Below are 57,506 nucleotides of genomic sequence, written 5' to 3'. Positions count from 1 at the left end.
AAACCTCCCAGAGTACCTGTAATCACTACATTATTGGTTGATTTCGTTAATCGTTTGTTCATTTACCTTCACCTTCCTTCTGACAATCTATCTATAGATCTGATGGAATCAGATTATTGTTCTGTGTCTTTGATAAAGACATTCCCAGTCGTTGTTGAAAGATCGACTTGTGCTACTTTATCAGCTACGCGGCGGAATTGCAATAATTGGTTCATACGTTCTTTTTTCTCACGCACGATTTCAAAATTGCTCAGCCGTTGATTGATACTTCCTAAGCTGGTTTTTGCCAAGCCTTCAAATCCAACTGATTGTGGTAATGCTACTTTGACATTTCCGTTGACTGAGCTAGCATTTAATTTTTGTAGTCGGTCTTCTTTGTAAGTGATTCGGATATTCCCGTTCACTAGAGAAATTCCAGTATTTTGTGGTGTCGCGGTAAGAGTAACATCCCCATTGACAGTTTCAATGATAGCATCAAGGATATCTCCATCTTGAACCAAGATATTTCCATTGACACCTTCAATCTCCAACATTGTAGCATCTACTTTGCGGAAATCGATCGTACCGTTGGTTGATTTCGTATAAACATCTCTTGCCACCAATTCGTCAAATGTTACATTCCCGTTCAACAATTTCACTGCAACATGATCATAGGTACGTGTCGGCAGATAGAAAACCAGATCAGCGCGGATACGCTTGTTTGGAATTTGGAATGAAATGCGTTCATCGTCAACATCAATTTGGCTTCGTGCATCAAAAGCATCGAAAGGTGTTGCAGCATCCATTTTACCATAGAGTTTGATTTTAGCATCCACTTTCACACCCGGTTGATCCCACAAGCGGAATTCAACATTTCCGTTTGCTAATTTCACATCGATCAATGTTGCTTCTGTTTCAGCATATTCAAAGGTATGTTCAAATTTCGTTGCTGCTACTCCTGGAACTTTCAGATTGATATCTTTCCATTCCATGTTGTCATTCACTGATTCTGAAACAGCACGAACTGTTTTTTTCAAGAATTGACCAAATTGAGTACCTGCATCAACCATTTTTTCACTGACTTGAGTAAATGTATCAGAGGCTTGTTCTTTCCAGTCATCTGGAATATCAAGTTTTTGGCTGATTTTTTCTTTTGTTTGTGACCATTGGTCTTTGCGAATATTTTTCAACTTCGCATCCAATGTCGCTTTTTCTTCGCTCAAACTATCTAATGAATCTTCTAGAGAAGCGATTGTCGCTTCCGTCTCTTGCCGTGTTGCAAGTTCTTCTTCAGATAATTGATCCAATTCCTCTTTTGTGTTCAATTGCATGAGAACTTCTTGTGCTTCTTTCAGTTCCTCTTTTACACCTTGAATTTCTACATTGATCTCATCTAATTCAGCAGAAGCTTGGTTTGCCTCAGTTGCCAATCCGTCCAAGATTTTTTCAAGATTTTCTTTATCTTGTGCTTCATTTTGACGAAGTTTTTCTTCACCATCAAAAGAAGCTTCTTCTTTCTCGTGGGCTTCTTCAACTTCTTCAAAAAAGTCATTATTTGTCTTATCAGCGGATACTTCAGCTGCAGCTTTGTTGATTTGATTCTCGTCTTTGGCTTTTGCCATTCCTTCCAGCAAATCCAATGCTTCTTCTGTAGAAAGCACACCTTTTTTCACTAAATCCAATACACGTTCTCTTTCGTTCATGGAAATTGCCTCCTTCAGCAAATTTTTGTTTGCAAGTTTAGCTTACGAACCTATTATGCCTGTTTTTCCGCAAACTGTCATAGGTCTTAAGTACCAAGTTTTTATCAATCCGAAGTTCTTTCAATAAAAGAGTAATTGTTCTGCTTGAAATCAGAGAAGATGATTCTTTGTGAAAGGAAAACTTGTGCTTATCAGCTTTATCTAAAAAAACTACAAAAAAACTGTACTACAGAAGAACAGAATAGCGCAAGAATAACCTCACACGTTTTCCAATAGTTTATCCATGATCCCAGATCAATGATACGCTATTTTTCATCTCTCTTCTTACAGTACAGTCCGTACAATAACAATATACATTCATGTGAAAGCTGATGAGCTAAATCTATATTTTGAACAAAGATATGCTCACTACATCAGCTCAGAACGATTACTATTTAACTCACTGATCTTACCAGTAGCCAAATAAACGATCCATTCGCAAATATTTGTGACATAATCACCAATCCGCTCGAGATATTGGGCCACAGAAAGATAATCCGTACCACTGACAACTGTCTCAGGATTGGCTTTCATGCTATCGATCGTTTTATAATAGATATCTCGATAGTAATCATTTACCCGCTCATCCATTTGTGCAATCATCCGGGCGTCTTCTTGGTCCGTTTTTACATAAGCGACCAAAACATTGTCCACCATTTTTTTGACATAGTCAGACATATCGGAAATTTCTTTCTCAATCTCTGCAATTCGGGTCTCGCCTTTAACACGAATCGTTGACTTTGCGATAGATACCGCGTGATCTCCCATTCGTTCCAAATCGGAACTAGCTTTCATCACAGTGATGATCATTCGCAAATCAGTCGTTACAGGTTGTTGCAAGGCAATCATTTCGAAACTTTTCTTCTCAAGTCGAACTTCCATATTGTTGATTGCTTCATCGTTTTCTATTACTTCTTGAGCAATCTCTTTATCATGCTTCACATAAGCACGAACAGATTTATGGATCGCACTACTTACAAGCATCCCCATTTCATAAAATTGATTGTGAAGATTCAGTAATTCTTCTTCAAATTGTGTACGCAACATTGCTTTTTCCTCCTAACCAAATCTTCCTGAAATATAGTCTTCTGTTTCTTTCTCCCTCGGACTTAAGAATACTTTCTTGGTATCATTGAATTCGATCAAGTTGCCATCTAAGAAGAAGGCTGTTTTGTCAGAGATTCTTGAAGCTTGAGACATGTTATGAGTCACAATGATCATTGTGTATCGTTCTTTTAGTGTCAAAAGGGTATTTTCGATTTTACCTGATGAAATAGGATCCAACGCACTGGTTGGTTCATCTAATAAAATGATTTCCGGATCGACAGCCAATACTCGGGCAATACAAACCCGCTGTTGCTGGCCGCCAGACAAAGAAAGCGCACTTTGATGAAGCTTATCTTTGACATCATCCCATACTGAGGCAGCTTTCAAGCTTTCTTCCACGGTTTTATCGAGAATCTCTTTGTCTTTGACACCCTTTAATTTTAACCCATAAATAACGTTTTCGTAAATCGAAAAGGGAAATGGATTCGGTTGTTGGAAAACCATACCGATTTCTTTCCGTAAATCTACTGTATCTTGTTGCGGACTGTAGATGTCTTTTCCTTTATATACGACACTCCCTGTGATCGTGACACCAGGAATCAAATCATTCATCCGATTCAACGAACGAAGATAAGTCGACTTGCCGCAGCCGGAAGGACCGATCATTGCAGTAATTTCTCCTTTATTGATGGAAAGATCGATTCCTTTTAGTGCTTCTTTTTTTCCATAATATAAATGCAGATCTTTTGATGTGATAATTTCTTCTGCCATTTCTTAGCCTCCGTTTACTGATCGGATCAGATTAGCCAAAGTGACCTGATACATAATCTTCTGTTGCTTGGATTTTAGGACGCGTGAATATTTTTCGTGTGTGATCATATTCAATTGCATTTCCCAAGTAAAAGAACGCGGTATAGTCACTGATCCGTGCAGCTTGCTGCATGTTGTGCGTCACGATAATAATCGAATAATCTTGCTTTAAGTTGACCAATGTTTCTTCAACCGTTCCGGTAGAGATTGGATCTAGCGCACTCGCTGGTTCATCCAAAAGTAAAATATCCGGCTTCATAGCGATGGCACGAGCAATACACAGACGTTGTTGTTGCCCCCCGGACAATGCTAAAGCACTTTTATCCAGGCTGTCTTTGACTTGATCCCACAGAGCGGCTTGTTTCAAACTTGTTTCAACGATCTCGTCTAATTTCTTCTTGTTCTTTTCACCATGACGACGCAAAGCAAATGCGATATTGTCATAAATTGATTTACTGAAAGGATTTGGACGTTGAAAAACCATACCAATCCGTTTGCGCATTTCATAGACATCGACTTCTTTCGTATTGACATCGACACCCTTGTACATAATTTGACCCGTTACTTTCGTATTCGCAATACCATCGTTCATGCGATTCAATGAACGAAGATAGGTCGATTTCCCACAACCAGAAGGTCCAATCAATGCGGTAATTTTGTTTTTTTCAAATTGCAGATCGATTCCTTTGATCGCTTCATTCGTTCCATACCATACGTGCAGATCATTTGTATAAAGAGCGACGTCTTCTGGTCGATCAAAGGTAATGATATTGCGTTCTTCCCAATTATAATCATTCATACAGTGATTCTCCTTATGCTGACGTCATTTTCTTATACAATCGTTTACCGATTGCACGAGCGCCAAAGTTAAACAATAGAACAGCGATGATCAGGACAGCTGAAGCGCCAGCTGAAACTTGGATTCCATCAGGCATCGTTCCTTCTGTATTGATTTTCCAAATATGGACAGCCAATGTTTCCGCTTGTCGGAAAATGCTGATCGGGCTGGAAACACTCAGCGGGTTCCAATTTGAAAAGTCTAACGCTGGCGCACTCTGACCTGCGGTGTAAATCAATGCTGCGGCTTCCCCGAAAATACGTCCTGAACTTAGGATCACACCAGTCAATATCCCTGGTGTTGCTTCAGGAACGATGATTCGCATGACTGTTTCCCAGCGTGACAATCCAAGCGACAACCCAGCTTCACGCTGTGTATAGTGGATGGCTTGCAATGATTCTTCTACATTTCTTGTTAGTAATGGTAAGTTGAAAAACGTTAGTGCTAGGGCTCCTGAAATAATCGAGAATCCGTAACCGAATTGGATAACGAAGACTAAAAAACCAAAAAGACCGACTACAACTGAAGGCAACGAACTAAGAATCTCAATCGATGTTCTCACTACATCTGTAAACCAATTCTTTTTCGCATATTCGGATAAATAGATCCCGGCACCTAATGAAATCGGGAAACTAATGATCATTGTAACCAATAAAAGATACAATGAGTTGAATAGCTGAATCCCAATCCCACCACCTTCTTGATAAGCTTTGGAAGGTGAGGTCAAAAATTCCCAACTAATATGAGGAATCCCTCGTACTAAGATATAAAGCAATAAAGAAGCCAAAATCAAAACAATGATTCCTGCTACAGCATAAAGCACACCAGTCGCAATTTTATCTGAGCGTTTTGCATTCATTATTTCAACGCTCCTTTCTTACCAATCAATCGAATCACAATATTGAACAATAAAGACATTAATAATAAGATCAGCGCTAATGACCATAGCACGTTATTTTCAACAGTCCCCATGATCGTATTTCCGATTCCCATCGTTAGAATCGATGTCAATGTTGAAGCAGGTGTCACCAAGCTAGACGGCATCAATGCCGCATTCCCGATCACCATTTGGATGGCCAATGCTTCACCAAATGCCCGAGCCATTCCAAAGACGACAGCTGTTAAAATCCCTGGAACTGCTGCCCGCAAAACAACTTTGTAAATCGTTTGCCATCTTGTTGCTCCAAGAGCAAGTGAGGCTTCGCGATAGTGTCTTGGGACTGCTCGCAACGCATCGACAGTCATTGTCGTCACAGTTGGCAAGATCATGATAAACAGAACAAATGTCCCTGCCAGAATCCCAAAACCAGTACCGCCAAAAACAGAACGGACCGCTGGAACAATCACGGATAGTCCGATAAATCCGTAAACAACGGATGGGATCCCCACTAGTAACTCGATAACTGGCTGCAAAATCTTTTCACCGTTGCGAGGGGAAACTTCTACCATAAAGACAGCTGCACCAATCGCAAATGGTGTTGCGATAATCGCTGATAAGAAAGTTACCACAAATGAGCCGACGATCATCGGCAATGCGCCGACAAGCGGCTGTCCATCTGGACCAACAGCACTAGGGTTCCATTGTGTACCAAACAAGAAATCAAACACATTTACTTTATCAACGAAAAACGTGGCAAGCCCACGACTTGCTACAAAATAAAAAATTGAAATCACAACCAAAACGATCAATGCGATACAAAGAAAACTAATGAGCTTTCCCCGCTGCTCCATTTTTGCTCGCTTAGATTTTTTCGTTAACACTTCTTTTACATTTTCCACGAGGGATTCCTCCTCAAAAATCAAACTAAATTCACAAATATTAGTTTATCGTTCGAACATCAATTTCTGTTAAACCTTTTGTAAATTTTTCGGCAACATTGTAAATTTTGTGTAAAGGTTACTTGATGACGTTTCCTTCCCAATCGCGTTCAACTTGCATTCTTGAAATAGGAATATAACCAAGATCCCCAACAATGTGCTCTTGAACTTCATCCGAAAGGATATACTCTAAGAATTCTGCTGTCAGTGCTGTAGGTTCTCCCTTCGTATACATGTGTTCATACGCCCAGACTTTCCAGTCATTTGTCGTCACATTTTCGTCTGTCGGTGCTACGCCATCAATAGAAAGAACATTGACATCATCCGTCACATAAGAGAATGCAACGTAACTGATAGCTCCCGGCGTATCCGAAACAATCGAACGGACCATTCCACTTGAATCTTGTTCTTGCGATGGGATTGCTGTTTCTCCATCCATGATCCATTTTTCAAAAGTTCCTCTTGTTCCGCTTCCTGCCGCACGGTTCAATAGAACGATTTTTTGATCATTCCCCCCTACTTCTTTCCAGTTGGTAATTTCGCCTAGAAAAATCTTTCGTAAATTTTCTGTAGAGATATCAGATACACCGACATTTTTATTTACAATAGGAGTGATTCCTACTACAGCTACTTTATGATCCACAAGTGCTTTAGCATCGATACCAGACTTTTCTTCTGCAAACAGATCTGAGTTGCCGATATCTACAGCACCTGCTTGAACTTGACTCAATCCTGTACCACTACCGCCACCTTGAACATTAATAAATCTGCCTGGGTTTTCATTTTGGAATTCTTCTGCCACAGTCTCTACTAACGGCTGTAATGCGGATGAGCCGACAGCGGTGATCGATTCCCCTTGATCGATCCATTTTGCACATCCTGATAATAGAATGACCAAGCCTAAAACTGGTCCCAAAAATTTCAATTTTTTCATGATAACGCTCCTTGTTCTCTCCAAAGTTAAATACAATTATTTCCATTTTACCATTTTATGAAATTGTTGAAAATTATTATTTGCTAATATTTCTCACTCCTGACAAAAATTTACTCCATTTCCTACAATCACTTACAGAAAATAACTAAAAGTAAAAAAGTAAAAATTTTTTTCAATTAGTAAAAAGAAGTATATTGTCAATTCTTACTGTGCTATACTGGATAAGAAAACAATTATTAAAAGAACATAATAACCTTTCTTGCTTCCCCAATCAAGAATAGCCCCAAATTATGTTCGACGTTTTCGTGATTTCATCAACATTTCCCCAAATGTATGTTGAATCAAAACAGCGGCAGAAGTGGTCATTTATGTACCAGCTTCTGCCGTCTTTTTTTGTCCAAAATAACGGATTATTGTGTTTTATCCAGGTTATCTAACCATTGTGTGAGTTTCTCAGCGATCTGTTGTTGTTGTTCCTCATTTGAAATCGCGGCAGCTCCGTCACCACGCTGTGAGCCGTAACTACCAAAACCAGCGTGATTGCCTCCTGAGATTGTTTCGAAAATAGCTGAATCCGGCAAATAGGTTTTTGCTGCTTGATAATTCCCTTGATTCAATACCTCGTCATTGCTAGCAGTGAGAGAAAGCACAGGCAAATTAGTCTCTGCTAAACTGCCTTTTTCATCTGGATAACTCGCTAAGAAAAAGACTCCCTTTAAGCCATTCTTTTGACTAGCGGCATAACGGCTTGCCATCACGCCACCCAATGAATGCCCGCCAATCACATAGCCATTATGTGGAAATTCGTTTAAAATATTCTCTGCTCGATTTCCCCCAAGGACCGCCATATCAAAGGGCATCTTGACGATTGCAACCGAGTATCCTTTTTCAGACACCTCTTTTGCCCAAATACTGTAACTTTCTGCATCTACTAGTGCTCCCGGATAAAAAACAACGAGTGGTTTTTCAGGGTCTCCAGAGAAATAAAGCGCATCTCGTTTCTCTTGCCCTTTTGAAAGAGCTGCTTGAGCGGCTTCACTTGCCGGATAGTGTAATTTTTGCCAGCCCAACCATCCACCTGCACCGATCAGCAGTAAACCGATCACTAGACCAAGTAGTATTTTTTGATATTTTTTCATTTTCCATCCTCCAAAATCAACAAAATGGAACCGCCTGAACCAAGCAGTCACTTCTTAACTAGTTTGAAGGGAGCGGCACTTGCGTTCGCGTTTCCATTTTGTGGGTAACTTCTTTCAAGCATTTACTGATGAGCCAAGGCTAACAATTCACGCGCATGCTCTACTGTCAGTTCTGTGATTTCTGCTCCTGATAACATACGAGCAATCTCAGTCACTCGTTCTTCATAGGATAACTGACGAACTCGAGTCTCCGTCCGTCCTTCTTGGATCGCTTTTTCAATAAAATATTGATAATCAGCTACTGCGGCTACTTGCGGCAAATGAGTGATACACAAGACTTGGGAATTCAACGCAATTTTTGAGATCTTTTCAGCAATTGCTTGCGCCACGCGGCCACTGACTCCGGTATCTACTTCGTCAAAAACAATACTCGTGATCCCTTGTTTCCGTGAAAAAATCGATTTCAATGCTAATAAGATACGAGACAGCTCACCACCAGATGCTACCCGAACCAACGGCTTCATGCCTTCCCCAGGATTGGTCGTGAGATAAAAAGCCACACTATCAAATCCAGTAGCTGTCAACTGCTTGCCATTTGCAAAGCGAACTTCAAACTGTGCATGTTCCATATAGAGGTCGTTCAATTCTTGCACAATTTCTTTTTCTAATCGATGTGCGATTTCTCGCCGCTTGACATGGAGTTGTTCAGCAAGAGCCCAAACAGCATCGGCCTTAGCTGTCAATTGCTCTTCTAACTGTTCCAGCTGGCCTTCAGTATAGGCAGATTCAGAGATCTCCTTACTAATTTCTTCATAATAAGCTAGGATGACGGAGATGGACTCGCCGTATTTGCGCTTCAATTGACGAATCGTTTCCAGTCGGTTGATAACTTCTTCTAGACGTCCTTCATCAAGTTCAAGGTTATCTAATTGTCGTGAAATATCAGAAGCAGCATCCTGCAACAAATAATAAGCGCTCTGGATCGTTTCAGTGATTTTTTCATAGGCTTGATCTAAGTGGGCGATAGATTGGATCTCGGACAGTGCCACACTTACACCGTCGACACTGCTCATTTCTTCTGAAGAGAGCGCACCATAACTTTGCCCCAGTGCATCGACGATTTTCTGATAGTTGGTTAACTTCTCACGTTCTTCGATCAGATTTTCTTCTTCGCCCTCGATTAATTCAGCCTGTGCGATTTCTTCTTGTTGGAATCGCAGCATATCCATCCGTTGAACATATAATTGTTCATTTTCCTGAATATTGCGAACCTGTTTTTCTAAATTGCGGTATTCCTGATAGGCATCCTGATAGTGCAACAGTTCTGCTTTGAAACCATCATCGCCAAACCCATCTACCAAGCTAAGATGCCTTTCCGGCTGTAATAACTCTTGATGTTCGTTTTGTCCTTGAATATCAACTAAAAAAAGACCAATCTTTCGCAGACTTGCCAAGGTGACCGTACGTCCATTGACACGACAGATTGTTTTTCCTGCTTGTGTGATATCCCGTTGGACGATCAGCACATCTTCTTGATCAATGCCTAATTCTTCTGTCAGTTCTTGAAACTCTGACTGCTGCGGCCATTCAAAAAGGCCTTCCAGTCGGCATTTCTCTGCTCCTTGACGCAAGTAGTCAGTAGATCCGCGTCCGCCGGCTAACAAGCCCATCGCATCAATAATGATTGATTTCCCGGCACCTGTTTCACCTGTCAAAGCTGTCATTCCTTCATGAAAAGAAAGGTGTAAGTGGGAAATAATTGCGAAATTTTGAATGGTCAACTCTAAAAGCATGGATTGCCTCCTCTACATAAATCGTTGAAAATCTTTAAACAAAGTTTCTGCATCTGCTTCTGTTTTAGTGATCATCAATACATTGTCATCATCATTTAAGGTACCAAACAGTTCCTTTGCATATTGTTTATCGATCAAATTTGCCAAAGCGGAAGCATTTCCCGGCAATGTGCGTAAAATAACGAATTTATCCATTCGATCAACAGAAACAAAGGCAGCTTTCAAAATCTTTTCTAATTTGGCAATGACATCTTCTGACGTTTCTTGAGGAATGCTGTAGCGGTAGCCACCTTTTTGTGAAGGGACTTTGACTAGCTTCATTTCTTTGATATCGCGGGAAATTGTCGCTTGTGTGACCGACACCCCTTTTTCCTGAAGCAATTCGACAAATTCTTCCTGTTTTTGAATATCTTGCTCACTAAGCAATCGTGTTATCAAACGATGACGCTCTTTTTTTCTCATCTCTCGTTCCTCCTGATTGAATTCCTACTAATTTTATCCTATTTTTAGACAGAAAGAAAGAGAGCCGGCATGTAAAATACCAGCTCTGCAAAATCAGTAAGTTTTTGGATGATGAAAGGTTTCATGTGCTTCAGCAACGATCTGAGGGACAGAGATTTCAGCTTTCCTTGTGCCATCACCATTCTGCACTTTCTGTAGATGAACCAAAAATTCAATGTTGCCTTCACCGCCCGTGATCGGTGAAAAACTAAGATCAAGAATATTAAAGCCATTCGATTGGGCAAAGTCCAAGATTTCTTCGAGAACCCTTTGATGGACTGCAGGATCACGAACAATGCCGTTTTTTCCGACAGATGCTTTCCCTGCTTCGAATTGGGGCTTGATCAGCGCTATGACTTCTCCTTGGTCTACGAGAATTTCATGTAACGGCGGCAAGATCAACTTCAAAGAGATAAATGACACATCGATGGTTGCTCTTTCTGGTAATCCTTCTAAAAAATCAGTAGGTTTGGCATAACGAAAATTCACACGTTCCATCACGACTACTCGCGGATCTTGACGTAGTTTCCACGCCAATTGATTGTAGCCAACGTCTAAGGCATAACTCATTTTTGCCCCATTCTGCAGAGCTGCATCAGTAAAGCCGCCGGTAGACGCACCAATATCCAGCAGAATTTGGTCTTTCACCACAAAGTCAAAAATTTTCAAAGCTTTTTCAAGTTTTAAGCCACCACGGGAGACATAAGGCAGCTTTTTGCCTTTGATTTGCAACTGTGTCTCCCCGCTGATTTTTTCACCTGGTTTGTCTAAACGTTCATTTTTCTCTGTGTAAACTAATCCAGCCATGACACCGCGTTTCGCTTGTTCTCTGGTTTCAAAAAGTCCTTGTTGGACCGCTAAAACATCTACTCGTTCTTTTTTCATTACTTTCCTCTAATCTCGAATTGTTTGACAACGGATGCGAGCAATCGTTGATCGAAATGACCATAACTGCTCAGTTCATCTAACACAGCATACGCTTGATTCAATTCATCCTTCAACGCTTCACTAGCGCCATCAAGTCCTAGCAAAGCCGGATAAGTACTTTTAGCTAGTGCATCATCTCGATGGACAATCTTGCCCAATACTTCTGTTGTACTGGTGACATCTAAAAGATCATCGCGGATTTGGAAGGCTAAGCCCATATGACGAGCAAATTGATCGAGCAGCTGGATAACTTCTTCTGTCTGATCCGCTAAAATACCACCTGCAATCACTGCAAAACGAATCAGTTCACCTGTTTTGCGTTCGTGAATGCTGATCAGCTCATCAAGTGTGAGTTGCTGATTTTCCCCTTGGATATCTGCTGCCTGTCCAGCCACCATCCCCGCTGTGCCTGCCGTATGACTAAGCTGCTGCAAAAGCAAAATTTTCTTATCTGGTTCAAGATCAGCTAACGATAACAACTGAAACGCAGCAGTCAATAGACCGTCCCCAGCAAGGATCGCTAGTGCTTCTCCATAGACTTTATGGTTTGTTGGTTTGCCTCGTCGCAAGGCGTCATCGTCCATCGCCGGCAAATCATCATGAATCAGTGAATAGGTATGAATCATCTCTAGGGCTGCTGCAGTCTGGTATACTCCCAACGTCATTGACTTATGGAAAGAAGCAACGGTCGCTGTCAACAGCAATGGACGAATTCGTTTACCGCCAGCATGAATGGAGTAGAGCATACTATCTTTCAACGTTTGATCACTTGTATGCTCTTCTAGAAATCGAACAATCACAGCTTCGATCTCCGAAAGATATTTTTCTTGAAATTGTTGCATGTTATCCATTAGTCTTCCTCATCAAAAAGAACTTCTTCATTGTTTTCAGTCATCATTTTTGTTAATGATTTTTCTGCTTTAGCCAATGTATCTTTGCACTGTTTGCTTAACACCATTCCCTTTTGAAAAGCGTCAAGAGCTTCTTCTAATGGTACATCCCCTTGTTCCAGCCGAGTAACGATTTGTTCTAATTCTTGTAATGATTCTTCAAATGTTGGATTTGCCATGATCTTCTCCTTCTGTTGCAATAACTTTAACAAGCGCTTGACCATCTTGATAATGGACGTTCAACTCATCACCAGCTTCAATATCTGCGATGGTTTTAACGACTTGCTCGTCTTTCGTCGTAAAACTGTAGCCTCGTCCCATGATTTTTAGAGGGCTCAAAAGATCTAACGATTGGAGAGCACTTAAAAATCGCTGTTCTTTTTTTTCAACGCTAAGTTGAATGGCTTTTTCTAGTCGTTGCGTTAAATAAGTAACTTCTTGTCCTGCAGCTGATAGCCGTGCCTTAGGTAGCTGTTGTTCCAAACGATGAATCAACTGACTGGCCACCTTCTCTTTATCATAGAGCTGTGTTTGCAACGATTGATTCATTCGTTGCTGCAACTGATCCAGCTTAATCGCTTGGGCCTCATATAAGCGCTCTGGTTGACGAAAAATATAAGAACCTATTGCCCGTTGGAAACGTTCTTGTTTCCGCTGGATTTGATACATAAATGCTTGTTCAAGCCTTGTTTGCTTCTCTTCGATCCGTAAAATTTCTTCTGAAAGAACTGGCACTGCTAATTCAGCAGCAGCAGTTGGTGTGGCTGCTCGTACATCAGCCACTAAATCAGCGATGGTGGTATCTGTCTCATGTCCCACAGAAGAAATGACTGGTGTCTCGGCAGCGAATATGGCACGTGCAACGCGTTCTTCATTAAATGGCCAGAGATCTTCGATAGAACCTCCGCCGCGGCCAATAATCATTGTATCGAAGGTGCCATCTGCTTCTACTCGCTGGATATTTTTTACTACATCATCTGCTGCCTTGTCTCCTTGGACTACGGTTGGAAACAAGACGATTTCGGCAATCGGATAGCGCCGCTGCGCAGTGGTGATAATATCCCGAATCACTGCGCCACTCGGGCTTGTAAGTACCGCGATTCGTTTTGGAAATCGTGGAAGGATTTTTTTTGGAGCTGAAAATAGCCCTTCTTCTGCTAATTTTTTCTTAAGTTGTTCGTAGGCTTGATACAACGCCCCCACTCCGTCAGGTTCCATGTGTTCAATGTACATCTGATAATTTCCGCTGGCCTCATAGAGTGAAATGCGGCCAACAGCCAACACTTTCATTCCTTCTTCCGGCTGAAATCGCAGCTTGTCAAAAGCTCCCTTGAACATGACTGTCGAAATTTTTGCGCCATCGTCTTTCAAGCTAAAATATTGATGGTTTGGCCGTCTGCGAAAATTGGAGATTTCTCCAGTCAAATAGACCCGTTCCAAGTAAGGATCAGCATCAAACTTGCGTTTCAAGTATTTGGTCAATGCGGTCACAGTTAAATATTGTTGTGCCATGTTATCTCTTTACAGTCTCCTTTGCCGCTGCTAAGGTTTGTGCCATCAGCATCGTGATCGTCATTGGTCCGACGCCTCGTGGAACTGGCGTGATATAGCTTGCGATAGGTTCAACTTCAGCAAATTTCACATCCCCAATCAATTTTCCTGCCTCATCACGATTCATTCCTACATCAATAACGACTGCTCCTTCTTTCACAAATTCTTTAGTTACAAAATGACCGCGTCCAATCGCAACCACTAAGATATCGGCTTGTCTAGCCAATGCTGGTAAATTCTGTGTTTTTGAATGTGCGATAGTGACGGTAGCATTTTTACCGAGAAGCAAATGTGCCATCGGTTTGCCTACGATATTGCTTCGGCCGATCACTAATGCATTTTTACCTTCAAGTGGAATATCATACGCTTCAAACATTTTCATAATACCGTAAGGGGTGCAAGGGATTCGATCGGGAACACCAGCAAACAATTTACCAAGGTTGATAGGATGGAAACCATCGACATCTTTTTCAGGTCGGATAGCTAGCAACACTTTCTCTTCATCGATTTGTTTTGGCAGTGGCAGCTGGACTAAGATACCATGAAAGTCTGGGTCCTGATTGTACTTGTCGATTTCACTAAGTAGTTCTTCTTCAGTTATCGACTCGGGATAATGTTCAACTTTAGATCGTATGCCGATTCTTGCCGCAGCCAGTTCTTTGTTTCGCACATACGTTTGACTTGCTTTATCTTCCCCTACCAGTAAAACAACTAAGCCGGGAACAATTCCTTGTTCTTTTAAAAGGGCGGTTTCTGCAGTAAGATCTGCTTGCATTTTTTCTGCTAATTCTTTTCCATTAATCAAAATACCCATCTTGACAACTCCTCTGACTTTTTTCTATTCTAGCATAGTTCGCTTTGAAGAAAAATGATTTCTGGTAGGAAAATCATAGTTTCCCATCTCTAGTATCATAGCATTTTCTCATTGCAACTGCTTAACCAAAGACTCACACAGAACAATAAAGGCAGCCTCTTTTGCAAAAGGACTGCCTAGTTTTCACTATTTATTTGTAGAAACCTAATCAATTCAAAACCCGTAGTTTTGATATAATGAGTCTGATTGATCAGCTATTCTTCACTCATTTTTCACAAGGTTTCTGAGAGTCATCGGTGCCGCAAAAGTGTGATAGTTTAATCCTGAGATTGAAGGATTTTGTAACACTGAGTTTTGATTTTGGCTGATAACGATCATACCGGCAGTTGTTTCCATCAGTTCTCTTTCGGCTGCAATCATCGTTTCCCATCGCTTGTTCTCATCAAGAGCATAGGTAGTGCTGGCATCATCCAATAAGCGGTCATAAACAGGATTCGAGTAATGGCGATTGTTTCCGCTATACATCATCTTAAGTGTAGAATAAGGATCTTGGTAATCGGGAGTCCAATAAATTAGGAACAAATCATAGTCGCTTTCACTAGCAAGATTCAACGCTGTTTCGGCTGGCAGCGAGCGCATATTGACCTTCAAACCAGTAAAGAGGTCCTCCAAACTCCATTGGATACTTTCACCCATTTTTTTGTAGGAACCATCATCAGTCGTTAACAGATCAAGCTCGATTTCATCGCCTAATTCTGCTTTTGCCTGTTCCCAATAGGCTAGCGCTTTTTCTTTATCATAGGCCATCAAATCACCAGCTTCCTCACGAAAGTCCACGCCAGTATCAGGATTAGCGACAAAGCCTTCTGTGATCGCGCCATTCAAGGGTTTGGATCCATCTGCCATAATATTATTGACAAGATTCTCTTTATCAATGGCCAATGCGAGAGCTTTTCGTAAATTTTCATTTTGTAAAGGTGTCGGTTGTCCCTTTCTTTCTTGATTTAACCGGATATAATTCATCGTTGCAGAAGGATAAGAGGCAAATTGGTCACTTGACTGCATTTGTTTGGCGATCTCTCCACTGATGATCGCGACATCCAACTGTCCATCTTCATAAAGATTTAGCGCGGTTGCAGATTCTTTTACCACATCATAATGGATCTCTTCTGCCAGAATAGCTTCTTGATCCCAATAAGATTCATTCTTGGCTAAATCCCAATTCATCTCAGTTTGCTGCCAGTTTTTTACAACAAATGGTCCATTATAAACAATTTTGTCGCTAGCTGTCCCATATTCCTGTCCAAATTTTTCGACAACCGATTGATTTTGAGGAAAGAAAATCGGAAAAACCATCAAGGAAGTAAAATACGGAGCTGGTTGTGTAAGACGGACTTCTAATGTATAGTCATCCTTTGCTTCAACACCTAGCGTATCCGCCGACTGATCGCCACGGGCAATTTCTTCCGCATTTTCGATCAACCCATTCATCAAGAAACTATACTGAAATGCATTTTCAGGATCAATCATCCGTTTCCAAGCATATTCAAAGTCATTCGCTGTCACCGGATCCCCATTGCTCCATTGTGCATTTTCGCGTAACCTAAAGCGATAAGTTTTGCCGTCAGACGAAATTTCCGGTAAATCAACTGCTACACCCGGCTGCACTTCATCCTTTTCATCCAATAGATATAAGCCTTCAAAAGTGGCTGTTTGAATAATTGCATCTGGGAAGTCCAACATGGCAGCCGGATCCAATGAAGTTAGCTCTGTCATAGACATTAGTCGAATCACTTGAGAGGCTGAATCTTCTTTCTGCTTTGTTGTTGTGCCTGCTGTACATCCAGTCAAAAATATCATTGCTACTATCAACCCCAACAATCTGTTAAATCCTTTTCTCATTCTTTTCCTCCTTTTTTATCGTTCCACCAAAAACCACACAACCTCAGCCGTTTCTGTGCCATCATTGTAGTTGATATGCCCTTCTCCGGCTTCGATCCATTGACAGTCTCCCGGATTTCCAGTGAGATCTGTTCCGTCTTCTAAAACTGTATGAGCGCTGCCTTTGATCACATAGGAAAATTCATCTTGTGTGTGACGTGCAAATCCCTCTAATGGTCTTTTCTCACCGGGAGCTAACCGAACCACTCCCATCTGAACCTTTCCGTTGGTTTGATTCAATGAATCAAATATCGTTTCAAATTCTTTCCCATTATCCACTGAAATAATTTTCATTTTTTTCTGACTCCTTTCAATTATTACTTTCAATTAAATCGTCAGAATATTCTAAAGTCAATACTTTTATTCAAAATATCGCTTTTATTTTTATTTTTCAGCTGTTTTTTTGAAAAAATTACTTTTATTAACACTTCTCTCTGTAAAAAGACTCAGTTTTTTTACCTCAACCAACTTAATAGCAACTATGGCATTGTATCGCAAATAACCAAAAAACAGCCTCAGCTTTTAGCTGAGGCTGTTTTGATTATAAACTAGTCATTCTTACTTTCAATTTCACTGTTCACATTAGATAAAATACCATTCACAAATTTTCTTGATTGGTCATCACTGAATGTTTTGGCTAATTCAATGGCTTCATTTAACGCGACTCGATTAGGAACATTGTCAACATACACCATTTCATATAATGCAATTCGTAAAATCGTTACATCCATTTTTGATAATCGTTGGATCTTCCAACCGGATTTTAAATGGGACTGGATCACTTCATCCAACGCTTCTTTGTACTGACATACCCCTGCTACAAGTTGATCCAAATACGCTGGAACGAAGTGTTCCTGTTCTTCATCAATCAGCTCATGGTGTTCCAACTCAATTGCATGCATGATCGCATCTTGTTTCGTTAAATCTTTATTAAAATCTAAAGGAAATAAGGCTTGCAGAGCCATTTTCCGAATCTCGTGACGTGATAATTCTTTACTCATTTTCTTCCTCGTCGTTTCCGAATAATTCTTCAATATCAGGTTGCTCAATCTTTTCTGGTACTACAGCTACCACATGGACATTGACTTCCGCTAAGTGAACATCTGTCATGAACAATACTTGCTGTTTCACTCGATCTTGAATTTCCATTGCTACTTTAGGCACTGAAACGCCATAGCTTAGATAGCAATAAAGATCAACCTTGATCCCAGTTTCATCGATTGTCAAGTAGACCCCTTTGCCATGCGCGGAGCGTCCAAGCAATTCAGTCACACTATTGGCTAATGTCCCCCGCATCCCATAGACACCTTCCACTTTAGATGCTGCGATACCAATAATGATCTCGATGACTTCTGGTGCGATCACGATTTCGCCTAATTCAGGACTTGCGTCTAAGACTAGATTTTTATCTTCATTCATAAGTTTTGCCTCCATTCTAAACTTCCACACATTGTTATCTATCCCTTCACGATATGTTTCGTCTCAATAAGTCATGACTTGGATAGACAGTTTCATTTGTATAGAGGTTTCTTCTCGCTCTAAGTTTATCATTTTCTGCACTGAGAATCTATAATAACCCACTATTCTCAATGAATTTTCTGAAATAAACGAGGATGTTGATTTACAAGATGATCAATTCTTTAGGAGAATGCGTCAAAACTTGATTACCAGTTTCTGTGATCAACAAATCATCTTCGATTCGAACGCCGCCGATACCTGGAAGATAAATTCCCGGTTCGTCTGTAATGACGTTGCCCGTAACAAATGCTTTGTCTGCTCGGAAAGAGACGTTTGGTCCTTCATGGATCTCTAGACCGATTCCGTGACCCGTTGAATGTCCGAAAGCTTCTCCATAGCCGAATGAAGCAATATGATCACGTGCGATTGCATCTAATTCAATTCCTGTCATGCCCGGTTTGGCTGCAGCTAAAACTTTTTCTTGAGCTTCAAGGACGATTTGATAAATTTCTTTTAATTTGTCTCCGGGATCACCTACGGCGAACGTCCGAGTCATATCAGAAACATATCCTTGATAGTAGCAACCAAAATCCAGAGTGATCAAATCTCCTTGTTCAATTACTTTTTCACTAGCTACCCCATGGGGCATAGCTGAACGTAATCCACTGGCAACGATTGTATCAAAAGAAACGCTTGTAGCGCCCAAAGAACGCATGAAAAAGTCAAGTTGATTGGCTACTTCTATTTCTGACATTCCGGGACGGATCATTTTCAAAATATGTTCAAATCCTTGATCCGCAATATGGCAAGCTTGTTGGATCAACGCGATTTCTGACTCATCTTTGACTTCCCGCAATGCTTCGATCATACCTGAAACAGGAGCCAATGAAGATTCTTCAATAATCTCCTCCAAGACCGAATAATCAGAAAAGCTGACGTAACTTTCTTCGAAAGCCAAAACATTGATCTCTTCTTTTTCGCAAATAGCCGCAACTTCTTCAAAAATCGGTCCGCTATTTTTTACGATTTCAAATCCTTGTGCTTGAGCAGCCGCTTGCTCTGTATAACGAAAATCAGTAACGAAAAAAGCTTTGTCCAATGTAATGACAGCTAAACCAGTCGTGCCGGTAAAATTGGTCAAATAACGCAAATTGTATGGGCTCGTGATCAAAAAACCATCAATGGCATCTTTTCTCATTGCTTCTCTTAATTTTTCAACTCTTAACATTCTTTCTCCCCACTTTCTTGTTCTGTATTATTATAGCAAACTTCCCAGAAAAGCGAAAAGAATGAAAAAAATTTATACAAAAAAAGACAGATTGCTTTTTGACATTCTTTAATCCTCGTTAATCTGGTCTATCAAAGAAAACAAATTCGTCTCCATCACACGCGCTGTTAAAATGTTTTCACCGTCTTCTAGAAGGGTAATCAGTGCATCTACGGACATGCGTGCTGAAATTCCATAGGTTTGTACACCGTTTTTTTGAATGTAGGTCAACGCTGTTTCAATTTGTTCAACAGATAAAATATCACGCGCGTCATTCGATTCCAAGGCTAAAAAGTCTTTCTGGGTTAGTAAGTATTTCAACATCGATTCAAAATGCGCAGCGGATTGTTCTGTTTCTGAATAGTCTGATTGTTGTTTGCTAGTTGCTTCAGATAAATCCAGAAAAGGAAAGTCTTTTAAAAAACTCTCTTCAAGTGTCTTTTCTTCTGGGACTACACGAGAAAAATTATTGGAAAACCCAAGCGGCTGAAAATCTTGATTTCCAGTTGCCCCCCCTGTTCGAACAGCTGTCCAGAGAATTTCTCCTTTGGGTATTTGATACATCTGCCAGTCTCTCAATTCTTCCAAAGATAAGTCTTTCTCAAAAATTAATGTGGTAATCAACGAAGTGCTTTTGGGCAATTTTTTTAAATTGTTCAAAAGGTTCTGCTTCATTGTCTGATTCTCAGAGAATTCAAGACTCGATGAATCTCGCATTCGTGATTCAAAAAGAAAATCTTTTTTTTGCGAATTAGAGAGATAATTCTTCAGCAAGTGATTTTTATCGATCGTTACTGTCTGAATCGTAGAATGATTCTGATCGAGATTTTGATAAACTTCTGTCACCTCATAACTGCCAAAACCTAATGAACGTATTTCATACTTCGATAGAAAATGATTTTGCGTCGTTAACTCGTTATTGATTTGACGATTCATGATGTAACTATCTTGATTTACTTGTAGGCTACTTTGCCGAGGATCATAGAAAAAGAGGTCAACAAATTTTGGCATTACAAGTAAAACTGCAATTGTCAGTACAACAGCTGCAAAAAGAAAGAAAATCCCTCGTTTGTAACGTTGTTGTTTGATTTTCCTTTGCAATTGTTCAAAGTGAAATGGTTCATTCATTTGTTAATTCCTCCTTAAGTAATTGTCTTCCTCGATACAAACGATTCTTCGCTTGCGTGTAGCTCCATTCTTTATACGTTGCAATTTCCTCAATTCGCCACTCCAAAAAATAGTATAGTAAAATCACTTCTCGCGTATCTTTAGGTAATTTCTCAATACTGCGATACAATGCTCTTTTTCTCTCTTGTCCTATTATTTCTTCCAATGGGGTAGACAACTGTTGGCTTTCTGCTTGAAAAACGTGTGAAGGAAACTTTCGCCATCGATGTGCCACCGTTTGTTTACGCGTCCAGTCAATGAAGCGATTTTTGATTATTTTTAGTAAAAAATAGTTGATTTGCTTTTCGTTTAGCTCATCGAGAGATTCCGCTATGACGAGAAACGCCTCACTGACTAAATCTTGGGCCTGCTCTTTATTTTTTGTAAAATAAAACGCATACAAATAACAGTCTTGCGAGTAATCTTTATATATTTTTGCTAACAGTTCATCTCCCAACTCAGTCACCCCTCCATACCTACTATACGAACTCACAGAGAAAAAGTCACAAAAAAAAAGCCATTCATTAAAAAATGAATGGCTGTAAGTTATTTTCTACGTCCCAAGAAGAACGAAACAACAGCGACAAAAATGACCGCTCCGATAATGGCAGGAACAATTGCCATTCCAGCAATCTGTGGTCCCCATGTTCCAAATAGTGCTTGACCAATCGATGCCCCAACTAGCCCGGCTACGATATCAAAGATACAACCGCGTTTCTCACCAGCGATTGCGCCTCCGATTGATCCGATGACCGCACCTACGATCAATGTCCATAAAAAATGCATAATACCCCTCCTAAACTTTCTAATAAAAGGGTACCACATCAATTATGGTTTGAACAAAAATATGCCTGCATGTTATTTTCTGCGAGTGAACGCCCGCTTTAGCACATCGAAAAAGCCAAGAGAATGAACCATATGATCCGGATCAACATAGACGCGAATCGCCCGCAAAACTTTCTTGGGCTCTTTCGAAGAAAAAGTATAGGTGCCATTTTTTTTCGTCCGAATAGCGTACCTTGGGATCCAACGACCTTTGAACATGACAGAGGCAATCACGTAATCTACATCTTCCCAAGGAATCTGGATAAACTTCCGCTGGTCACGGTCGTTGTAAAATTCAAAAGCCTTGTCGCCGATCATAATTTTGCCATATTCGTTGATACCCAAAAATGAGGTCGCATCGATCGTCAAATCAACTTTGGTGTTCAGGGATTGTACCATAATTTGTTTGCTCCATTTCTACGTCTTATTGTTTCTTATTATACTTGTTCTGATGATTTTTGGCGAATAGATAAAAAGTGCTTGGGTTTCCCCAAGCACTTTTAGTTGAAAGATTAGAACAATCCGATCAAGTGTCCACCGATACCGACTAAGAACAAACCGATAATGATGATGATTGGAGAAACTTTTTTCTTCAATAACCACATACATAACAAAGTAAGTAATAGTGCAGCCAACCCAGGAATCAATTGATCCAAGTTGTTTTGCAAGGTTGTTACTTTCGTATCTGTTAATGCACGGCCTTCAGCGACTTGTTGGAATGCTTGTTGTAACCCTTCTGGACCTGATGGCAATTTTGCCCAATCCACATATGCTCCTTCATCAAGAGGGACACGAGATACAACTGGTGCAAATGAAATTGATACCCAACGTTGAACAAGCGATCCTAATACGAACATCCCTAGGATTGAAGCACCTTTTGTTACGTCTTGCAGCAAACCACCTGAAAGGTCATCTGTGATTTTTGATCCGGCACGGTAGCCAAATTCTTGTGTATACCACATAAATGCCCAACGAATGATATTCCAAGCCAAGAAGAAGATGATTGGGCCTAAGATGTTTCCTCCTAACGCTAGAGAAGCACCTAGAGCTCCTAACATCGGACGAACAGTAAACCAGAATACAGGGTCACCGACACCAGCCAAAGGACCCATCATACCAACTTTTACCCCTTGGATCGCTACATCATCGACAGCGGCTCCATTGGCACGTTCTTCTTCCAATGCTAAAGTTACCCCTAGAATTGGTGAAGCAATATATGGGTGAGTGTTAAAGAATTCCAAATGACGCTTCAAAGCAGCGGCACGGTCTTCTTTTGTTTTGTATAATTTTTTGATTGCTGGAATCATTGAGAATGCCCAACCACCATTTTGCATACGTTCATAGTTCCATGAACCTTGAATGAAGGTAGAGCGCCATGCTACGGCTAAACGATCTTTTTTACTTAATTGAATTTTTTCTGCCATTTTTTTCTCCTCCTTCGATTCTAATAGTCATTCAAGATATCGCCTAGAGGGTCGCCAGTGTTGCTGCCGCCGCCTCCATTTGATGATCCGCCCATTTTGGTGATGTTCAAGTAAATCAATGCAATAGCTACTGCCAATGCACCGATCGCAATCAATGTCAATTCAGAAATCGCTGCAATCACAAAACCAATGATGAAGAATGGCCATACTTCACGAGTTGCCATCATGTTGATAACCATTGCGTAACCTACGGCAACAACCATACCACCACCGATAGCCATACCATCTGTTAACCAAGCTGGCATAGATTCTAGGAAGTTTTGAACAGTTGCAGCTGGAATTGCTAGCAATGCTGCTGCTGGAATCGCAATACGGATCCCTTGCATACATACGGCAATCACATGCCACATTTCGATTTTGCGGATATTACCTTCTTCAGCAGCTGCATCCATAAAGTGAACGATTGGTACAGCTAATGTACGTACGATCATTGTTAAGAACAAACCAGCTACAGCCAAAGGAATCGCAACGGCAATGGCTGTGTCAACACCGCCACGTCCTTGTCCACCTAAAACTAAAATAATTGCAGATGCAACAGATGCCAATGCAGCATCCGGTGCGACAGCGGCACCAATGTTTGCCCAACCTAACGCGATCATTTGTAATGATCCACCTAAAATAATACATGCTTCTAAGTTACCGGTCACTAGACCGATCAATGTACATGCCACTAGCGGTTGGTGGAATTGGAATTCATCCAAGATCCCTTCCATACCAGCTAAAAAGGCAACGACTACTACTAATACCATAGATATAATAGACATGATAGACCTCCTATTTAGTTGTATACTTTTTACTTGTTCGACAATTCGTTTTTCGCTTTACGCAAAATTTCATCCATGTTGTCGCGTGAATCGTTTGGTACTTTACGCACATCAAATTTGATGCCCCGTGATTTTAGTTCTTCGAACGTTTCAACGTCTTCAGTACCCATAGACAATACTTTACTTACAACAACTTTTCCGACTGAGTGAGCCATTGAACCAACGTTGACTTCTTGAATGTCTACGCCGCCTTCTACTACTCGCAATACATCTTCTGGATTTTCAAACAATAGCAATGCTTTCGTATTACCAAAACGAGGGTCTTTTGACACTTCGATCATTTTTTCTACTGGAATAACATTGGCTTTTACTCCTGGAGGAGCTGCTTGTTCGATCAATTTTTTACGCAAGTCGTCTTTTGCAACTGCATCTGATACTACGATGATCCGTGATGGATTCACTGATTTTGTCCATGCTGTAGCTACTTGTCCGTGAAGCAAACGAGAGTCAACACGAGCCAATACAATTTTGATCTTGCCATCGCCCAGTACAGTACCTGGAGGAAGTGATCCTTTAGGTTGATCGTCAGCCACAACTGGAGCAGCAGCTTCTGCCGGTTCAAGTTCTTCTGGTTTCACCTTGACCCCTTCTTTAGCTGTTTCAATGATATGTGCAGCAATCTCATGTGCTGTATTCATTGAAAAACGTGAAGCGTAAGCCTCGATGACCATTGGTAAATTCATACCAGCTACGATTGCCCATTTGTCTTTGTGGTCTTCAAACAAGCTGTTTGCTTGGTTGAAAGGTGTACCGCCCCAAAGATCAACTAAGAATAACACTTCTTCTTGATCGTCGAATGTGGCGATTGCTTCTTGCATTTTTGCTTTGATATCATCTGGGCCTTCACTTGGCATCAATGTTACAGCTTTAACATTTTCTTGTTCGCCGAAAATCATTGAACCAGATTGCAAAATGCCGTTTGCAAATTCTCCATGACTTGCTAGGATAATTCCTACCATCTTTTTACCTCCTATTTCAAAATTGATAAATGTGACACTTAAATGAAAGAAAAAAAGCAACGACGAAAAATCAAGTGTGACTACCCTCTTTTTCCAAAATATCCATCAAATAGATTTTACGATCAGCAGGCACTTTTCGAATCTCGACTTCAATGCCCTGTTTCTGCAAATAAAGCAGTGATTCGAGGTCTTGATCATTGACAGAAACAAAATTAGTGATCATCCGCTTTCCTATCGAAAAGCTCATTCCTCCAATATTGATTGAATGAATCGGTAATCCGCCTTTGACTAGTGTGACAACATCTTGAGGATTGGTAAATAATAACATGACTTTTTGGGTATCAAATAATGCGTTATGTGCAACCTCAAGCATTTTCGCCACTGTGACGACATTGGATTTGATTCCTGGCGGAGCGGCTTCTTTCAAAAGAAATTTGCGAAGCTGATCATTTGCGACTTCGTCACTGACAACGATGATTCGGTTAATACCAGTCATTTTCGACCAGGCTGTTGCTACTTGACCATGAATCAAACGATCATCGATCCGAGCAAGACGTATATCCATTCCCATCGTAAAAACCTCCTACATCCATCGATCCGCTGGCTATTTGTGGATCCCTTACTTTTTTCATTCACCTCCTGTATCCACTTATATAGAAGCAAGAAGCGTGCCAACTTTTATACAATACACTAATCTTTGGAAAGGCTTAAGAATCGGCCTCTTGATGATACACTAAAAAAGATACACTGAAAAACAGTGTATCTTTTTTAGTGTATTCTATTCTTAATGTATTATTGATCAGCCAAAACCGTTTTTTCTTGATGATTTTTAATCAACTCTGCTAAGTAATATTCTTCGCTTTCTGGTATTTCTACATTTAACAAGCGCGAGAACGAGCGAACATGGATGTGAAGTTTTTTGTACATCGGCTCTTGCTTCAGTTCAGAAACAAGGGGTTCATCGACAGTTAAAGGTTGCTTTAATACGATCCGTTCGATCATTCCAGCAGAGTGGAGCACAAAATTGATTTGAAACCCTGGTATTGCATCCGTCAATTCTAAATCATTGATCAATTGATGGCCAAATTGCCACAATGGCTCGATAACTTTTCGCGGATTGACAAAAGTCAGGTTTTGCTCCATATATTTAAAACAAATTTCTTCTGCTTGTTCTTCACCAAGTTCAACATCTTGTTCAAAACTCAGATCATTCTCTAACAAAATTTCTTCCAACAATTGATCTACATCTTGATCAATGAATCGTTCCAGAGAAATAAAAGGCGCATCGATTTTAGGATCTATGATCCCTGTCGTGGCGATCAGTTGATACTGTCTTTGTATGGGTTCTAACTCAGTCTTTAAATCAGCCACTGAAAGTGTCACAACCTCTACATTCTGATTTTGACGTTTCGAGAGGGAACTTTGAATTAGTTCTTTGATCCTCTGAGCCGTTCCTTTACCCGAGGCACAGATAGCTAAGATGGCTTTGCGATGATGATTGCTTAAGTGTCCCTCTGGCTGTTCAACGGAACCATAGCCGCGAAATTTTCTAAGCGATTCGTACAAACTATCGATGTCCGTGCCGATAACTGATGCTTTTCGGACTGTTTCCAAAACGATTGATGTCGTCACCATATCGACAGTCCGTACAATCACACCTGTTTCCCTCTGAATCTCATTGTTGAAGGTAGCCAAAGATCCCATGTCTACTAATAAAATCACGCCGCTACCATCATTAACTGCTTGAACACTTTCTTCGATCTTTTTCAATGCAACGGTAGGCGGCATGTCCAAAGGCATGTCTACTGCTGCCACTTGATCCACTTCTAAAAGTTGTTGAACCACTTGAACCATACTGCTTGCCGTGCTATTCCCATGGGCTGCTACAACTACACCAATTTTTCCAGAGGAATGGGCAGTCCGCAAAGATACGAGTAAAACAGCCAAATAATAGGTTTCACTTTCAGGAATCGATACTTTGAAACTATCACCAATAAATGTACGAATTTCTTTAGCAACTTCAAACTCTTTCGGATAGTCGGCGACCATTTGACGAATATTGTCATTGGTATGCCGTTCTTCTCCCAGATGAATTTTTTTCAAAAAAGAACTAATGTGTAAGCTCATCGCATACACAAAATTTTGCTGAAATTCATAGTTCAGCCTTGTGCGTACCAGATCATAAATACGATTTGTCACTGTGATCACTTTTTGATCCACAAACTCGCTCAATTTGTTTTCTGAATTGAAAGAAAAGCCGTGATCTTTGTAAAATGATTTCAAATGAACATTGATATCTGTAGATATGAAATGATTGATGGCTTCTTGATCCAGCCCATCCGCTTTTAATAAAGCAGCTTTATCGCCGATAATATCGTAAAGATTATACGGTAATTCATAAGAATCGGATTGAATATTATTAAGATTTTGGTTTGGTTGAACACGCACAGTCGGCTCAAGAATTTTGGACAGCTCAGCTAACTCATCTCGGCGATTCCCCAAGACCATTAATCCTGAGCGGATTCCTTCGGGAAGTTCGTCCAAATCAATCTCGATTTCATCTTGTTGCATATGATTCAAGAACCCTCGTGCACAGACCAACTGAACGTTGGACTTCAATTGACCAATATTTCCGAAGCTGACACTGCCAATCAACGCTTTAACGACATCTTCAGTCAATGTGATCGTGCGTTGGATTCGTGTTGCTTCTTGTCCTACAAGTACCCGAACAAGATCCACTTTTTCTGAGGCAGGTCGTTTTTCAAAAAACGGCAGTTGGATATTGATCGGAATTCTCCGAGTAAAAGTGTCCAACAATGTCGAATTGGGATCCTCAGTAGTTGCTCCGACGATGCGAACATTGGCTTGATGATTTTTACCAGTCTCACCTAATCGACTAAAGGTTCCATGATCCATAAAGTAAAAAATCATTTCTTGTCCTTCAGGCGGCAATCGATGTATTTCATCTAGAAATAGCATACTTTCATCCGCCTGATCAATGATTCCGGTTTTCTCCTGATCCGCTCCGGTAAAAGCACCGCGAACATAACCGAACAAATGGCTCATAAGCAACTCTGGATTATTGGCATAATCGGCACAGTTGAAAACGATCAACTCTTTTTCCTCTTCGATCACCTGATTGCTTTTCGCAAACTGAAACATGGCGTGAGCAAAATACGTCTTCCCTGAACCTGTTGGTCCAGTGATCAAACAATTCAGCCCCTTAGGAGGATACAGAATTGCCGCTTTGGCTTGTTCGACAGCATTTTTCATGCTGCCGTTCACACCAATGATCGTTGAAAAAATATCACGGTTTCCCAATTTGACATCCACTCGCTGCGGCGTAGCTTTCTCTCTTTGGGGGCGGTTCTCTTTATAACTTGGAACATATTTCTCAGGCCCAGACCGTGCATCTTGAGCTACCCAATACCTCACTGGCCGGGTATCACTCTTTTGAACGCGGCCTTCTTTGACAAGTTGATTCAAATCTTTGCTGGCATTGCTTCGTTGGATCATCAATTGATCAGCGACCTCTGATGTCGTCGTTCCCTTTTCATTCAAGCCATTTTCTGTATTTTCCAATAAAAATTGATAAATACGCTCAATCCGTTTCCCCAACAGCTCCGCCTCCTTGAAAGTTTTATCCTTGAATACTTTAATGGGTTTGAATAAAAATTGCAAATCCTTTCTGAATACTTTCCCTACTCAAACCAGCCAATAACCTAGCCACCCTTAAACACACACCTTGAAAAATCTTGCAGCTTACAGCACTAACCATTTTTTCATAGCACCTTTTGATTAACTTAAGAATAAAGCATTTAGCAAAAAAAAGACAATCTAATGCTATGATTATTGTGTCAATGGGTAGGGAATAAATTTTGGCACGTCACCATCAAACTGCTGCAACTCTTTTTGCATCCATAAAACATCGTGCCACTGCTCAAACTTATAGCCAATTTGTGGGAAACATGCAACTTCTTTGTAACCAAATTTTTGATGGAACCTCACACTGCTTTCATTCCCAGCCGTGATACAAGCGGTCAAATTTACGATATTTTGTTTTTTCAACTCTGACTCCAAATGATGATAAAGCATCGTTCCTATCCCTTTTGCTTTTACTTCTCGATCGATGTAAACCGTCACTTCCGCCGTCCAGTCATAGGCAGCTCGTGTTTTGTAAGCGGTGGCATAAGCATAGCCAAGAATGACACCATTTTCTTCAGCAATCAAGTATGGATAACGCTGAAGTGTTTGAGTGATCCGGTGCGCAAACTCTTCCTCAGTTGGTATCTCCGTTTCAAAAGTAATAGCCGTATGATCTACATAAGGCGCATAAATTTTTAACAATGATTTGGTATCTGCAACAGCAGCCTTTCGAATGTTCATATATTCCCTTCTTTCTTCAAATTTTTATCAGTATACCTTTCTAATAAAAAAAAGACAATCCTTGTCTAAAAACAAGGATTATCTTTACCCACTAGCTTATGCTTGATTTTTTTCTTGCCCGCAAAACACAGTAATATGTTGTGGTAATACTTGGATCTCAACCGGCAGACTTGGACCAGGGTCTCCATCGACATTGGTTTCGATCGTTGTATCATCCAGTAGTTTGATCTGCGCTTTTTCAAACGTTAGATATCCAAGGGATTCGTTGGATTCCGTCACTCCTTTTAGCAGTTCGGGAATACTCTTGATGGTTTCCCAAAGATTGCTGTCTTTAATGTAGATAAGATGCAATTTCCCATCATTCGTACTCGCTTCTGGTAACAGCGATTCAAAACCACCGATCGTATTCGACGATCCTACGATCAGTGTGCTGCTTTCAATTTTGGTTTCTGTTGCTTCCTGACCACTAGTGATAATTTCAAATTGATGACTTTCATTTTTGCGTACTTCCCGCAACCCGGAAAGGAAATAAGCCATTTTTCCAAGTTTCGTTTTTTCTTCAACTTCAACATTGTTGATAGCTGCTGGAATGATGCCGATCGCCACTACATTCATGAAATAATCGTCATTGATTTTCCCAATATCGATTTTGCGAGAATGTTTCAACGAAAATGATTCGATTGCTTCTTTAGGATCAAGAGGAATGGCCAATGCACGAGCCAAATCATTGACTGTACCTAGAGGGAAAAAGCCAAAACGCGGACGCTCCTCATGACTAGCAATTCCGCTGATCGCCTCATTAACTGTACCATCACCTCCCATTGCAAACACGCTATCCACGGAGCCGACAGCTTCAGATGCGAACCGCTCGGCATCACCCGCTTTTTCTGTGTGTGCAACAGCCACTTCATCAAATAGTTCCTGCAATTTTTTTGTTGCTAATTCCTCGTATTCTGCAGCTTTTTCGCCTCCTGAACTAGGATTGACGATCAATAGTGCTTTCATCTCCTCTGCCTCCTTAATGCTACTTCGTTTCACATTTTAGTATAACAAAGAGCCACCAGATTTGTCTTTTTTGCAAACCACCGCGAATAACTCTGACCGAATCTCCAATTGAATCGAATAGGGCTGTGTGTAATTGCCGTATTTCTTATTCTTAGACCAATCGTTTGCGTAAACGCCCCGAAATAAAATCAATACAGGTAACTGTCAAAATAATACCAAGCAAAATGATGCCCACACGACTCCAAGATCGTGCATTGATAGCAAAAATCATCGGTGTACCAATCCCTCCTGCTCCCACTATTCCCAGAATCGATGCAGAGCGAACAGCTAATTCAAAACGATATAAAGTAAACGACAAAAATTCTGGAATCAACTGCGGTAAAGTCGCAAATCCTAAAACCGCCCAGCGATTTCCGCCAGCACTCACAACAGATTCAGAAGGTCCCTGATCCATATTTTCGATCGCTTCACTATATAACTTGGCCAACATACCTATGGAATGGACACTGACGGCTAAAACGCCCGCAAAAGATCCTGGACCAACAGTTTTAATAAACATGATGGCTAGAACAATCTCAGGAAACGTGCGAATCGCTGTTAAGACGACTTTTCCTGTGCTCGACAAGAATCTAGGTGTATTTTTGCTTCGAGCTGCCCAAAACGCAAAAGGAATACTTAATAAAGAAGAAATAAATGTACCAACAAAAGCGATGGCTACCGTTTCAATCATTAAACTGAACAAATCTTCGCCATCCCCGGTATAGACATAACTCCAATCTGGATGGATCAATCCGTAGAAAATTGCCCCTAAGATTTGACCAACGTTTTCTTTGATAGCAGCTAAGGGGATTCCTGCAAATGCCCAAATATAAATAGCAACCAGAACGAGCACGAAAAGCCATTTTCTTTTTTTCTGGGGTTCCGTTGGCAACATCATAGCAATCGCTCCCTTACTCTATTACTGATGGTATCTATAAGAAGAACAACGATAAAAATCGCCAAAACGATAATTGCCGTTTGGTCGTAGCGAAATTGACTCAATGATCGTTGCAAAAAGACACCGATTCCTCCCGCGCCGATATACCCTAAGATCGTTGAGGCGCGAACATTGATCTCAAAGGCGTACAAAAGATAACTTAAAAAATGACTCGTTACCTGCGGAAGTACTGCGTAACGGATAATCGCCAGTTTTGATCCCCCTGAAGCGGTGACAGCCTCGATCGGTCCCGCATCAATTGTTTCGATCGACTCATAAAATAATTTCGTGATCATCCCAAAAGAAAAGATGGAAATTGAAATCACACCAGCTACCGGACCAATACCGACAACTGCTACGAACAGCGCCGCCAACATCAAATCAGGAATCGTTCGCACGATATTCAAAAGAAAGCGAAAAATCCCCGATAGCCAAGGAATTGTTAGGATATTTCTGGCTGCCAGCAAAGAAAAAGGCAAAGCAATGAGCGCCCCAAACGTTGTTCCGACAATTGCCATTTGAATGGTTTGAAGAAGAGGCTCCACAATGATCGTACTATACGACCAATCTGGTCGCAGCATTTTTATCAGTATCACGTTCATTTGATCCGCATTTTCAAAAAAACGGCGAAGATCGACTCCCGTAATCGATCCACTCAAAATCAAAACGAGCAAAAAAAGCACCAACCAAAGAATATTCTTCCATAGTCCGCTTCGTTTAGGCAACAATTGAGTGGTCATTTTTCTGTGCCTCCTTGTTCTTCGATAATCTCACTGCCGTAGATTTCTTTTAATTTTCGGTCAGTGGCTTCGCTAACTGGTCCATCAAAAACAAGGCAACCATCACGTAACCCAATGATCCGTGTACCATACTCTCGCGCTAATTGCACGGAATGCAAATTGACAACGATCGTAATACCTAACTCTTGATTGATCCGCTTTAAATCACTCATGACCTTCTCCGTTGTCATAGGATCCAGAGAAGCTACCGGCTCATCCGCTAAAATGATTTTTGGTTCCTGAGTCAATGCCCGTGCAATCGAGACCCGTTGTTGCTGCCCACCAGACAATTGATCGGCTCTTGAATAAACTTTTTCGGCTAGATTCACTCTTTGTAGCGATTGATAAGCTAGTTCCTTATCCGCTTGCGGAAACAATCCCAAAAGCATCTGAAGAGTGGGGTGATAAGCGACTCTTCCAGTGAGAACATTCCTTAAGACACTCGAACGTTTTACCAAATTGAAGCTTTGGAAAATCATGCCAATGTCTCGGCGAATCAAACGTAATTCTTTGCCCTTTGCCTTTGTAATGGAGCGATTATCGATCAAAATTTCGCCACTGGTGATTTCGTGCAAGCGGTTGATGGAACGCAGCATGGTTGATTTCCCCGCACCAGACAACCCAACAACGATCACAAACTCCCCTTGATCGATGTCAATATTCAAATCTTTTAACCCCAGCACACCGTTTGGATATTCTTTTGTCACATTTCTAAACGAAATGATCTTTTTATTTGCTAACGCCATGGTTCTCCTACTTTCTCTCATTAAACTACTTTTATAAAATTGAAAAGGGTATCTGTTGATACGATACCCTTTCTCTGCCGCTTATTGTCCTACTTGTTCTGCATATTCACGAACGATATCAAAATTACTGTCTTGGGAGACTACATAGCCTTCATGAGAGTAGATATCTGAAATGATTTGATGACCTTCTTCATCTTTACCAATTTCGATAAAGGCATCTTGGATTTTTTTGTCCCATTCCTCACTCATATCACTGCGAACACTAATGGTGTCATTCGGGATTGGTTCTGTGAAATACATAGGTTCCACGTCATTCATGATTTTAGGATAATCTTTTTTCACTGTATTTCGCGCATCTTCAAAAACGAAAGCCGCATCTACATCTCCGTTTAAGACAGCCAAAACTGCTTGGTCATGACCTTTGACTTGAATTGTCGTTACATCCTTATTGATGTCTATCCCTTCTTTTTGAAGTTCCGCAACTGGCCAAACATACCCAGCCGAAGAGGTTACATCTTGTGTAGCGATCGTTTTCCCTTTCAAATCAGCTAATTCCTTGATATCGCTGCCGCTCTTGACCACAACCATTGATCGATAGCTATCCACCAATTCATCTGTCGCTTCACCACCAGGCTGCTTGATTCCATATCGCTGTGCCTGCAGTAATACTTTTACATTGCTTTGTTCATGAGCCAAAACATAAGCATTTGGAGGCAAAAAGCCTACATCCACTTGCTTAGAAGCCATTGCTTCGACGATCGTATTGTAATCTGTTGAAACACTTACGGTAACTGGAATTCCTAATTTATCACTTAGCAGCTTTTCAAGCGGTTTCGCTTTAGCCTCTAACGTTTCTGCTGCTTGCGAGGGCACAAATTGAACTGTCAACTTTTCTGGAACATATTGTTCCTCTGCACTCGAACTAGATTCTCCCGCTCCGCAAGCTGCTAATGCCAATCCAGTTGCTAACCCTAATCCAACGATTCCTACCTTTTTCCAAAGCTTCATTCTTCTTCTCCTTTGTGTTAAAAATCAGAACAACCAATTAACGAACTTTACCTTTTTGATTATAGAAAAATGTACATTTAATTACAACTATTTTTCGCTATAAATGGATATTTTTTTAGTAAAATCAATCTAATCACGAACATTAACTTGTGTGCCTTTTCTCAATCAAAGAGTATTTCACAGTCTGTCAATTGCTTTGCTCTACTTTAAAAAGAGTACCAAAGCAATTTATTGTTTGTATTTACAACACGTAAAGTTTCTGTTAATCCTCTCGAAGATAGTTGTGATCTATTGGACATGTCATCAATCAGGAAATTCTCTACTTTTGAGGCTACAATTCTCTCTTCACATCTACCGGTAACTAGTTTGACCAAGATTACCAAAACAAAAGTTTGAAGAGACAGATCGAAAAGATGATCGCCTTTTCTTCCCCGGACTTACAACAGCAGTCTTTCAAGTGCAAAAAAACTCATGGCTGTCGGCTCCTCACATCCAACACCACCATGAGTTTATTTTCAACTAGATTATCTCCATTCTTTCAACAACACGGTCTCATCATTTACAAACTCTCCAGTTGCAACAAATCCAAAACCTTCGTACATTTGTTTAGCGATCGTATTTTCTTTAACGGAAGAAATTCGTAGTTCTTTTGCTTGGATCGCCTGCCGGAACCATTCAATCGCTGCTTCCATTGCCTGTGATCCATATCCTTTTTGCTGAAAGCGATGATCAATCATAAAACGCTCGATCCACCATGATTCTTTTGCATAATCTTCATCCGCTTCGTAATAACTAAACAATAAGAAACCGATCATTTCTTCCTGATGATAAATCGCAAAAGCCTGCCGAGCTTCTTCATATACAGCTTCCAGCAAAGAATACCAATTAGGCGCAACAAATTTTTCTTGTTCTTTGGTTGTTTTTAGTTCAATACAGCCACGATAATTCTCTTTTGTGATTGGTTTTAACCGGATCATTTCAGACCTCCTCTAATTAAATCGCTTTCAAATAAACCGAATAAAAAAAGATGACTTACTAAGGATATAGTAAATCATCTAACTGTATTATTAAGCTTCTTGCGCTACTGGGTATACAGAAACTTGCTTTTTGTCGCGGCCTTTACGTTCGAAACGAACAACACCGTCAACTTTTGCAAATAATGTATCATCTCCACCGATACCTACGTTTACTCCTGGGTAAATTTTAGTACCGCGTTGGCGATAAAGGATTGATCCACCTGAAACAGTTTGACCATCAGCACGTTTAGCACCTAAACGTTTTGATTGAGAGTCGCGTCCGTTAGAAGTAGAACCGCCACCTTTTTTGTGAGCGAAGAATTGCAAATTCATTTTCATCAACATGAGATGCACCTCCTAGTTTTCTTTGATTGTTTTGATTTGGATATAATCGCTGTATTCTTCTTGAACAGATTGCAGACCAATCAATAGATTCTCTAAAAGAATCTGAGAGATATTCGACTGCTCTTGGGTCAAACGAGGAACAAGTTTAACAAGAAGGTAGCCACCTTCTTCATTGTTCGCTTCAACGATTGGTGTTACACCAGCCAAAGCATCGATCCCATTTACCGCACTGATCGCTAATGCTGAAGCAGCTGCGCAGACGATGTCTTTGCCATATTCTCCTGCTTGCGCGTGACCGGTAAGTTCAAAAGAAACAATCCGACCAGAGTCATTACGCTTGAATGTCCCTTTGATCATATTCGTTACCCTACTTTTCGTAAGAATTATGCATTGATTGCGTCAATAACAACTTTTGTGTAAGGTTGACGGTGACCTTGTTTGCGGTGTGAATGTTTTTTAGGTTTGTATTTGAAAGTTACGACTTTCTTTTGTTTGCCGTGTTTTTCTACAGTTCCTTCAACAGTTGCACCAGCAACGATTGGGGCACCTACTTTTGTTGATTCGCCACCTACTAAGATCACTTCATCAAAAGTAACTTTTTGTCCAGCTTCTACATCTAATTTTTCAACATAGATTGCTTGACCCACTTCAACTTTTACTTGTTTACCACCAGTTTTGATAATTGCGTACATGCTCTAAAGCACCTCCTTCTATTATACTTAGACTCGCCATCCCAAGTGACTTTCGTACTTAATAACTTGTTCTGTGCGGTTGTAGCTGTGGAGTCCACAATTACAACAGATTAACTTTATCAAAATGTTTCCGTAAAGTCAATGAAAAATAATGATTTATTTTCGTCATGCCGCTTTACTATTTTTTTTAAGTAAGTTGTTTTACTATAGAAGAAAGAAACAAATGAGGTGTTAAAATGAACTACCCAAAAAAACTAGCTGAGCCAATCATTGAACAATCAAAAGCCTATCAGCTTGAAGGGTTTGTTCCTGGTCAAGGACCGCTTCATCCCAAATTAATGATCGTTGGTGAAGCACCTGGACGGACCGAAATCGAGAATTTTATTCCTTTCAGTGGCCAAGCAGGCAAAGAACTGATGGCCTCTTTGGCGTTAGTCGGACTGAGACGTGAAGAGGTATATATCACGAGTGCAGTACGGAGCCGTCCCTATTCGATCAAAGAACGAATCAACAAACGAAGTGGCGCACATGAAGTAGTGCACCCCAATCGAACGCCAACAAAAAAAGAAGTCTTGTTGCATGCGCCTTTATTGGATTACGAAATCCAAAAGGTGGATCCGCCTTTGATTGCTACGGTTGGAAACATCGGGTTACAAAGATTATTAGGCAATCGCTATTCCATTACAAATGTTCATGGGCAGCCAATCAGAAGTGCGATCCAACAGTTGAATGCTGAAAAAAATGGTTATACGTGGTCTGACAAACAATACCTGATTGTTCCAATGTATCATCCCGCTGCCATTTTTTATAATCGAACATTGGCTGAGCGGATCCATCAAGATTGGTCTGGCTTGAATCGCATCAGAGAGCATGGCTTGCACTAGCATCTCGCAATTCTGTCTTTTAGTTGCGGCGATAATGAGGGATTGTTTTTTCATAAGCAGTGATTTTTCCTTCTTCTTGCAACGTGATGCCAATCTCATCTAATCCATTGACCAGTTTATGCTTCCATGTTGCATCGATCTCAAAAGGATAGACCGTTTGTTTGACAGTTACTTGCTGTTTGGGAAGATCAATAGCGATCCTCTCATCAGGAGCCAATGCTGCCAATACTTGACGAGCAGAAAGCGATAAAACGATAGGCAGCAAGCCGTTTTTCGTTGCATTCATATAAAAAATATCGCTAAAACTGCCGGCAATCACTGCACGAAAGCCGTAGTCCATCAGCGCCCAAGCCGCATGTTCACGCGAAGAACCAGAACCAAAATTATCTCCAGAAATGAGGATAGATGCTTCTTTGTATTCTGGAAAGTTCAAAATAAATTCAGGATTTGAACGGCGATTTGGTAAATAGCGCCAGTCATCAAAAAGGTATTGACCAAATCCTGTCTTTTCAACCCGTTTTAAATAATTTTTCGGTAAAATTTGATCCGTATCAATATTATCATTCATTAATGGGATCGTTTTCCCTTGATAGTAAGTGAAGGCTTCCATTAATTTTTCCTCCCGACGATTTCTCGAACATCTACAAAGCGTCCATAAACAGCGGCAGCCGCAGCCATTGCCGGACTGCATAAATGGGTACGGGCATTCTTACCTTGACGTCCAACGAAGTTCCGATTTGATGTAGAAGCACAATGGACGCCCGCTGGTACTTTATCTGGATTCATGCCTAGGCACATGGAACAACCAGGTTCTCGCCATTCGAAACCTGCATCTTTAAAGATCTGATCTAACCCCAGTTTTTCTGCCGCTTTTCTAACTGGACGTGATCCTGGAACCACGATGCCTGTGACCCCATCTTTGATTTTTTTTCCTTCCAAAATAGTTGCGGCTTCTTGCAAGTCAGAGAGTCGACCATTTGTGCAGGAACCGATAAAAATATATTCAATTGGAATATCTTCGGCTCGCTGTCCAGGGTGCAATGCCATATATTGATAAGCTTGTTCATCATTATGGTCACGAATTTCAGGAAAGACTCCACTGATAGGCACTCCCATCTCAGGATTGGTTCCCCACGTAATATAAGGTTCCAGCTGAGAGGCATCAAGTGTCAATTGGGTATCAAAAACAGCATCTTCGTCGGTTTTTAGCGTTTGCCAGTCTGCAATTGCGTCAGCGAGCTCTTTGGGTGCATATTCCCGACCCGCGACATAAGCAAAGGTTGTTTCATCAGGGGCAATCAGCCCTATCTTCGCCCCACCTTCAATCGACATATTACAAATCGTCATGCGCTCCTCCATTGACAGATTCCGGATTGTTTCTCCATAAAATTCAATGGCATGACCTACTCCAAAATCCGTACCGTGAGTGGCGATCAGGGCAAGAATGATATCTTTAGCGTAGACGCCCGGTTGCAAAGTTCCCTTGATCTCAATCCCCATACGTTTTGGTTTCGTTTGCCAAATCGTTTGAGTTGCAAAAACATGCTCCACCTCACTTGTGCCAATACCAAAAGCGATAGCTCCAAACGCGCCATGTGTGGCTGTATGAGAGTCTCCACAAACGATCGTCTTCCCCGGTTGTGTCAGACCGGTTTCCGGGCCAACCATGTGTACGATTCCTTGTCGGGCTGAGCCATTGTCACATAACTGTATCCCAAATGCTTGGCAGTTGTTGCGCAGTGTATCTATCTGTTTCTTTGCAACCAAATCCGTGATCGTAAAAATATCTTTAGTCGGGACATTGTGGTCCATCGTTGCAAAGGTCTTTTCAGGGCAACGAACACGCCGGCCAGCTTGCCTCAGTCCTTCAAAAGCTTGAGGAGAAGTCACTTCATGGATCAGATGCAGATCGATATATAACAGCTGTGCCTCACCTTCTTCCAGCACTACATGACGTTCCCAAAGTTTGTCAAATAATGTTTTCCCCATTCAGTAGCCCCCTAATTTTTTGATTACCGCATCCGTAAATTCTGTTGTAGTAGTATTTCCTCCAAGATCACAAGTCACGACCCCATCTTCCATCACTTGATAGCACGCCTGCTCCATCTGATCAGCAATTGATTTCATCCCAAAAGAAGTTAGCATCATCCCCACAGACAGAATCATTGAAATGGGATTAGCAATATCTTTGCCGGCAATATCCGGTGCTGAACCGTGAATCGGCTCATACAGTGAAACCCCAGAAAGACTATGACTTGCACTAGCCAAAACACCTAATGATCCTGGTAGGACTGACGCCTCATCGCTGAGAATATCGCCAAAAAGATTTTCAGTCACAATCACATCGAATGCAGTTGGCTGTTGCAAGATCTTCATAGCGGCAGAATCAACATATTGGTGTGTTAACTGACAATCGGGAAATTCTTGCGCTACTTCATTCGCCACCTTTCGCCATAATTTGCTTGTTGCCAAAACATTGGCCTTGTCCACGGACACTACTCGCCGTTGTCTAGTTCGTGCGATCTGAAACGCCTTTCGTAAGATACGGCGAATCTCTTCCCTATGGTAATAATTCAGATCCGAAGCCTCTGTTGCCGATAGCTTTTTTTCTCCAAAATAGATGCCGCTCGTCAATTCTCTTACCAGTACCAGATCGGTTCCTTTAACGATCTGCTCTTTCAAAGGAGAAAAGGGTAAAAAAGCATCCGTTACTTTGATGGGGCGAATGTTGGCATAAAGATCAAGCGCGCGCCGCAAGTCCAATAAACCTTTTTCCGGTGTATAAGCTGCATTTTCCCACTTGGGATCTCCAATGGCTCCGAGCAAAATGGCATCCGCTTGCTGACAAGCTTGCAATGTTTTTTTTGGCAGTGGTGTGCCATACTGCTCAATGGCTTGTCCGCCAAATGCATAAGACTCAAAAGAGAAATACGGGTTGCTTGGCAAACACGCCTTTACAATTTGCAATGCACTGGTCATGATCTCCGGTCCGATGCCATCACCAGCAAGAACGACGATTTTTTTCATTTATTCTCGCCTCGATTCTTCAAAGCAGCGCTGGCTTGTACATAGGCTTTTGCAGAAGCTTGCAGCACATCAAAATCAACACCGATCCCACTGATTTGTCGGTTTGTCTCTGCGCATTCGATAGCTACATGCACTTCTGCTTGCGCATCTTCTCCACTCGTAAGAGCCGTGATTTCATAATTTAGCAGTCGCGGTTGCTGATCAAAAATCTGGTCGATCGAATTATAGATTGCTTGAATGCTCCCAGCGCCAATTGCTGAGGCAACATAAGATTGATGATCTTTTGTGATCGATACCACGGCACCTTGATGACCATTGGAGACATATTGTAGCTGAACAGCCTCTAATTCAACGCCCTCTGTTTGCGTGCGACCTTGATCCGCTGCTAACGCCAGCAAATCCTGCTCCGTTACTTGTTTCTTTTTGTCTGCCAGTTCTTTGAATCGTTTAAACAATGCATTTGTTTCCTCAGAGTCAAACTGATAGCCTAATTGATTCATCTTTTCTATAAACGCATGCCGACCAGATAATTTTCCCAGCGGTAGCGAATTTGTTTGAACACCGACTAATTGCGGCGTAATGATCTCGTATGTCTCAGGATTCTTCAAGACGCCGTCTTGATGGATGCCCGATTCATGTGCATAGGCGTTTCCTCCAACGATCGCTTTATTCTTAGGAACAGCGATCCCTGATAGTCGAGCGACTAGGTCACTGGTTCGTTTGGTTTCGCCTAACTGAATATTCGTTGTGCAGTCATAGAAATCTTGACGCACATGCAATGCTAATGCCACCTCTTCCAACGCCGTGTTTCCGGCCCGTTCACCAATGCCATTGATCGTTCCTTCCACACGAGTGGCTCCGTTCTCAATAGCTGCCAGAGCATTCGCCGTTGCCATTCCCAGATCATCGTGACAGTGGGAGGAAAACATAATCGGTTCCTTGCTTTTGGTATTGGCAATCAAATAGGCAAATAATTCGCCATAGGCAGTGGGATTACTATAGCCAACGGTATCTGGAATATTGATGATGGTCGCCCCGGCATCGATCGCTGTTTGGACCGCTTCTAACAGAAAATCTTTTTCTGTGCGGGTCGCATCTTCTGGAGAAAATTGAACCTTGTCAAATAAGGTTCTAGCATAGGTAACGTGTTCTTTGATTGCTCGGATTACTTCTTCTTTAGTCATGGCTAATTTATAACGGCGATGGACTTCACTGGTTGCCAAAAACACATGGATCTGGGGACTTACTGCTTGCTTTAATGCCTCATAAGCGCGATCAATATCTTTAATTTGACAGCGTGCCAGACCTGCCACTGTCATCGTGGATACAGCAGTTGCGATTGCTTGAACCGCTGCAAAGTCTCCTTCCGAAGCAATTGGAAAACCTGCCTCAATTGTATCAATTCCCCATTTTTCCAGCTGTAAAGCAAGCTGTACCTTTTCTTTCGTATTGAAATTCACTCCTGGAGTCTGTTCTCCATCTCGAAGGGTGGTGTCAAAAAACTGGATCTGTCTCAAACTGATTCCTCCTCTGGCTCATTTGTTCTTTTAGGGTATAAAAAAAGCACTCCATAAAGGTCTTCCCTTTATGCAATGCGAATAGGACTCTTCTGTTTCACGTCATCAGATCATGAAATACAAAAAAGAGTCCTCACGGTAATAATAAGTTGCTAGTGTTCATCGGCTTATTTCTATTCATTTTATTCACCTGTCACTTTCTGCTTCTCGTTACCTTATATAAGAAGATACCGAAAGACACTGCATCTGTCAATGCTTTTAATTGAATTTTCTGAATATTTAGATAGATAATATTAGAGAAAAAGAAATAAAAGTGTCCTTTTCTCTCTTCATATCTCTTAGAAGTAAGAAATTATTTTGAAATACGTTCCTTTAAAACAGATTTTTTTCAGCGAATACTGGTTATATCTTCACAGACTCTTAACACAATTTAAACATTGCTCTGTTAGTATCATTGTATACCAAAAATTATTTTTCAACCTTTCTCCCCTACCAGTCATTCGACTGGTTTTTTTGTCTTACTGAGCAAAAAATCTGTTCTTTTCCCAAGTAGAAAGGATTGAACTCAAAGAGAGTTATCCGTATAATAAGTAACAGAAATTATTTAGGAGGATCAGGATGCGTAACGAAATGATGCATCGTCCAGTAGTAAAAAAAGAACTAGTGGCGTTTATGCGGGAAAAACAAAAGCAATTAACTGGGAAATTAGGTCAAATCGAACAGGCAGCTCATGAAAAAGAAGTTCCTATTATTCCGCATGAGACAGTGGTGTTCCTGCAATTTTTATTAGGACAAATGAAGCCCAAGCAAATATTAGAAATCGGTACAGCAATCGGCTTTTCTTCAAGTTTGATGGCACAGTATGTAGGTGATGGTCACGTAACTACCATCGATCGCTATGATGTCATGATCAAAAAAGCCAGAGAAACTTACAAACAATTGGGCCTTGAGGATAAAGTCACTCTTTTAGAGGGACAGGCAGCAGACGTTTTGCCGACACTTGATGGTCCTTACGATTTTATTTTCATGGATAGTGCAAAGTCTAAATACATCGAATTTTTACCGGAGTGCTTACGACTTTTACGTAAAGGCGGCGTGTTAATGGTCGATGACGTCTTTCAGGCAGGAACGATTTTAGATCCTATAGAAGACATTCCACGAGGACAACGGGCCATCCACCGTAAACTAAACCTTTTCCTCAATACAGTGATGGATCATCCCCAACTGACTTCTAGCTTAATTCCCTTAGGAGATGGCGTTATTCTTATTACGAAAGAAGCAGATCATGTGGACGTGGCTACAACCAGCGAGTAACGAGTCATTTTAAAGAAAGTTGGCAAAAATAGCGAAAAGCGATTGACATTAGGCGCTCCTTTTTCTATAATGTTATTTGTTGCTGACTTGTCATAGTAGCTCAGCTGGATAGAGCATCCGCCTTCTAAGCGGACGGTCGGGGGTTCGAATCCCTCCTGTGACGTTATATTATCATACGTTCTATATACAAACCGTTAGGAATATGAATTCCTAGCGGTTTTTGTTTACCGTTTATGGACATCCCGGGACCTTTTTACGTCATACTAGTTTTATAAGCACACAGATTACACGAATCTATCGAAATTAAGCTTGTCAAATCTTGTATTTATCGGGCGACAAGAATTTGAACTTTTTTGTCACGTGAAATCATAAATTTTTCTGAGCTAAGGTGACGCAAAGAATATCTATAGGAGAAGCGCTCATCTCATGTAGCCTGTCTTTTATTCACTATCCTACTAAGCTTGTAGGTTTAAAAAAATGAAACTAACCATCATTATTGAAACTAACCATCATTAAAGAAAAAATCTTCTCCTCGATTCTAAGTAAAAAGGTTCTTAGTGGAAAAACCTTTTTCGGTTGTTCAATAATCATGTGACAAAGGCGTAAGTTGTTTTTTTACATTATTAATGTTAATCTCCACTTAGATATAATATATATACAATAATAACACTACAGAAAGGCGTGAATTAAATGAAAAGATTATTTATCGTCCTCTCCATTCTCTCTTTGTTATTCATTGGTCTAAGCTGCATTGGAAACGCTTATTCAGAAGAACACTCAACGCGTTCAACTACTACCACCGATACAAGCAACACCTTAATAACCGTTTCATCAACTGATATTTCTGATCCAATACTAACAAACTCACTTGAAGAAGAAACAGCACCTACTACAGCCACTTCATCAGAGCAAGAATCTCGAACATCTCTTTGGGATATGGAAGACGAAAACAAAGTAAAATATGATTCTGATCAAACAAATTCTCCAGAACTAACAGATCAAGAAGCAACGAAAATTAAAGAATTATATGAAAAAGGAATCGCTGAAGGAAAAGTTAATCGAGAATTATACTCCTATGAAGCTTTTCAAGAGAATTATCAAGTAAATAAAACAACTTATGAAGAAATGAAAGAAGTTGTTGGCGCTGGATTAACCTATGATAACTGGTTTGGAGAAATATTAAATTACAGTGCCTTCCCGGATGGAGAAGGACATTCTCCTCGCAATAATCAACGGCAAAAACGTGCAACCCAAAAGCAAAACGCAGACCGTTTCAAACGTGATCTTCGTAAAGGAGATATTATTGTTGTCAGTGGTGGTATGGGGCATGCAGCAATCGCCACTAGTGATAACTATATCTTGGAAATGACTGGGGGAAAAGTAATAGATAAATGGCCTACTGGAGTCATGAAAAATAATAACCATCAATATTCAAAGCATAATTGGCTGTGGGGAAATGAGGATCAAGAAGGTGTGAGTCCTAGCAAAAATATAGATAAGTGGATACAAATCTGGCGTATCCCTAATAAAGGAATGGCTAATCAGTGTGCAAATTATGCCGATAAAACATTTTGGAACTCATCTGGTGGATACAAAAAGAATCGTTACTATGACTATTTCATTGGACCTAACACGTTGTCTATGAATCCAACTTACTGTTCAAAATTGGTCTTTCATGCTTTTTGGTATGGTAGTGGTTCATCTCCAGTCATGCAAAGCTTTGCTTCAGGACTTACTTTCATTGCTCCGAGTGCTTTGCCTAATTTATTTACTAGTTCCTACAAACCCTATAAAGTTGGAACCTATTGAAGGAGTGTTTATTTATGAAAAAAATCAGGTTCTTTTTAATAGGGTTTGTTCTTTTTGTAATAGTTGGATTATTGTTATATGTCAGTTATTTTAAATATCATGAATATACATCTGACAAAAAGATTGATGACTTTATAGCCCGAATAGATAAAATTCCTAAAAAAGAAATCCTATTGGTAAAAGATACTTATCGACAATCAACCAAACAGGAAACCAATTTTTCAAAAAAAATCACTACTAAAAAAGATTTTGAAAAATGGAAAAAAGAAATTAAAAAAAATGGAAAATTTTATAATGGAGATTGCCTACCTAAAAACTATTTACCGAAAGTAGAAGATTGTGAATTAATTTATAACTTTGTGTGTCGTCTCCCAGATAAAAAAGTTGAATTTACTTACGTGATCACTGGAACTGGTTATATAAACAGCAAAAAAGTAATCAAAGAAAATTTTGCCTATCCTGATATCCCTTTCGATTATCCAGAAGAATAAAACTCATGAACTTCCTTAATTGAAATTACTTAGGTGAACCCGTATTCAAAAAACGTTGTTTTACCGCTAAGGACCCTTGGCCTTAGCGGTTTTTATTTTGCTTTGTGCCCAATCTGTGCCAAATATAAATCAAAGATGCACTCTTTGTTCAACCAAAAAGTGCATCTTATCAAACTAGCAAGTTCTTTTATTTTTTCATCTCACGAATGTCCGAGTTATCACGAAAAAACTGTAACACACGGATTCATAAATCAATTATCTAAAGGTGTTGGTCATTGCTGCCAGTCATCAATTATCTTCTGTCGTATTTCTTAGCAGTAAAAACCACCTTCTCTTTCGATCGCTTCATCCAAGCGATACGTACGCTACCGTTCTTCTCTGAAAGTTATTTACCGATTAATTAGCAACGTGTATTTGCTGTTGTTCAACTAACGGATAACTAATCAGTTTTTCACTGTCTAAGTCTTCTTTATGCATATCTACAGCGACGATTTGACTATTTTCATAGGTCCGATAGTAATAAATCCCTTTGTCGACATTGCAGCAAGAAGAATAAATGGTATATTCATATTTCCCGTCTCCCACATCACATAATCCTTTTTGCTGTTCGACAGACCCTAAAATATGGAAAAATTGGCTGATACTTTCTGATTCTGAATCACCAGATACAGAATTCAGTTTCGTGAATGCAGCCTTCACAAATCGAGACATCGAGGACAAATCCCCAGGCAACCCAATTCCGCCCATTCCTCGACTATACTCATTCAATTCGATTGCATCTGAGAAGGTATTGGTTGGCGTTTTACTAGATAAAGAACGATAGTTATTTAAATTGAACAAATGATAGTCAAAAGAAGGATTGTTCGTTAGGACACCAACAGGATTATCATAGATATGAAGTCCGTCTTTCATACTTTCTACAACGATTGAAGATTCTTTATCCGCTAATAACCAGTGTAAAGGCGATAGCGGAAGATTTTCGCTAAAATTGATATTAACCAAATTGATTTTATTCAACAATTCTTTTGCTTCAGCTACAGTGCTGCATTGCCCTAATATCCAGGGAATGAATTCAAATGGTGTGACATTGTCTTTATTCTCAACCGGTTCTTTGTAATCTGCAAAACCAGCAAAATTTAACCCAGCCATGCTTAAACCTTTTTCATTGGTAGCATCATAATACAGCGGATAATCCGCTATACCAGCAGCAATCCCGATCATCGCATAATGCTGTGATAACTCACCAACTTTTCGAAAAGACAGCTTATAGTTCCTAGGAGTAATCGTGACTACTTCTTCATAAGACAGCTCATAATCAAAGTTTCTACCAAAATAGTGATCTCGCGTTGAATAAGTAATTGATGTACACATATTTTTTCCTCCTAATGTTCATTTTTTCACTTATATTTTACTCCTATTCACTTTTTTTTCAAAAGAAATGATTGTGTCTCGAACTCAGTTCTTTTATTGGTTATAATCATCTCTAGGAAAATGAACGTTAACAAGTACTCTATTCGTACTTTTCAATAAAACTTATCGTTGTTACACTAGATTTCATACCTATCGTAAAAAAGCATTAATTATCAAAAAACCTTCCAATAAAAGATGTATTCTACATACAAGGAGGCAGTGAGGTGATTTATGGATTATACAAAAGACATTCAACTGGCATTACTCTACATTGAAAATAATTTGACTGGCGATCTCTCCTCAAAAGAAATTGCAAAAAAAGCCGGCATGTCAGAATTTCATTTTCAGCGTGTATTTAAAAAACAACTGGGCATGGGAGTATATAAATATCTTCAAAAAAGACGTATGGCCCATGCTTCCCTACTACTTTTGAAGAGCGAATTGAAGATTATCGAAATTGCTCTGATCAGCGGTTTTTCCTCACAAGAGGCGTTTTCCAGAGTTTTTAAGTCCTATTATCAACTCCCTCCTCGACAATATAGAATCCAATTTAAAAACTTTTTTAGGGGGAATCAAAAAATGTGTGAGACAAAAATAAATGGCTGGTTGCTTTCTGGAAATAATTTTGACAAATATGAAGTGACAATTGATCAAATGAATTTTCATAGTGGAAATCAGTCAGTAAAAATGAGCCAAACAGAGAGCTTATACACAGAGAATTTTGCAACTGTTATGCAACAAGTGAGTGCAAAAAATTACATTAATCAACGTGTGCGATTAAGCGCATACCTAAAATCAGAATCAATTGAAGGTTGGGGAGGAATTTGGTTGAGAATTGATGGCAAGAATTTTGAACAATTAGCGTTCGATAATATGCAGAATCGTCCAGTAACAGGCACAAATGATTGGAATTATTATTCTTCTGTCTTAGATGTCTCACAGGAAGCTGAAGTTTTAAATTTTGGGTTTTTGTTGCAGGGAAAAGGCACTTTGTGGGCTGATGATTTTTGTTTAGAAATCGTTCCCAATGATATTCAAACAACCGAATTTAATAGTGAACAGTATTACCCAACGGAACCCCAAAACTTGTCGTTTTCGGAATAAGAATAGTTAATAAATGAGCTACAGTAGAATTCAAGATGCCACAAGACCTTATGGAATACTACTGTGCTTGAATGATCCAAGCAAAAATCCTGCTCCCCTCCTTTTTTATACGAAAAAGAAATAGCAATCTGAATCAATGCGAGGTAAAATAAAAGAAAACTTTTTACCAATCAGCTTATTCTGAATCGGAGAGGAAGCTTTCTATGGATACAATGATGAAAAGTATCATTACAGAAAAAGATTTATTACGGCAGATCCTGCTTCTTGAAGAGTTATCCAATCACAAAACGATTACGGCAAAGGCATTGGCTGCTTCGATTCAAACTACAGAGCGGACTGTCTTTACAGATATTCAGTATATTCGAGAGCAATTGCCTGACGGATGGGAAATCGAAGCGACAAGTAATGGCTTTTCTTTACTTAAAAAAGATTCCCAACTAACCAATCAATTATGGGAAAGCTTCCTGCCGCTTTCAATTGGCGCTATGTTGATCAAACAGTTATTCTTTGCAAAAGGAATCTCAACACAATCTTTCTTGCACGACAGTGGTATCTCTTTTGAAACATTGAAACGTCATGTTACAAAAATCAACCGTGGCATTAAACCATACAATATTCGAATTCAGTTGAACGCCAAGCAAGCCAAACTGTCAGGTAGTGAGATCAGCATTCGAGTTTTCTTCCATCGTCTGCTGCTGCCTTTTACCCACAATAATTATTTCTTTGAAGATTATGCTATTCATGAATCACATTATCTTATCTTTTTACAGTCACTGAAACGTCAAGAGTTGGACGTTCTTTCTGAAGAAATTTTTGGCACTTGCTGGTTCTTCATCAATACAATCCGAATCAAAGCCAATTGTCGGGTCAATGCACTCGCTTTTGATCCTTTAGATCCGCTTTTTTTACAATATCAGCAGTCGCTCCAGCAAGTTTATCAAAAAGAAGGCGTCTATTTGAATCAGGAGGAGTGTTTCTTTAGTTTCTATTGTTTTCTGGAAAGTTGGAATTACAACAATCAGTGGACAAGCAAAATTGCTGTCACACTAGATGCCTATCAGGAAATCAAACAATCCGTCCAGCGATTTGTTCAAGAACTTGGGCAAGAATTGGCGATTCCCCTACTTTCTGAAACCCAGTTAGCGGACAATTTGCTGCTTTTGGTCTTAAAATTCAATGAATCCGCAAAACTGTCTGAACAATTTCAATTAGAGTATCAAGAAATGATGCACATTCGTCAACACAACTATCAAGCAATTTTTGAACGATTACGGAAATTTATCTTAGATCCAAAATTTGCCATTGTAACCGATGAACCTAAGTATATCTTGAATATGGCTTCACTCCTCGTACAACAAGCTGTGCTTCAGGCACGACCAGTAACGACCCGAGCTTTCTTCTTCTTTCAAGGAGAACCAGCATGGAAAGTTTTCTTGCAACAGGAAATAAGTGATTATTTGGGTTCTAGGATCGAATTAGTCCCAGTCGAACCAGCTGAATTCGCAGGGATGACTACTCGAAATGACGACTTCATTATTTCGAACGTCCCTTTGGATGATCCCAAATTACCAGTCTTCTATCTTTCAATGCTGCCAACTAAAAATGAGCTCAATCAATTGACTGAGCTCATCCAAACATATTATCTGATCAACCAATGACTTAGCTTAGTTCATTGGTTGTTTTTGTATTTTGCCGATTGGCGCGCCGCTTCATTAGATGCTTTTCAACTTCAACCACTGCAAAGAGTAAGAAGCCATTTGCTGCGATACTAAGATGCTGTACAAGCGTCAATGTAGTTGTCCCAATCAGTTGCTGCGCAACTGGCAACACCAGAACCATTCCTTGCAAGATCACCAAGATTCCTAGAGAAATGAACAGTGCCCGATTTTGGAACATACTCTTGTTCAATGCTGGCTCTAAAAGCTCCCGACAATTCAACATGTATACTGCTTGTCCTAATACGATGTTCTGCAGGAGAATCGTTTGCTGGACTGCTTGCCCTTCAAATTGCATGGACAAAAAGTAAGCAGGAATCATGATCAGTAGAGAAACATAGACGATTCGGAACATGCTGTACATGGAAAGAATTCCTTCATTGACTGGACGAGGCGGCCGATCCATCACATCTTTACTCGCTTTTTCGAATCCTAGTGCATAAGACAATGTAATTGTTGTTACCATATTGACCCACAGGATCTGAACTGGAGTCAAAGGTAATGGACGATTTAACAAGAGAGCAAAAATGACAATCAATCCTTGCGCTAATGCTGTTGGCAAAAAGAAGTTGATAGTTTTTTTCAGATTGTCAAAGATCCGTCGCCCTTCTTTGACTGCATTCGCGATTGTATGGAAGTTATCATCTGCCAAAACCATATCGGCTGCTTGCTTGCTTACTTCACTTCCTTTGATCCCCATAGCGATCCCGATATCTGCTTTTTTCAATGCGGGAGCATCATTGACACCGTCTCCGGTCATGCCTACGATCTCACCATTATTTTGTAGAGCGGTCACAATTCGTAGCTTGTGCTCTGGCGTCGTCCGAGCAAAAACATCCACGTGATTGACTTGCTGTGCCAACTCCTCATCGGTCATTTGGTCGATATCTAATCCTTCAAGAACTTTCTTCGTATGTTTCAACCCGACTTGCTCGCCGATGGCTTGCGCCGTTTCTTTGTGGTCTCCTGTGATCATTTTGACTCTGATCCCCGCTTGTAAGGACTCTCTCACTGCTTTGATTGCACTGTCTTTTGGCGGATCAATGATTCCTGCAAGACCTATGAAGACTAAATCAGTGACTCCTTCATGAGCAACTTGACTGGATGCTGGAACTGTCTTGTATGCGAACCCTAAGACCCGCTGTCCTTTCTGTGCTAGCTCAGAAGCCGCTTGCTGCCAATAGGATACTTGATCTTCTGATAACTGACTTTTATTTAGCAAAACTTCTGGAGCGCCTTTTACATATAAGATTGATTGATCCTCTTGCAAAGGATGTAAAGTTGCCATGTACTTGTAAGTAGAGCTAAAAGGAATTTTTGCTGCAACTTGTTGCAAGGGTAATTCCTGAGTCTCCACAAACTGCAGCAGCGCCCGCTCAGTAGGATTACCTTGCAAATCTGCTGCCCGCTGAGAACTATCTTGTTTCAGATCTTGACAATTTGCCATGATATCGTACATGAGCGCTTGCTCTTTTTCGGTTACAGTGACAGTATCTACAACGGTCATTTCATTTTTTGTCAACGTTCCTGTTTTGTCCGAACAAATGACTGTCATTGCACCAAGCGTTTCCACCGACGGCATCGTCTTGATGATTGCTTGCTGATCTGCCATTTCTTTGACACCCATTGACAAAATCATGGTTAAAACAGCTGGTAATCCTTCCGGAACCATTGCTACGATTAACGCGATCACTGAGGAAAACAACACGTTTAGTTCTAGACCATACCGGAATGCGGTAAAGAAAATTAAGAAGAGAATCAGCGCGACAATACCGCGAAAAATCTGCTTGTTTAACTGATGCATTTTCTTTACCAACGGTGTCTCTTGTGATTTCACTGACTGCAAAGCTTGATTGATCTTACCGATTTCTGTCTCGTCGCCAGTTGCTACTACCACACCGATAGCTGACCCACTTTGAACAAGTGTACCAGAGAAGACCATGTTCTTTTGATCTCCAATAATACTGTTTTCTGTGATGACGTGTTCTGTTTTCTTGACTGGCTCAGATTCTCCAGTTAAGATCGACTCTTCTACGACCAATCCATGATTTTCGATCAATCGCATATCCGCTGGTACGACATCGCCCGCCTTCAATGAGACTAAATCTCCTTGAACGATTGACTCTGCGGCAACAGTTTGCTGCAGTCCTTCCACAATGACTACGGCTTCTTGGCCCATCATTTGTTTTAAGCCGTCCAAAGATTCTTCCGCTTTTCGTTCCTGCCAGTAACCCACAATGCCGTTGATGATAACAACTAAAAGAATGATGCCACTTTCTACATAATCACCTGTAACAGCCTTTAAAGCTGCAGCAACCATTAACACGATCATCAACAGATCCGTAAAATGTTTTGCGATTTTTTGCCAAGTTTTGATTTGAACTTTTTCTGCAATGCGATTTGCACCATCTGCTTCTAACCGTGCCTGACGTTCTTTATTTGAAAGTCCCTGACGATCGGACTGTAGCTGCTTCATCAATTGTTCTTTTGAAATTTGATACCACTTCATTGTCATTCCCCCTAATGTCTTTTTAGCTTTCGCTTGTCTATAAGTATAGGGGGGATTCTTAAAAATAAACGGTCGATTATTTCAGTCTAATATGAAAAAAATGCCCATTAAAAAAACGCTCTATTAGAAAGATCCATTTCCTCCACCATCACCATGATTCGCTCTTGTGATTTTTTCATGAAACATCGCGATAGCCTGTGCGGTTTCTGCCATATTTGCGAGCGTTACACTTTTTTTCATTGCTTCATCAAGGAGAAGTGGGCCTGGTTGAATACTGAAAATACCAGCAAAATACTGACCGATCTCTCCTAGATCAGGCTCCCTTTGCCCACACAATGCAACAACTGGAATAGCATGGGGCTGTGCGATTTTGGCCACACCTAATGGCACTTTTCCGGCTGCAGTTTGACGGTCAAAACGGCCTTCACCGGTGATGATCAACGTAGCATCACTGATTCTAGTCTCTAATTTCAACAGTTTCGCAATGGTCATAAATCCAGGACAGATCTGTCCCCCTAGTAAGACCATCGCACCGCCGATACCTCCAGCAGCACCCGTTCCAGCGATCCCATTTAAATCAATTTGGTATTCTTGCTGCACGAAATACGCTACTTTTTTTGCTTGCTGCTCCAATACCTGTACCGTTTGAGGTAAAGCACCTTTCTGAGGTCCGAAAGTAGTTGCAAATCCTTCAGCTCCAGTATAAGGATTAGTTACATCTGCTAAAACCAACAGTTCGATACCAGAAAGCAGTTTCTGCACTGCTGTTATCGAAAAATAATTTATGGTCAACAAAGGATTGCGCGCATCTGCCGCAGGTTGATACATTAGTTCCGCACCTAATGCTTCCAGTAAACCCAGTCCGCCATCTGTTGTTGCACTGCCACCTAACGTTACATAGATCTGTGCTACTTTTTCATTGATTGCATCTGCGATCAAAAGACCTAGCCCGTTTGAACTAGCCTGTCTGGTTGTTTGATCTGAAGGATCAAGTAATTGGATACCGATGATTGCTGCACATTCAATAATCGCTATTCGCTTTTGATTGATTGTTGTCAGTAAATACGAAACTACTCGTTCTTCTCCTAGGGGACCGACACTTGTTACGGATTTATACTGTCCTCCATAGGCAGCAAATAACGCAGCCATTGTTCCTTCTCCACCATCTGCGATGGGGATTGATTCTTTTTCCCATTGTACTGGAAACCCTTTAAGTGCTGCCTGATTTAATTCTTCCGAGGTAGCACTCCCTTTAAATGAGTCAATCATTGCTATCACTTTCATATCGAACCCTCACCTCGTTTTCTTTCATTAAACACTGAAATACGTCTTACAACAAGAAAAAAGAGTGTTGCTACTCTTTATCAACCCATGGTTAACTTTATCAATCAAAAGTTAACTTGTTCTCCATTGTGCTCCTCTCTTTCCTGTTCTACAATAAAGCTAGCCAATTCAATGGAGGTGCGTCATGGAATTATCAATTGGACAGGAAATAGCCAAGAGAAGAAAGGACAAACAAATCACTCAAACAGAGCTAGCTGATTTTATGAGTGTTTCTAAGGCCTCGGTTTCTAAATGGGAGACGGGCCAATCTTATCCAGATATTACCTTGTTGCCACTCTTGGCTGCTTTCTTTGATTGCAGCGTCGATGATCTTTTAGTGATCAATTCTCAGCTAACAACTCAAGAAATCAAGCGGATTTACCAGTTGTTGAAAGACTCGTTTGAAACTAAATCCGCTGATGACGTGTTACTTATGCTGAGAGGATTCATTCGCCGTTATTATTCCTGCTATCCATTTCTGCTGCAGATGGGACTTTTTTATCTGAATCATTGGGATCTGTTGCCTATTCCAGCTCAAGTTACTAGGACAGAACAAGTACCAAATAATGAGAAAACTGTTGAGGATCAACGAAAGTATTACTTACAAGAGGCGGTTAAATTATTTGAATTAGTCAAAACTAACGGTTCCGCTGACCTCCTGCAACAAGCTAGCTATTATGAAGCCTATTCAATGCTTATGCTTGGTCAGGCAGAGGACGTTTTAGGTGTATTAGGAAATAAGACACCCGTTTTCTTGCCAGTGGAATCTTTGATTGCAGCTGCGCACCAACAAATGGCAGATGGCTCAGCCGCAGAAACTGTTCTTCAAAGTGCCATTTATCAATATGTCACAGTTTTACTCAGTCTGTTGACTAACTACACGCTTTTGCTGACCAAAAAACCCCAAGCTATGGAAGCAACTTACCAACGAGGGCTGGCCTTTTGTGAAACATTTGACTTATCCAGACTACATCCAGTCATTATGCTCAATTTTTTGGCTGCCTGTTTGACCACTTTTGCTGTACAAGGCAATAGTGCCCGCTTGCTTTGCGCTTTGACTCGTTATGTCTCATTGCTGGAAAAAACAGAAGATCCTTATCTCCTTCATGGTGATGCGTACTTTGATCAGATCGAAAGTTGGATTGATGAGTTGGAACTTGGAAATCAGATGCCCCGTAGTTCTAATATGGTAAAAAAACAATTGACAGGGCTGATTCTTGAATCACCCCTATTGCAGCCCTTCAAAGATCAACAATCATTTACAGAATTATTCCAGCGCTTGCAAGCAGTAGCCGCCCATACTGCAGATGACACTCATGGAAAGGAGGAAACACGATGATGACCACGAGCATTCCAGAAAATATTGGTGACTATCTACCCATTCTGATCCCATTAGCACTTTTGCAATTCGGGTTGATACTTGTTGCTGTTTTAGATATCGTTAAGCAGAAACACTTTAAATTCGGCAACCGCACGTTATGGATACTTGTTTCTTGTTTGATTAGTATTATCGGACCAATTTTGTATTTCACTTTTGGGAAAGGAGAAAAAGAATGAACGTCATTGAGATCAATCAATTATCTAAGTCTTTTGGCGAAAGAAAAATTCTAGATGCCATTTCTTTTGTCGTTCCCAAAGGGAGTGTTGTCGGCTTTGTCGGGGAAAATGGTGCTGGTAAAACAACAACGATGAAGCTGATTTTAGGCTTGCTAAAGTCAGATAGTGGGCAGATCACGGTCTGCGATGAGCCGGTTGTCTACGGAAATGCTCAAACAAACCGTAAGATAGGCTACTTACCGGATGTTCCCCAATTCTATTCTTTCATGACCGCAACAGAATACCTGCATTTTTGCGGAAAAATAAGCGGTCTTGGCAAACAGCTGACTAGCCGAATCGATGAGATTCTTCAGCTGGTCAATCTTGAAAAAAATACCAAAAAAATCAGCAGCTACTCACGGGGGATGAGGCAACGGCTGGGTCTTGCACAATCTTTATTATCAAAACCAGAAATATTGATTTGTGATGAGCCGACTTCTGCGCTGGACCCGCTGGGACGCAAAGCCTTTCTAGATCTTTTACTTGCCATCAAACAAGAAACGACAGTTCTTTTTTCTTCACATATTTTATCGGATGTTGAACAAATTTCGGATTACGTGGCGATTTTACATCAGGGAAAGATCAAACTCTTTGGTGAAATGGAAGAATTAAAGACACAATTTCGCCAAGAAGATTATCTTCTTCAATTTGCCACCTCACAAGAAACAGAGCATTTCTGTCAGCTCGCGAAAGGTGCGGCGATTAATTGGACGAGGGAAAAACATCAACTGATTATTCCAGAAAATCAAACTTTTCAACAAGGCCAAAAAGTGCTGCAACTCATGGCTGAAAATGAATTGGTCCCCTTACTCTTCCAAAAAAATGAATCCTCGCTAGAAAAAATCTATTTGGAGGTAGTTAAATGACGCAGCTAACAGTTTTTTTAAGAAAAGAAGTATTAGGCGGCTGGCGGAATAAAAAGATCATCATTTGTGGAGTGATTTTTCTGATGGTGGGCATGCTCTCGCCTTTTCTGGCAAAAATAATGCCGGATATCTTTTCTTCCATGGTGACAGATGGGATCCAAATCACTGTTTCCACGCCGACATCCGTCGATTCGTGGATGCAATTTTATGGCAATATCGGTTCATTGGGTCTCTTGGTTTTTGTGATACTCTTTGCGGATACGATTTGTGCGGAAATTGAGCAAGGAACTCTGATCAATCTAATCACAAAGGGATTGCCAAGACAAACGATTCTTTTAGCAAAAACACTTTATCTTTATTTCCTTTGGACACTTTTCTATGCTGCCGCTTTTCTCATTTGTCTTCTTTATACAAGAATTTATTTCAATGACTCTTTGACCCATCATCTTATCAGTGCGGGTTTTAGTTATTGGTTATTTGGGCTATTGTCAATCAGCTTACTGCTGTTAAGCTCCGCATTTGCTAAAAATGTTTACCAAGTCTTACTCTTTTTAGCTGCTTTTTATGGTATTGGCGTATTGGGCAGTCTCTTTGAATCTCTCCAAAAGATCAATCCTTATTCATTGTCCAGCCAGACAATTGCTTATATTCAAGGAAATTCAGAGCTGATGGACTTCTTACCAGCTGTTCTGATAGCTGTAGTCGGATCGTTTCTGTCATTAATCATTAGTCGTTCGATTTTTCAAAAAAGAAAGCTTTAGACTAATTTGATTATTTCTGGGAAGTAGTAAATAACAGCCTCTCTGACAATTGATGTCAGAGAGGCTGTTATTTTGAATAAGTGATATTTTTTAGTCCCGACAGTGCTCTCAATCTCTCTTCGCGAACGCGATTATCAACAAAGGGAATCGAAGAGAGGTTCCCTCATCCAGCCGTTCTTTTTTCTTTGACAGGAGCGGATGCAAGTGTGGACTCCTTTGCTTCCTTTCTTTTGACAAATTGACGCTGCCCTTTGAGCAAGATACTCATAAAGAAAGCAATGAGATAGATCGAGCAAGCAGAAATGATCGCTTCTCTCAGTCCAAAGACCAGAAAGTTCAAAACAATGATCGTTGTATTGGTCAAGAAGATCCCGACTGCTTTTTTTATGCCGAAATATTTTTCAAAAATCAACGGTGGGATCGTGACTCCCCCATTGGATGCACCGATACAGTATAGGGTAAATATCCCTAAGCTAAAGAAGAAGCTTCCTAGAATCAAAGAGGCTGGGTAAAATTCCCAAACCATCCATTCAGGAATCCATGCTAATATGACAGGAAACAACAGGCTTCCAAAGACGGTATTGATAAAGACTTTCCGCTCTAAAAAAAGAAACGCTAGTCCTAACATAATCAAGTTGATTCCCCAGACAATCAGATGGCGATCAATGGCTAATCCTGTTTCTATAAGATACCCGATTGAGCCCACCCCGGCCGAGGCAATGCTGTGAGGTAAAAGAAAGAAGTTCAATGCAATACAGATCCATAACACCCCTAATGAAATCAAGCCTATTCGTTTGATAGTCATCCACCTGTTTCCTTTCTGTATTTCAATCTATCGATCTTCTTGATATTGCTGTCATTTTAACAAAAAAAGCAGCAGAAAGAAGAGTCAAATTTTTCATGTCGCTATGAAAAATTTGACTCTTCTGGTAATCGCTAAAACGACAACCTTTATTTAATTCAACGGATTTTTTTATAACAAATGATTCGAAATAAACAAAGTTCTCTTAGCCAAGAAAGTTGGCAGCTCACTGATTTGCGCAAGTAGATCTGCTACTTGTAATTCGAATTCTCTTATCTGATTGTCCTTGCTCGTTTGCAGATCAGATTCAGGTGAACACTCATGCAAAAAAGCAGGAAGATGCAAAATCGTATAGTCACACATCGCTTCTTCATTCATCCGAATAGATAATGTCATTTGACTGCTTCGAGCTTTCTTGTGCGTCGTTTTTGTTTCCGGGATTTGATCTGACAGGAAGCTTTCCTCTGGTTTCACCAGGCAAAAGATTTCACAACCAATCATTCCTCGCAAGATCCTGCCTAGATCTAGTAAATCACCTTGAAACATGCTTTCTCGTTGAGGATCAAGCAATGTCGTCTGATTCTTTTTTGGCACGTACAAAACAAGCGTCTCGTCTCTCGCTAATAATTGTTTTCTGATAACAGAAGAAAGGGGATCTTGGGTACCGAAAATCATTACTTTTGTCATACGATTCCTTTCCTATTTTGGCTGTATCCT

Annotated in this window: 59 protein-coding genes, 1 tRNA gene and 1 other annotated feature (1 of these 61 only partly in view); of the genes, 11 read left to right on the top strand and 49 right to left on the bottom strand. The window is 40.5% G+C overall.

All coding sequences use genetic code 11. The features are described from left to right. The 40 genes from ACTFWY_RS07715 to rplU all read right to left on the bottom strand — a co-directional run. Positions 1-62 carry the start of a PspC domain-containing protein gene (locus tag ACTFWY_RS07715; RefSeq protein WP_003126224.1) on the bottom strand. Its footprint begins 244 nt before the window's first position, so only the first 62 of its 306 coding nucleotides appear in the window; the start codon lies at positions 60-62; its stop codon lies beyond the left edge, outside the window. Positions 63-113: 51 nt separating this feature from the next. Further along, on the bottom strand, positions 114-1,682 hold the full coding sequence (liaX, locus tag ACTFWY_RS07710; protein ID WP_005471173.1) for a daptomycin-sensing surface protein LiaX: 1,569 nt from the start codon (positions 1,680-1,682) through the stop codon (positions 114-116). A 408-nt stretch (positions 1,683-2,090) separates the two neighbouring features. Next, positions 2,091-2,768: a phosphate signaling complex protein PhoU gene (gene phoU, locus ACTFWY_RS07705; RefSeq protein WP_003126222.1), complete on the bottom strand. Its 678-nt coding sequence runs from the start codon at positions 2,766-2,768 to the stop codon at positions 2,091-2,093. A 12-nt stretch (positions 2,769-2,780) separates the two neighbouring features. Continuing rightward, complete coding sequence (gene pstB, locus ACTFWY_RS07700) at positions 2,781-3,539, bottom strand: phosphate ABC transporter ATP-binding protein PstB (RefSeq protein WP_003126221.1); 759 nt, start codon at positions 3,537-3,539, stop codon at positions 2,781-2,783. A 31-nt stretch (positions 3,540-3,570) separates the two neighbouring features. Then, positions 3,571-4,377 (bottom strand): phosphate ABC transporter ATP-binding protein PstB, encoded by an 807-nt coding sequence (gene pstB, locus ACTFWY_RS07695; protein WP_003126219.1) that lies wholly within the window; start codon positions 4,375-4,377, stop codon positions 3,571-3,573. 13 nt (positions 4,378-4,390) lie between these two features. Further along, positions 4,391-5,275, bottom strand: coding sequence for a phosphate ABC transporter permease PstA (gene pstA, locus ACTFWY_RS07690; RefSeq protein ID WP_003126218.1), 885 nt, complete (start codon positions 5,273-5,275; stop codon positions 4,391-4,393). Beyond that, a complete protein-coding gene (gene pstC / locus ACTFWY_RS07685; protein ID WP_003126217.1) occupies positions 5,275-6,195 on the bottom strand; it encodes a phosphate ABC transporter permease subunit PstC in 921 nt (306 codons plus the stop codon). The genes pstA and pstC overlap by 1 nt, the downstream gene beginning before the upstream one ends. A gap of 118 nt (positions 6,196-6,313) precedes the next feature. Continuing rightward, the gene (locus tag ACTFWY_RS07680; protein WP_003126216.1) at positions 6,314-7,168 is read right to left on the bottom strand and encodes a phosphate ABC transporter substrate-binding protein PstS; all 855 of its coding nucleotides are present in this window, start codon (positions 7,166-7,168) and stop codon (positions 6,314-6,316) included. Between the two features lie 410 nt (positions 7,169-7,578). Further along, on the bottom strand, positions 7,579-8,307 hold the full coding sequence (locus ACTFWY_RS07675) for an alpha/beta hydrolase (protein WP_156247406.1): 729 nt from the start codon (positions 8,305-8,307) through the stop codon (positions 7,579-7,581). A gap of 122 nt (positions 8,308-8,429) precedes the next feature. Then, a complete protein-coding gene (recN, locus tag ACTFWY_RS07670) occupies positions 8,430-10,100 on the bottom strand; it encodes a DNA repair protein RecN (protein ID WP_103299678.1) in 1,671 nt (556 codons plus the stop codon). Between the two features lie 12 nt (positions 10,101-10,112). Then, the gene (gene argR / locus ACTFWY_RS07665) at positions 10,113-10,562 is read right to left on the bottom strand and encodes an arginine repressor (RefSeq protein WP_003126212.1); all 450 of its coding nucleotides are present in this window, start codon (positions 10,560-10,562) and stop codon (positions 10,113-10,115) included. A 93-nt stretch (positions 10,563-10,655) separates the two neighbouring features. Further along, positions 10,656-11,486, bottom strand: coding sequence for a TlyA family RNA methyltransferase (locus ACTFWY_RS07660; RefSeq protein ID WP_171917332.1), 831 nt, complete (start codon positions 11,484-11,486; stop codon positions 10,656-10,658). Beyond that, complete coding sequence (locus tag ACTFWY_RS07655) at positions 11,486-12,370, bottom strand: polyprenyl synthetase family protein (protein ID WP_171917420.1); 885 nt, start codon at positions 12,368-12,370, stop codon at positions 11,486-11,488. The genes ACTFWY_RS07660 and ACTFWY_RS07655 overlap by 1 nt, the downstream gene beginning before the upstream one ends. A gap of 8 nt (positions 12,371-12,378) precedes the next feature. Continuing rightward, positions 12,379-12,597, bottom strand: coding sequence for an exodeoxyribonuclease VII small subunit (locus ACTFWY_RS07650; protein ID WP_003126209.1), 219 nt, complete (start codon positions 12,595-12,597; stop codon positions 12,379-12,381). Continuing rightward, complete coding sequence (gene xseA, locus ACTFWY_RS07645) at positions 12,578-13,930, bottom strand: exodeoxyribonuclease VII large subunit (RefSeq protein WP_113849573.1); 1,353 nt, start codon at positions 13,928-13,930, stop codon at positions 12,578-12,580. The genes ACTFWY_RS07650 and xseA overlap by 20 nt, the downstream gene beginning before the upstream one ends. 1 nt (position 13,931) lies before the next feature. Then, the gene (locus tag ACTFWY_RS07640; RefSeq protein ID WP_005471160.1) at positions 13,932-14,783 is read right to left on the bottom strand and encodes a bifunctional methylenetetrahydrofolate dehydrogenase/methenyltetrahydrofolate cyclohydrolase; all 852 of its coding nucleotides are present in this window, start codon (positions 14,781-14,783) and stop codon (positions 13,932-13,934) included. 261 nt (positions 14,784-15,044) lie between these two features. Further along, positions 15,045-16,685, bottom strand: a complete 1,641-nt coding sequence (locus ACTFWY_RS07635; protein WP_311828330.1) for a peptide ABC transporter substrate-binding protein — start codon at positions 16,683-16,685, stop codon at positions 15,045-15,047. A 15-nt stretch (positions 16,686-16,700) separates the two neighbouring features. Continuing rightward, positions 16,701-17,018, bottom strand: coding sequence for a cupin domain-containing protein (locus ACTFWY_RS07630; RefSeq protein WP_113849571.1), 318 nt, complete (start codon positions 17,016-17,018; stop codon positions 16,701-16,703). 254 nt (positions 17,019-17,272) lie between these two features. Further along, a complete protein-coding gene (nusB, locus tag ACTFWY_RS07625; protein ID WP_003126203.1) occupies positions 17,273-17,725 on the bottom strand; it encodes a transcription antitermination factor NusB in 453 nt (150 codons plus the stop codon). Next, positions 17,718-18,143: an Asp23/Gls24 family envelope stress response protein gene (locus ACTFWY_RS07620; RefSeq protein ID WP_003126202.1), complete on the bottom strand. Its 426-nt coding sequence runs from the start codon at positions 18,141-18,143 to the stop codon at positions 17,718-17,720. Before ACTFWY_RS07620 ends, nusB begins: the two co-directional genes overlap by 8 nt. A gap of 202 nt (positions 18,144-18,345) precedes the next feature. Continuing rightward, on the bottom strand, positions 18,346-19,410 hold the full coding sequence (locus ACTFWY_RS07615; protein WP_138372060.1) for a M24 family metallopeptidase: 1,065 nt from the start codon (positions 19,408-19,410) through the stop codon (positions 18,346-18,348). Positions 19,411-19,518: 108 nt separating this feature from the next. Continuing rightward, a complete protein-coding gene (locus tag ACTFWY_RS07610) occupies positions 19,519-20,577 on the bottom strand; it encodes an anti sigma factor C-terminal domain-containing protein (protein WP_311828328.1) in 1,059 nt (352 codons plus the stop codon). After that, positions 20,570-21,082: an RNA polymerase sigma factor gene (locus ACTFWY_RS07605; protein WP_005471145.1), complete on the bottom strand. Its 513-nt coding sequence runs from the start codon at positions 21,080-21,082 to the stop codon at positions 20,570-20,572. Before ACTFWY_RS07605 ends, ACTFWY_RS07610 begins: the two co-directional genes overlap by 8 nt. Positions 21,083-21,162: 80 nt before the next feature. Then, positions 21,163-21,402 carry a GlsB/YeaQ/YmgE family stress response membrane protein gene (locus ACTFWY_RS07600; RefSeq protein ID WP_005471142.1) on the bottom strand — a complete coding sequence of 80 codons (240 nt, stop codon included), beginning with the start codon at positions 21,400-21,402 and terminating at the stop codon, positions 21,163-21,165. Between the two features lie 72 nt (positions 21,403-21,474). Then, positions 21,475-21,840 carry a DUF956 family protein gene (locus ACTFWY_RS07595; RefSeq protein ID WP_005471141.1) on the bottom strand — a complete coding sequence of 122 codons (366 nt, stop codon included), beginning with the start codon at positions 21,838-21,840 and terminating at the stop codon, positions 21,475-21,477. Between the two features lie 113 nt (positions 21,841-21,953). Further along, positions 21,954-22,865, bottom strand: a complete 912-nt coding sequence (locus ACTFWY_RS07590; protein ID WP_003126195.1) for a PTS system mannose/fructose/sorbose family transporter subunit IID — start codon at positions 22,863-22,865, stop codon at positions 21,954-21,956. Between the two features lie 20 nt (positions 22,866-22,885). Beyond that, a complete protein-coding gene (locus ACTFWY_RS07585) occupies positions 22,886-23,689 on the bottom strand; it encodes a PTS mannose/fructose/sorbose transporter subunit IIC (RefSeq protein WP_003126194.1) in 804 nt (267 codons plus the stop codon). Positions 23,690-23,718: 29 nt separating this feature from the next. Then, the gene (locus ACTFWY_RS07580; RefSeq protein ID WP_003126193.1) at positions 23,719-24,708 is read right to left on the bottom strand and encodes a mannose/fructose/sorbose PTS transporter subunit IIB; all 990 of its coding nucleotides are present in this window, start codon (positions 24,706-24,708) and stop codon (positions 23,719-23,721) included. Between the two features lie 70 nt (positions 24,709-24,778). Continuing rightward, positions 24,779-25,273: a PTS system mannose/fructose/N-acetylgalactosamine-transporter subunit IIB gene (locus ACTFWY_RS07575; RefSeq protein WP_029486684.1), complete on the bottom strand. Its 495-nt coding sequence runs from the start codon at positions 25,271-25,273 to the stop codon at positions 24,779-24,781. A gap of 227 nt (positions 25,274-25,500) precedes the next feature. Next, entirely contained in the window at positions 25,501-28,326 is a 2,826-nt protein-coding gene (locus ACTFWY_RS07570; protein ID WP_005471136.1) for a sigma-54-dependent transcriptional regulator, read from the bottom strand. Between the two features lie 231 nt (positions 28,327-28,557). Beyond that, a complete protein-coding gene (locus tag ACTFWY_RS07565) occupies positions 28,558-29,094 on the bottom strand; it encodes a GNAT family N-acetyltransferase (RefSeq protein ID WP_113849568.1) in 537 nt (178 codons plus the stop codon). 96 nt (positions 29,095-29,190) lie between these two features. Then, a complete protein-coding gene (locus ACTFWY_RS07560) occupies positions 29,191-30,099 on the bottom strand; it encodes a diacylglycerol/lipid kinase family protein (protein ID WP_113849567.1) in 909 nt (302 codons plus the stop codon). Between the two features lie 151 nt (positions 30,100-30,250). Beyond that, a complete protein-coding gene (gene phnE, locus ACTFWY_RS07555) occupies positions 30,251-31,036 on the bottom strand; it encodes a phosphonate ABC transporter, permease protein PhnE (RefSeq protein ID WP_171917336.1) in 786 nt (261 codons plus the stop codon). Beyond that, on the bottom strand, positions 31,033-31,815 hold the full coding sequence (gene phnE / locus ACTFWY_RS07550; protein WP_081131634.1) for a phosphonate ABC transporter, permease protein PhnE: 783 nt from the start codon (positions 31,813-31,815) through the stop codon (positions 31,033-31,035). The genes phnE (ACTFWY_RS07555) and phnE (ACTFWY_RS07550) overlap by 4 nt, the downstream gene beginning before the upstream one ends. Then, on the bottom strand, positions 31,812-32,600 hold the full coding sequence (gene phnC / locus ACTFWY_RS07545) for a phosphonate ABC transporter ATP-binding protein (protein WP_005471132.1): 789 nt from the start codon (positions 32,598-32,600) through the stop codon (positions 31,812-31,814). The genes phnE (ACTFWY_RS07550) and phnC overlap by 4 nt, the downstream gene beginning before the upstream one ends. 81 nt (positions 32,601-32,681) lie before the next feature. Then, positions 32,682-33,608: a phosphate/phosphite/phosphonate ABC transporter substrate-binding protein gene (locus tag ACTFWY_RS07540; protein WP_103299667.1), complete on the bottom strand. Its 927-nt coding sequence runs from the start codon at positions 33,606-33,608 to the stop codon at positions 32,682-32,684. A 524-nt stretch (positions 33,609-34,132) separates the two neighbouring features. Further along, positions 34,133-34,585, bottom strand: a complete 453-nt coding sequence (locus tag ACTFWY_RS07535) for a GNAT family N-acetyltransferase (protein WP_003126182.1) — start codon at positions 34,583-34,585, stop codon at positions 34,133-34,135. Between the two features lie 90 nt (positions 34,586-34,675). Further along, positions 34,676-34,969: a 50S ribosomal protein L27 gene (gene rpmA, locus ACTFWY_RS07530; RefSeq protein WP_003126181.1), complete on the bottom strand. Its 294-nt coding sequence runs from the start codon at positions 34,967-34,969 to the stop codon at positions 34,676-34,678. Positions 34,970-34,981: 12 nt separating this feature from the next. After that, complete coding sequence (locus tag ACTFWY_RS07525) at positions 34,982-35,326, bottom strand: ribosomal-processing cysteine protease Prp (RefSeq protein ID WP_003126178.1); 345 nt, start codon at positions 35,324-35,326, stop codon at positions 34,982-34,984. Positions 35,327-35,352: 26 nt separating this feature from the next. Continuing rightward, on the bottom strand, positions 35,353-35,661 hold the full coding sequence (rplU, locus tag ACTFWY_RS07520) for a 50S ribosomal protein L21 (protein WP_005225751.1): 309 nt from the start codon (positions 35,659-35,661) through the stop codon (positions 35,353-35,355). 19 nt (positions 35,662-35,680) lie between these two features. Further along, positions 35,681-35,752 (bottom strand) — a sequence feature (ribosomal protein L21 leader region). 145 nt (positions 35,753-35,897) lie between these two features. Here rplU and ACTFWY_RS07515 point away from each other — a divergent pair. Further along, positions 35,898-36,545: a uracil-DNA glycosylase gene (locus tag ACTFWY_RS07515; protein ID WP_311828326.1), complete on the top strand. Its 648-nt coding sequence runs from the start codon at positions 35,898-35,900 to the stop codon at positions 36,543-36,545. Positions 36,546-36,564: 19 nt separating this feature from the next. Here ACTFWY_RS07515 and leuD read toward each other — a convergent pair whose 3' ends face one another. The 4 genes from leuD to ACTFWY_RS07495 are packed head-to-tail and all read right to left on the bottom strand — an operon-like array spanning position 36,565 to position 41,089. Next, positions 36,565-37,155 carry a 3-isopropylmalate dehydratase small subunit gene (leuD, locus tag ACTFWY_RS07510; protein WP_103299663.1) on the bottom strand — a complete coding sequence of 197 codons (591 nt, stop codon included), beginning with the start codon at positions 37,153-37,155 and terminating at the stop codon, positions 36,565-36,567. Further along, the gene (gene leuC / locus ACTFWY_RS07505; RefSeq protein ID WP_003126173.1) at positions 37,155-38,534 is read right to left on the bottom strand and encodes a 3-isopropylmalate dehydratase large subunit; all 1,380 of its coding nucleotides are present in this window, start codon (positions 38,532-38,534) and stop codon (positions 37,155-37,157) included. The genes leuD and leuC overlap by 1 nt, the downstream gene beginning before the upstream one ends. Continuing rightward, a complete protein-coding gene (gene leuB / locus ACTFWY_RS07500) occupies positions 38,535-39,572 on the bottom strand; it encodes a 3-isopropylmalate dehydrogenase (RefSeq protein ID WP_103299661.1) in 1,038 nt (345 codons plus the stop codon). Beyond that, on the bottom strand, positions 39,569-41,089 hold the full coding sequence (locus ACTFWY_RS07495) for a 2-isopropylmalate synthase (RefSeq protein WP_005471121.1): 1,521 nt from the start codon (positions 41,087-41,089) through the stop codon (positions 39,569-39,571). The genes leuB and ACTFWY_RS07495 overlap by 4 nt, the downstream gene beginning before the upstream one ends. A 618-nt stretch (positions 41,090-41,707) precedes the next feature. Between ACTFWY_RS07495 and ACTFWY_RS07490 the strand changes: the two genes are divergently transcribed. The 4 genes from ACTFWY_RS07490 to ACTFWY_RS07475 all read left to right on the top strand — a co-directional run bounded on the left by ACTFWY_RS07490 (position 41,708) and on the right by ACTFWY_RS07475 (position 44,703). Beyond that, positions 41,708-42,403: an O-methyltransferase gene (locus ACTFWY_RS07490; protein WP_003126170.1), complete on the top strand. Its 696-nt coding sequence runs from the start codon at positions 41,708-41,710 to the stop codon at positions 42,401-42,403. Between the two features lie 89 nt (positions 42,404-42,492). After that, positions 42,493-42,566 (top strand) — tRNA-Arg (locus ACTFWY_RS07485). Between the two features lie 527 nt (positions 42,567-43,093). Then, a complete protein-coding gene (locus ACTFWY_RS07480; RefSeq protein WP_311828325.1) occupies positions 43,094-44,212 on the top strand; it encodes a hypothetical protein in 1,119 nt (372 codons plus the stop codon). Between the two features lie 14 nt (positions 44,213-44,226). Continuing rightward, positions 44,227-44,703 carry a DUF3139 domain-containing protein gene (locus ACTFWY_RS07475; protein ID WP_113849561.1) on the top strand — a complete coding sequence of 159 codons (477 nt, stop codon included), beginning with the start codon at positions 44,227-44,229 and terminating at the stop codon, positions 44,701-44,703. Between the two features lie 396 nt (positions 44,704-45,099). Here ACTFWY_RS07475 and bsh read toward each other — a convergent pair whose 3' ends face one another. Beyond that, positions 45,100-46,074 carry a choloylglycine hydrolase gene (gene bsh / locus ACTFWY_RS07470; RefSeq protein ID WP_003126166.1) on the bottom strand — a complete coding sequence of 325 codons (975 nt, stop codon included), beginning with the start codon at positions 46,072-46,074 and terminating at the stop codon, positions 45,100-45,102. A 270-nt stretch (positions 46,075-46,344) separates the two neighbouring features. On the opposite strand from bsh, the gene ACTFWY_RS07465 reads away from it, so the two are divergent. Further along, positions 46,345-47,217, top strand: coding sequence for a helix-turn-helix domain-containing protein (locus tag ACTFWY_RS07465; protein WP_005471117.1), 873 nt, complete (start codon positions 46,345-46,347; stop codon positions 47,215-47,217). Positions 47,218-47,420: 203 nt separating this feature from the next. After that, positions 47,421-48,875 (top strand): helix-turn-helix domain-containing protein, encoded by a 1,455-nt coding sequence (locus ACTFWY_RS07460; RefSeq protein WP_103299652.1) that lies wholly within the window; start codon positions 47,421-47,423, stop codon positions 48,873-48,875. Between the two features lies 1 nt (position 48,876). On the opposite strand, the gene ACTFWY_RS07455 is transcribed toward ACTFWY_RS07460, so the two are convergent. Both ACTFWY_RS07455 and ACTFWY_RS07450 read right to left on the bottom strand, forming a co-directional pair. Then, positions 48,877-51,441 (bottom strand): HAD-IC family P-type ATPase, encoded by a 2,565-nt coding sequence (locus tag ACTFWY_RS07455; protein ID WP_311828253.1) that lies wholly within the window; start codon positions 51,439-51,441, stop codon positions 48,877-48,879. Between the two features lie 123 nt (positions 51,442-51,564). Continuing rightward, positions 51,565-52,725: a glycerate kinase family protein gene (locus tag ACTFWY_RS07450; RefSeq protein WP_311828252.1), complete on the bottom strand. Its 1,161-nt coding sequence runs from the start codon at positions 52,723-52,725 to the stop codon at positions 51,565-51,567. Positions 52,726-52,909: 184 nt separating this feature from the next. Here ACTFWY_RS07450 and ACTFWY_RS07445 point away from each other — a divergent pair, with 184 nt between their 5' ends. Genes ACTFWY_RS07445 through ACTFWY_RS07430 form a run of 4 tightly spaced genes read left to right on the top strand, consistent with a single transcriptional unit; the run spans position 52,910 to position 55,987 of the window. Then, on the top strand, positions 52,910-54,103 hold the full coding sequence (locus ACTFWY_RS07445; RefSeq protein WP_311828251.1) for a helix-turn-helix domain-containing protein: 1,194 nt from the start codon (positions 52,910-52,912) through the stop codon (positions 54,101-54,103). After that, on the top strand, positions 54,100-54,321 hold the full coding sequence (locus tag ACTFWY_RS07440) for a PLD nuclease N-terminal domain-containing protein (RefSeq protein ID WP_003126159.1): 222 nt from the start codon (positions 54,100-54,102) through the stop codon (positions 54,319-54,321). Before ACTFWY_RS07445 ends, ACTFWY_RS07440 begins: the two co-directional genes overlap by 4 nt. Then, positions 54,318-55,226 (top strand): ABC transporter ATP-binding protein, encoded by a 909-nt coding sequence (locus ACTFWY_RS07435; protein ID WP_311828250.1) that lies wholly within the window; start codon positions 54,318-54,320, stop codon positions 55,224-55,226. The genes ACTFWY_RS07440 and ACTFWY_RS07435 overlap by 4 nt, the downstream gene beginning before the upstream one ends. Next, complete coding sequence (locus tag ACTFWY_RS07430) at positions 55,223-55,987, top strand: ABC transporter permease subunit (protein WP_003126156.1); 765 nt, start codon at positions 55,223-55,225, stop codon at positions 55,985-55,987. The genes ACTFWY_RS07435 and ACTFWY_RS07430 overlap by 4 nt, the downstream gene beginning before the upstream one ends. A 163-nt stretch (positions 55,988-56,150) precedes the next feature. On the opposite strand, the gene ACTFWY_RS07425 is transcribed toward ACTFWY_RS07430, so the two are convergent. Then, complete coding sequence (locus ACTFWY_RS07425; protein WP_208774076.1) at positions 56,151-56,792, bottom strand: YitT family protein; 642 nt, start codon at positions 56,790-56,792, stop codon at positions 56,151-56,153. 168 nt (positions 56,793-56,960) lie between these two features. Then, positions 56,961-57,476 (bottom strand): hypothetical protein, encoded by a 516-nt coding sequence (locus ACTFWY_RS07420; protein WP_311828249.1) that lies wholly within the window; start codon positions 57,474-57,476, stop codon positions 56,961-56,963. Positions 57,477-57,506 lie beyond the last annotated feature (30 nt).

This window comes from Enterococcus sp. 125944 (assembly GCF_051909435.1).
GTDB classification, from domain to species: Bacteria; Bacillota; Bacilli; order Lactobacillales; family Enterococcaceae; genus Enterococcus_D; species Enterococcus_D gallinarum.
This window is presented reverse-complemented; position numbering and strand designations above follow the sequence as displayed.

Excerpts from the sequence above, each read along its gene's own strand:
- ACTFWY_RS07540 (WP_103299667.1), bottom strand. The coding sequence starts at position 33,608 with ATGAAGCTTTGGAAAAAGGTAGGAATCGTTGGATTAGGGTTAGCAACT.
- pstB (WP_003126219.1), bottom strand. The coding sequence starts at position 4,377 with ATGAATGATTATAATTGGGAAGAACGCAATATCATTACCTTTGATCGA.
- leuB (WP_103299661.1), bottom strand. The coding sequence starts at position 39,572 with ATGAAAAAAATCGTCGTTCTTGCTGGTGATGGCATCGGACCGGAGATC.
- phoU (WP_003126222.1), bottom strand. The coding sequence starts at position 2,768 with ATGTTGCGTACACAATTTGAAGAAGAATTACTGAATCTTCACAATCAA.
- bsh (WP_003126166.1), bottom strand. The coding sequence starts at position 46,074 with ATGTGTACATCAATTACTTATTCAACGCGAGATCACTATTTTGGTAGA.
- leuD (WP_103299663.1), bottom strand. The coding sequence starts at position 37,155 with ATGGAAGCCTTCACTTACTATCAAGGGAAAACGATCCCATTAATGAAT.
- ACTFWY_RS07575 (WP_029486684.1), bottom strand. The coding sequence starts at position 25,273 with ATGGATATACGTCTTGCTCGGATCGATGATCGTTTGATTCATGGTCAA.
- ACTFWY_RS07460 (WP_103299652.1), top strand. The coding sequence starts at position 47,421 with ATGGATACAATGATGAAAAGTATCATTACAGAAAAAGATTTATTACGG.
- ACTFWY_RS07640 (WP_005471160.1), bottom strand. The coding sequence starts at position 14,783 with ATGGGTATTTTGATTAATGGAAAAGAATTAGCAGAAAAAATGCAAGCA.
- ACTFWY_RS07610 (WP_311828328.1), bottom strand. The coding sequence starts at position 20,577 with ATGAATGAACCATTTCACTTTGAACAATTGCAAAGGAAAATCAAACAA.
- ACTFWY_RS07535 (WP_003126182.1), bottom strand. The coding sequence starts at position 34,585 with ATGATCCGGTTAAAACCAATCACAAAAGAGAATTATCGTGGCTGTATT.
- ACTFWY_RS07430 (WP_003126156.1), top strand. The coding sequence starts at position 55,223 with ATGACGCAGCTAACAGTTTTTTTAAGAAAAGAAGTATTAGGCGGCTGG.
- ACTFWY_RS07480 (WP_311828325.1), top strand. The coding sequence starts at position 43,094 with ATGAAAAGATTATTTATCGTCCTCTCCATTCTCTCTTTGTTATTCATT.
- ACTFWY_RS07620 (WP_003126202.1), bottom strand. The coding sequence starts at position 18,143 with ATGAATGAAGATAAAAATCTAGTCTTAGACGCAAGTCCTGAATTAGGC.
- ACTFWY_RS07490 (WP_003126170.1), top strand. The coding sequence starts at position 41,708 with ATGCGTAACGAAATGATGCATCGTCCAGTAGTAAAAAAAGAACTAGTG.
- argR (WP_003126212.1), bottom strand. The coding sequence starts at position 10,562 with ATGAGAAAAAAAGAGCGTCATCGTTTGATAACACGATTGCTTAGTGAG.
- ACTFWY_RS07660 (WP_171917332.1), bottom strand. The coding sequence starts at position 11,486 with ATGAAAAAAGAACGAGTAGATGTTTTAGCGGTCCAACAAGGACTTTTT.
- ACTFWY_RS07635 (WP_311828330.1), bottom strand. The coding sequence starts at position 16,685 with ATGAGAAAAGGATTTAACAGATTGTTGGGGTTGATAGTAGCAATGATA.
- phnE (WP_171917336.1), bottom strand. The coding sequence starts at position 31,036 with ATGATGTTGCCAACGGAACCCCAGAAAAAAAGAAAATGGCTTTTCGTG.
- ACTFWY_RS07440 (WP_003126159.1), top strand. The coding sequence starts at position 54,100 with ATGATGACCACGAGCATTCCAGAAAATATTGGTGACTATCTACCCATT.
- ACTFWY_RS07650 (WP_003126209.1), bottom strand. The coding sequence starts at position 12,597 with ATGGCAAATCCAACATTTGAAGAATCATTACAAGAATTAGAACAAATC.
- pstA (WP_003126218.1), bottom strand. The coding sequence starts at position 5,275 with ATGAATGCAAAACGCTCAGATAAAATTGCGACTGGTGTGCTTTATGCT.
- rpmA (WP_003126181.1), bottom strand. The coding sequence starts at position 34,969 with ATGTTGATGAAAATGAATTTGCAATTCTTCGCTCACAAAAAAGGTGGC.
- ACTFWY_RS07475 (WP_113849561.1), top strand. The coding sequence starts at position 44,227 with ATGAAAAAAATCAGGTTCTTTTTAATAGGGTTTGTTCTTTTTGTAATA.
- ACTFWY_RS07600 (WP_005471142.1), bottom strand. The coding sequence starts at position 21,402 with ATGCATTTTTTATGGACATTGATCGTAGGTGCGGTCATCGGATCAATC.
- rplU (WP_005225751.1), bottom strand. The coding sequence starts at position 35,661 with ATGTACGCAATTATCAAAACTGGTGGTAAACAAGTAAAAGTTGAAGTG.
- nusB (WP_003126203.1), bottom strand. The coding sequence starts at position 17,725 with ATGAGTAAAGAATTATCACGTCACGAGATTCGGAAAATGGCTCTGCAA.
- ACTFWY_RS07515 (WP_311828326.1), top strand. The coding sequence starts at position 35,898 with ATGAACTACCCAAAAAAACTAGCTGAGCCAATCATTGAACAATCAAAA.
- ACTFWY_RS07560 (WP_113849567.1), bottom strand. The coding sequence starts at position 30,099 with ATGAAAGCACTATTGATCGTCAATCCTAGTTCAGGAGGCGAAAAAGCT.
- ACTFWY_RS07655 (WP_171917420.1), bottom strand. The coding sequence starts at position 12,370 with ATGCAACAATTTCAAGAAAAATATCTTTCGGAGATCGAAGCTGTGATT.
- phnE (WP_081131634.1), bottom strand. The coding sequence starts at position 31,815 with ATGACCACTCAATTGTTGCCTAAACGAAGCGGACTATGGAAGAATATT.
- ACTFWY_RS07615 (WP_138372060.1), bottom strand. The coding sequence starts at position 19,410 with ATGTTAAGAGTTGAAAAATTAAGAGAAGCAATGAGAAAAGATGCCATT.
- ACTFWY_RS07590 (WP_003126195.1), bottom strand. The coding sequence starts at position 22,865 with ATGGCAGAAAAAATTCAATTAAGTAAAAAAGATCGTTTAGCCGTAGCA.
- recN (WP_103299678.1), bottom strand. The coding sequence starts at position 10,100 with ATGCTTTTAGAGTTGACCATTCAAAATTTCGCAATTATTTCCCACTTA.
- ACTFWY_RS07435 (WP_311828250.1), top strand. The coding sequence starts at position 54,318 with ATGAACGTCATTGAGATCAATCAATTATCTAAGTCTTTTGGCGAAAGA.
- ACTFWY_RS07525 (WP_003126178.1), bottom strand. The coding sequence starts at position 35,326 with ATGATCAAAGGGACATTCAAGCGTAATGACTCTGGTCGGATTGTTTCT.
- liaX (WP_005471173.1), bottom strand. The coding sequence starts at position 1,682 with ATGAACGAAAGAGAACGTGTATTGGATTTAGTGAAAAAAGGTGTGCTT.
- ACTFWY_RS07420 (WP_311828249.1), bottom strand. The coding sequence starts at position 57,476 with ATGACAAAAGTAATGATTTTCGGTACCCAAGATCCCCTTTCTTCTGTT.
- xseA (WP_113849573.1), bottom strand. The coding sequence starts at position 13,930 with ATGGCACAACAATATTTAACTGTGACCGCATTGACCAAATACTTGAAA.
- ACTFWY_RS07565 (WP_113849568.1), bottom strand. The coding sequence starts at position 29,094 with ATGAACATTCGAAAGGCTGCTGTTGCAGATACCAAATCATTGTTAAAA.
- ACTFWY_RS07585 (WP_003126194.1), bottom strand. The coding sequence starts at position 23,689 with ATGTCTATTATATCTATGGTATTAGTAGTAGTCGTTGCCTTTTTAGCT.
- ACTFWY_RS07595 (WP_005471141.1), bottom strand. The coding sequence starts at position 21,840 with ATGGTACAATCCCTGAACACCAAAGTTGATTTGACGATCGATGCGACC.
- ACTFWY_RS07675 (WP_156247406.1), bottom strand. The coding sequence starts at position 8,307 with ATGAAAAAATATCAAAAAATACTACTTGGTCTAGTGATCGGTTTACTG.
- ACTFWY_RS07455 (WP_311828253.1), bottom strand. The coding sequence starts at position 51,441 with ATGAAGTGGTATCAAATTTCAAAAGAACAATTGATGAAGCAGCTACAG.
- leuC (WP_003126173.1), bottom strand. The coding sequence starts at position 38,534 with ATGGGGAAAACATTATTTGACAAACTTTGGGAACGTCATGTAGTGCTG.
- ACTFWY_RS07630 (WP_113849571.1), bottom strand. The coding sequence starts at position 17,018 with ATGAAAATTATTTCAGTGGATAATGGGAAAGAATTTGAAACGATATTT.
- ACTFWY_RS07425 (WP_208774076.1), bottom strand. The coding sequence starts at position 56,792 with ATGACTATCAAACGAATAGGCTTGATTTCATTAGGGGTGTTATGGATC.
- phnC (WP_005471132.1), bottom strand. The coding sequence starts at position 32,600 with ATGGCGTTAGCAAATAAAAAGATCATTTCGTTTAGAAATGTGACAAAA.
- ACTFWY_RS07445 (WP_311828251.1), top strand. The coding sequence starts at position 52,910 with ATGGAATTATCAATTGGACAGGAAATAGCCAAGAGAAGAAAGGACAAA.
- ACTFWY_RS07465 (WP_005471117.1), top strand. The coding sequence starts at position 46,345 with ATGGATTATACAAAAGACATTCAACTGGCATTACTCTACATTGAAAAT.
- ACTFWY_RS07580 (WP_003126193.1), bottom strand. The coding sequence starts at position 24,708 with ATGGTAGGAATTATCCTAGCAAGTCATGGAGAATTTGCAAACGGCATT.
- ACTFWY_RS07450 (WP_311828252.1), bottom strand. The coding sequence starts at position 52,725 with ATGAAAGTGATAGCAATGATTGACTCATTTAAAGGGAGTGCTACCTCG.
- ACTFWY_RS07680 (WP_003126216.1), bottom strand. The coding sequence starts at position 7,168 with ATGAAAAAATTGAAATTTTTGGGACCAGTTTTAGGCTTGGTCATTCTA.
- pstB (WP_003126221.1), bottom strand. The coding sequence starts at position 3,539 with ATGGCAGAAGAAATTATCACATCAAAAGATCTGCATTTATATTATGGA.